At 38.4% G+C, this 57,671-nt stretch carries 50 protein-coding genes and 1 tRNA gene (2 of these 51 only partly in view); 16 read left to right on the forward strand and 35 right to left on the reverse strand.

Annotated features, from left to right (window positions below; genetic code table 11):
* Both KO529_RS04400 and KO529_RS04405 read right to left on the reverse strand, forming a co-directional pair.
* Positions 1–1,012: the 5' portion of a vanadium-dependent haloperoxidase gene (locus tag KO529_RS04400; protein WP_215946689.1), read on the reverse strand. It extends 365 nt beyond the left edge of the window; the window shows 1,012 of its 1,377 coding nt (coding positions 1–1,012); the start codon lies at positions 1,010–1,012; the stop codon falls past the left edge of the window.
* A 398-nt stretch (positions 1,013–1,410) separates the two neighbouring features.
* Positions 1,411–2,322: a YihY/virulence factor BrkB family protein gene (locus tag KO529_RS04405; RefSeq protein ID WP_215946690.1), complete on the reverse strand. Its 912-nt coding sequence runs from the start codon at positions 2,320–2,322 to the stop codon at positions 1,411–1,413.
* A gap of 347 nt (positions 2,323–2,669) precedes the next feature.
* Here KO529_RS04405 and KO529_RS04410 point away from each other — a divergent pair, with 347 nt between their 5' ends.
* Together KO529_RS04410 and KO529_RS04415 are read left to right on the forward strand one after the other, a co-directional pair.
* Entirely contained in the window at positions 2,670–2,837 is a 168-nt protein-coding gene (locus KO529_RS04410; RefSeq protein ID WP_215946691.1) for a lmo0937 family membrane protein, read from the forward strand.
* 283 nt (positions 2,838–3,120) lie between these two features.
* Positions 3,121–4,143, forward strand: coding sequence for an AI-2E family transporter (locus KO529_RS04415; protein ID WP_215946692.1), 1,023 nt, complete (start codon positions 3,121–3,123; stop codon positions 4,141–4,143).
* Between the two features lie 260 nt (positions 4,144–4,403).
* Here KO529_RS04415 and KO529_RS04420 read toward each other — a convergent pair whose 3' ends face one another.
* From KO529_RS04420 to KO529_RS04430, 3 genes are all read right to left on the reverse strand, one after another.
* Complete coding sequence (locus KO529_RS04420) at positions 4,404–4,589, reverse strand: CsbD family protein (protein ID WP_111622110.1); 186 nt, start codon at positions 4,587–4,589, stop codon at positions 4,404–4,406.
* Positions 4,590–4,772: 183 nt separating this feature from the next.
* The gene (locus KO529_RS04425; RefSeq protein ID WP_252734298.1) at positions 4,773–7,100 is read right to left on the reverse strand and encodes a BamA/TamA family outer membrane protein; all 2,328 of its coding nucleotides are present in this window, start codon (positions 7,098–7,100) and stop codon (positions 4,773–4,775) included.
* Entirely contained in the window at positions 7,097–12,082 is a 4,986-nt protein-coding gene (locus KO529_RS04430; protein WP_215946693.1) for a translocation/assembly module TamB domain-containing protein, read from the reverse strand. The genes KO529_RS04425 and KO529_RS04430 overlap by 4 nt, the downstream gene beginning before the upstream one ends.
* Before the next feature lie 315 nt (positions 12,083–12,397).
* Between KO529_RS04430 and KO529_RS04435 the strand changes: the two genes are divergently transcribed.
* Positions 12,398–13,294 (forward strand): DUF808 domain-containing protein, encoded by an 897-nt coding sequence (locus KO529_RS04435; RefSeq protein WP_215946694.1) that lies wholly within the window; start codon positions 12,398–12,400, stop codon positions 13,292–13,294.
* 57 nt (positions 13,295–13,351) lie between these two features.
* On the opposite strand, the gene KO529_RS04440 is transcribed toward KO529_RS04435, so the two are convergent.
* The 5 genes from KO529_RS04440 to KO529_RS04460 all read right to left on the reverse strand — a co-directional run bounded on the left by KO529_RS04440 (position 13,352) and on the right by KO529_RS04460 (position 16,481).
* Positions 13,352–13,567 carry a hypothetical protein gene (locus KO529_RS04440; protein ID WP_111622114.1) on the reverse strand — a complete coding sequence of 72 codons (216 nt, stop codon included), beginning with the start codon at positions 13,565–13,567 and terminating at the stop codon, positions 13,352–13,354.
* Between the two features lies 1 nt (position 13,568).
* Positions 13,569–14,237 carry a hypothetical protein gene (locus KO529_RS04445; RefSeq protein ID WP_215946695.1) on the reverse strand — a complete coding sequence of 223 codons (669 nt, stop codon included), beginning with the start codon at positions 14,235–14,237 and terminating at the stop codon, positions 13,569–13,571.
* Positions 14,238–14,324: 87 nt separating this feature from the next.
* Entirely contained in the window at positions 14,325–15,422 is a 1,098-nt protein-coding gene (locus KO529_RS04450) for a hypothetical protein (RefSeq protein ID WP_215946696.1), read from the reverse strand.
* Positions 15,397–15,942 carry a hypothetical protein gene (locus tag KO529_RS04455; RefSeq protein ID WP_215946697.1) on the reverse strand — a complete coding sequence of 182 codons (546 nt, stop codon included), beginning with the start codon at positions 15,940–15,942 and terminating at the stop codon, positions 15,397–15,399. Before KO529_RS04455 ends, KO529_RS04450 begins: the two co-directional genes overlap by 26 nt.
* Positions 15,942–16,481 (reverse strand): RNA polymerase sigma factor, encoded by a 540-nt coding sequence (locus KO529_RS04460; RefSeq protein ID WP_247097211.1) that lies wholly within the window; start codon positions 16,479–16,481, stop codon positions 15,942–15,944. The genes KO529_RS04455 and KO529_RS04460 overlap by 1 nt, the downstream gene beginning before the upstream one ends.
* Before the next feature lie 887 nt (positions 16,482–17,368).
* On the opposite strand from KO529_RS04460, the gene KO529_RS04465 reads away from it, so the two are divergent.
* From KO529_RS04465 to KO529_RS04475, 3 genes are read left to right on the forward strand one after another with little or no spacing between them, the layout of a single operon-like run.
* Positions 17,369–19,735: a TonB-dependent receptor gene (locus tag KO529_RS04465; RefSeq protein WP_215946698.1), complete on the forward strand. Its 2,367-nt coding sequence runs from the start codon at positions 17,369–17,371 to the stop codon at positions 19,733–19,735.
* Between the two features lie 6 nt (positions 19,736–19,741).
* On the forward strand, positions 19,742–20,587 hold the full coding sequence (locus KO529_RS04470; protein WP_215946699.1) for a DUF4249 family protein: 846 nt from the start codon (positions 19,742–19,744) through the stop codon (positions 20,585–20,587).
* 22 nt (positions 20,588–20,609) lie between these two features.
* Positions 20,610–21,341 (forward strand): HAD family hydrolase, encoded by a 732-nt coding sequence (locus KO529_RS04475; RefSeq protein WP_215946700.1) that lies wholly within the window; start codon positions 20,610–20,612, stop codon positions 21,339–21,341.
* A gap of 313 nt (positions 21,342–21,654) precedes the next feature.
* On the opposite strand, the gene KO529_RS04480 is transcribed toward KO529_RS04475, so the two are convergent.
* From KO529_RS04480 to KO529_RS04515, 8 genes are read right to left on the reverse strand one after another with little or no spacing between them, the layout of a single operon-like run.
* Entirely contained in the window at positions 21,655–22,365 is a 711-nt protein-coding gene (locus tag KO529_RS04480; protein ID WP_215946701.1) for a hypothetical protein, read from the reverse strand.
* A gap of 7 nt (positions 22,366–22,372) precedes the next feature.
* On the reverse strand, positions 22,373–22,960 hold the full coding sequence (locus KO529_RS04485; protein ID WP_215946702.1) for a hypothetical protein: 588 nt from the start codon (positions 22,958–22,960) through the stop codon (positions 22,373–22,375).
* Between the two features lies 1 nt (position 22,961).
* Positions 22,962–24,005, reverse strand: a complete 1,044-nt coding sequence (locus tag KO529_RS04490) for a D-alanine--D-alanine ligase (protein WP_215946703.1) — start codon at positions 24,003–24,005, stop codon at positions 22,962–22,964.
* Entirely contained in the window at positions 24,002–24,730 is a 729-nt protein-coding gene (locus KO529_RS04495; protein WP_215946704.1) for an NRDE family protein, read from the reverse strand. Before KO529_RS04495 ends, KO529_RS04490 begins: the two co-directional genes overlap by 4 nt.
* Positions 24,718–25,203 (reverse strand): DinB family protein, encoded by a 486-nt coding sequence (locus KO529_RS04500; RefSeq protein ID WP_215946705.1) that lies wholly within the window; start codon positions 25,201–25,203, stop codon positions 24,718–24,720. The genes KO529_RS04495 and KO529_RS04500 overlap by 13 nt, the downstream gene beginning before the upstream one ends.
* A 5-nt stretch (positions 25,204–25,208) precedes the next feature.
* The gene (locus KO529_RS04505; RefSeq protein ID WP_215946706.1) at positions 25,209–25,862 is read right to left on the reverse strand and encodes a LysE family transporter; all 654 of its coding nucleotides are present in this window, start codon (positions 25,860–25,862) and stop codon (positions 25,209–25,211) included.
* Positions 25,863–25,890: 28 nt separating this feature from the next.
* Positions 25,891–26,454, reverse strand: coding sequence for a YceI family protein (locus KO529_RS04510; protein WP_215946707.1), 564 nt, complete (start codon positions 26,452–26,454; stop codon positions 25,891–25,893).
* 28 nt (positions 26,455–26,482) lie between these two features.
* Positions 26,483–26,953: an OB-fold putative lipoprotein gene (locus KO529_RS04515; protein WP_215946708.1), complete on the reverse strand. Its 471-nt coding sequence runs from the start codon at positions 26,951–26,953 to the stop codon at positions 26,483–26,485.
* Positions 26,954–27,206: 253 nt separating this feature from the next.
* Here KO529_RS04515 and KO529_RS04520 point away from each other — a divergent pair, with 253 nt between their 5' ends.
* Positions 27,207–27,788 (forward strand): sigma-70 family RNA polymerase sigma factor, encoded by a 582-nt coding sequence (locus tag KO529_RS04520; RefSeq protein WP_215946709.1) that lies wholly within the window; start codon positions 27,207–27,209, stop codon positions 27,786–27,788.
* Between the two features lie 303 nt (positions 27,789–28,091).
* Here KO529_RS04520 and KO529_RS04525 read toward each other — a convergent pair whose 3' ends face one another.
* The gene (locus KO529_RS04525) at positions 28,092–28,898 is read right to left on the reverse strand and encodes a DUF547 domain-containing protein (protein ID WP_215946710.1); all 807 of its coding nucleotides are present in this window, start codon (positions 28,896–28,898) and stop codon (positions 28,092–28,094) included.
* A gap of 559 nt (positions 28,899–29,457) precedes the next feature.
* Here KO529_RS04525 and KO529_RS04530 point away from each other — a divergent pair.
* From KO529_RS04530 to KO529_RS04545, 4 genes are all read left to right on the forward strand, one after another.
* Positions 29,458–30,204 carry an NAD(P)H-hydrate epimerase gene (locus KO529_RS04530; RefSeq protein ID WP_215946711.1) on the forward strand — a complete coding sequence of 249 codons (747 nt, stop codon included), beginning with the start codon at positions 29,458–29,460 and terminating at the stop codon, positions 30,202–30,204.
* Positions 30,205–30,312: 108 nt separating this feature from the next.
* Positions 30,313–31,926 carry a glutamate synthase-related protein gene (locus KO529_RS04535; protein ID WP_215946712.1) on the forward strand — a complete coding sequence of 538 codons (1,614 nt, stop codon included), beginning with the start codon at positions 30,313–30,315 and terminating at the stop codon, positions 31,924–31,926.
* 11 nt (positions 31,927–31,937) lie between these two features.
* Positions 31,938–32,690: a hypothetical protein gene (locus tag KO529_RS04540; RefSeq protein ID WP_215946713.1), complete on the forward strand. Its 753-nt coding sequence runs from the start codon at positions 31,938–31,940 to the stop codon at positions 32,688–32,690.
* A 102-nt stretch (positions 32,691–32,792) separates the two neighbouring features.
* Positions 32,793–33,443 carry a Pycsar system effector family protein gene (locus KO529_RS04545; RefSeq protein WP_215946714.1) on the forward strand — a complete coding sequence of 217 codons (651 nt, stop codon included), beginning with the start codon at positions 32,793–32,795 and terminating at the stop codon, positions 33,441–33,443.
* Positions 33,444–33,787: 344 nt separating this feature from the next.
* On the opposite strand, the gene KO529_RS04550 is transcribed toward KO529_RS04545, so the two are convergent.
* Positions 33,788–34,834 carry a LacI family DNA-binding transcriptional regulator gene (locus KO529_RS04550; RefSeq protein WP_215946715.1) on the reverse strand — a complete coding sequence of 349 codons (1,047 nt, stop codon included), beginning with the start codon at positions 34,832–34,834 and terminating at the stop codon, positions 33,788–33,790.
* A 688-nt stretch (positions 34,835–35,522) separates the two neighbouring features.
* Between KO529_RS04550 and KO529_RS04555 the strand changes: the two genes are divergently transcribed.
* From KO529_RS04555 to KO529_RS04570, 4 genes are all read left to right on the forward strand, one after another.
* Positions 35,523–36,815 carry an MFS transporter gene (locus KO529_RS04555; RefSeq protein ID WP_215946716.1) on the forward strand — a complete coding sequence of 431 codons (1,293 nt, stop codon included), beginning with the start codon at positions 35,523–35,525 and terminating at the stop codon, positions 36,813–36,815.
* A 101-nt stretch (positions 36,816–36,916) separates the two neighbouring features.
* Positions 36,917–37,843, forward strand: a complete 927-nt coding sequence (locus KO529_RS04560) for a carbohydrate kinase family protein (protein WP_215946717.1) — start codon at positions 36,917–36,919, stop codon at positions 37,841–37,843.
* Between the two features lie 47 nt (positions 37,844–37,890).
* Positions 37,891–39,639, forward strand: a complete 1,749-nt coding sequence (locus KO529_RS04565; RefSeq protein WP_215946718.1) for a glycosidase — start codon at positions 37,891–37,893, stop codon at positions 39,637–39,639.
* 77 nt (positions 39,640–39,716) lie between these two features.
* A complete protein-coding gene (locus tag KO529_RS04570; protein WP_252734300.1) occupies positions 39,717–40,871 on the forward strand; it encodes a sensor histidine kinase in 1,155 nt (384 codons plus the stop codon).
* A 74-nt stretch (positions 40,872–40,945) separates the two neighbouring features.
* Here the strand turns inward: KO529_RS04570 and KO529_RS04575 are convergent, their stop codons facing one another.
* The 14 genes from KO529_RS04575 to KO529_RS04640 form a co-directional block, all read right to left on the reverse strand.
* Complete coding sequence (locus KO529_RS04575) at positions 40,946–41,518, reverse strand: hypothetical protein (protein WP_215946719.1); 573 nt, start codon at positions 41,516–41,518, stop codon at positions 40,946–40,948.
* Positions 41,519–41,537: 19 nt separating this feature from the next.
* A complete protein-coding gene (locus KO529_RS04580) occupies positions 41,538–42,476 on the reverse strand; it encodes a hypothetical protein (protein WP_215946720.1) in 939 nt (312 codons plus the stop codon).
* Positions 42,477–42,488: 12 nt separating this feature from the next.
* A complete protein-coding gene (locus KO529_RS04585; protein WP_215946721.1) occupies positions 42,489–43,211 on the reverse strand; it encodes a hypothetical protein in 723 nt (240 codons plus the stop codon).
* Between the two features lie 12 nt (positions 43,212–43,223).
* Positions 43,224–43,709, reverse strand: a complete 486-nt coding sequence (locus KO529_RS04590) for a DUF3592 domain-containing protein (RefSeq protein WP_215946722.1) — start codon at positions 43,707–43,709, stop codon at positions 43,224–43,226.
* A 20-nt stretch (positions 43,710–43,729) separates the two neighbouring features.
* A complete protein-coding gene (locus KO529_RS04595; protein ID WP_215946723.1) occupies positions 43,730–44,356 on the reverse strand; it encodes a hypothetical protein in 627 nt (208 codons plus the stop codon).
* Between the two features lie 130 nt (positions 44,357–44,486).
* The gene (locus KO529_RS04600) at positions 44,487–45,035 is read right to left on the reverse strand and encodes a hypothetical protein (protein WP_215946724.1); all 549 of its coding nucleotides are present in this window, start codon (positions 45,033–45,035) and stop codon (positions 44,487–44,489) included.
* A 24-nt stretch (positions 45,036–45,059) separates the two neighbouring features.
* Complete coding sequence (locus KO529_RS04605; protein WP_215946725.1) at positions 45,060–45,656, reverse strand: hypothetical protein; 597 nt, start codon at positions 45,654–45,656, stop codon at positions 45,060–45,062.
* 12 nt (positions 45,657–45,668) lie between these two features.
* A complete protein-coding gene (locus tag KO529_RS04610) occupies positions 45,669–46,061 on the reverse strand; it encodes a hypothetical protein (RefSeq protein WP_146613500.1) in 393 nt (130 codons plus the stop codon).
* A 130-nt stretch (positions 46,062–46,191) separates the two neighbouring features.
* Complete coding sequence (locus KO529_RS04615) at positions 46,192–48,255, reverse strand: hypothetical protein (RefSeq protein ID WP_215946726.1); 2,064 nt, start codon at positions 48,253–48,255, stop codon at positions 46,192–46,194.
* A 13-nt stretch (positions 48,256–48,268) separates the two neighbouring features.
* Complete coding sequence (locus KO529_RS04620) at positions 48,269–49,135, reverse strand: hypothetical protein (RefSeq protein WP_215946727.1); 867 nt, start codon at positions 49,133–49,135, stop codon at positions 48,269–48,271.
* A 9-nt stretch (positions 49,136–49,144) separates the two neighbouring features.
* Positions 49,145–49,489, reverse strand: coding sequence for a DUF4870 domain-containing protein (locus tag KO529_RS04625; protein ID WP_215946728.1), 345 nt, complete (start codon positions 49,487–49,489; stop codon positions 49,145–49,147).
* Between the two features lie 17 nt (positions 49,490–49,506).
* On the reverse strand, positions 49,507–49,854 hold the full coding sequence (locus KO529_RS04630) for a hypothetical protein (protein WP_215946729.1): 348 nt from the start codon (positions 49,852–49,854) through the stop codon (positions 49,507–49,509).
* Positions 49,855–49,875: 21 nt separating this feature from the next.
* Positions 49,876–51,225, reverse strand: coding sequence for an OmpA family protein (locus tag KO529_RS04635; protein WP_215946730.1), 1,350 nt, complete (start codon positions 51,223–51,225; stop codon positions 49,876–49,878).
* A 141-nt stretch (positions 51,226–51,366) separates the two neighbouring features.
* Positions 51,367–55,329 carry a hybrid sensor histidine kinase/response regulator transcription factor gene (locus KO529_RS04640; protein WP_215946731.1) on the reverse strand — a complete coding sequence of 1,321 codons (3,963 nt, stop codon included), beginning with the start codon at positions 55,327–55,329 and terminating at the stop codon, positions 51,367–51,369.
* 334 nt (positions 55,330–55,663) lie between these two features.
* Between KO529_RS04640 and KO529_RS04645 the strand changes: the two genes are divergently transcribed.
* Positions 55,664–55,737 (forward strand) — tRNA-Arg (locus KO529_RS04645).
* 1,831 nt (positions 55,738–57,568) lie between these two features.
* Here the strand turns inward: KO529_RS04645 and KO529_RS04650 are convergent.
* Positions 57,569–57,671: the end of a hypothetical protein gene (locus tag KO529_RS04650; protein ID WP_215946732.1), read on the reverse strand. The gene runs 1,343 nt beyond the window's last position; the window shows 103 of its 1,446 coding nt (coding positions 1,344–1,446); its start codon lies off the right edge, out of view; the stop codon is at positions 57,569–57,571.

Below are 57,671 nucleotides of genomic sequence, written 5' to 3' on the forward strand. Positions count from 1 at the left end.
CTCTAATCGCAGTTATGGGTCTCCAGCTATTGTAGTAATATTTGGCCTCAAAAATGCTTATATGTGCATCGGCTTGAACCATATGGGTAAGGGCTAGAAGTCTGGCAGTCTCGAATCCGTTAAGTTTATCCCCGACTGCCAATAATCTGGCTATACGGTTCATGGCACTTGGAGAATTTTCAATAAAGAAGGCTCCTAGGTCTAATTGCTCCTGGGTTCGATCAGGGCAATCGTTGCACCCTAATAGCTTAACTTCATCATAATCGGAAGCATATTCCGGCGAAGTGATTGGATATGTTGGACCAGGTCTAAACTGTTTCCCCGAAGTTATGCCAAATGGCTCAACATTTCCCCAATCTGGAGCATAAACGGCATTTGCTGGCCAAATGGGAAGATTGGCGATTGTCCATGGCATATAGGATCTATATTCACCCGGCAGTGTCCCTTGAGTGGAAGCCGTGAACATGGGCCTTAAATCTTTTTGCCTTTTTTCCAAAATAGCGGCTGCTGCCTCTTCACCAATCTTAATTCCTTTTTCTTTGAATTCCGAGTCTTCAATTTTCGAGAGGCATTCAACTAAGAGATCATCGGCATTTAACTTCCAACCTGGAGCCACAATGACTAGTACGTCATGTGCAGCTTGTGCCACTGCCGCATCCGCGATTTGTACTATTTTTTTCTTTGGGATATCTTTAGGATTCACCAGACTATTATCTAGAGCGTAGGGTTCATATTTAGGAACAATATTATTCAATGCGTCGTGTATGGCCAATGTTACCATTGCATATGCTCTTGATTCCGGAGGAGGTGGACTTAAATTATCAATGGCCAAACCAATGGCATTGTCCCATTTCAACACCATTTCATTGTTATATGATTTTATCATTCCATTATACATTAATTTCCAATCGGAAACAAGAATCGGATCTTCTTCAAAATTGTTCGTTTCGCAAGCAACGATTGCGAGAAACAACATTACAATGTGCCCAAAAAGCTTAACATTTTTTTTCATGACAGTATATTTTTAGGATTTCATGCTAAAAATATTGCATTCCACGTTTCAGAAATTTTTGTTATGATGTATAACCTATTTTATGGTAAGAAGGAAGTGTTTTGATCGACAAACGGAATCGATAATTCCATCTAAAAACATTCCGATTTTAATATTGGTCACCTAGCTCTAATTATTCCATGAAAAGGCAAAGTAAGAATCTCCCAGAATGGCGTTTAAGGTGTGATAGTTTATTTTGCCATAGTCAAGTATAACGTACATTTTATTTTTGGACCAACGAAATTGGCAATTGGAATATTAAGAATAAGAATTGAATTGGGTTTTGCTCCCAACAATATCTTTTCATGTTTGCAAGCCACTAATCAGAAGCGCCTTTTTCAAAATGGGCAAAAACAATATCAACAAGGGTCCTTGTCCCTAACGGCCCTACTATTTGGCTTAATACCGTACCCAAACCTTTCGGAATAGTTGTAGGTGAACTCGGCCCCGAAAAATAAGATGAGACAGGAGTAGGATACCCATAATAGTATTAATACAATAGTACCTGCCGCACCGTAGGTAGATCCTGGTTCTGCCTGTCCGAAATAATACCCCAAGGCCGATTTCCCCAAAACGAATAAGAGAGCCGTTAAAACGGCACCTATCTTCACCGTAGGCCATTTTACCTTGGCATCGGGCAGGTATTTGAACATTAGTCCAAAAAGAACCGATATTATGGCTATGGAAATCAGAAAATCAAAAGCATAGGCGGCGTAAAGTAACACATCGGGCAAAACCTCCCGAATAAAATCGTTAAGGATCGATATGGCTGCCGTAACTATGAAACTGATGAGCAATAGAAAACCTATAGCCAGAATAAAGGCAAAACTTAATACACGGTCTAAGATCACTTTTTTTATTTTCGCCTGCGGGTCCGATTTAATTCTCCAAATGGCGTTCAATGAAATTTTTAAGTGATACACTACTCCAGTAGCTGCAAAAAGAAGAATACCGATACCGATAATGGAGGATAAGGTACTTTTTTGTTCGCTCTGTGTTTCCTCTATCATAGCTTGGATAGATGTTGCAGCGTCACTACCCAGGGCCATGGAAAATTCTTCTGTAAGTTTTCCCTGTACTATTTCCGTTCCCCAAACTGCCCCAATAACATTTACTATAATGACCAAAAGGGCGGGGAGGGAGAGTATGGCGTAATAGGCTACCACTGCACTGGACCTAAAAGGGTCGTGGGACAACCATGACTTATACGTGTCAGCGATTAAGCTGGGTATGGCTTTGAAAGAAAATTTTTCGGAATTATCGTTGTCCATACTGTTTTGTTTTTAATTGTAGAAACCCGAAGGGTAACTTAATCCAAAATCTTTGAATTTCTTGACGTTAATCCATTCAATTTTAATCCAATTTATTGGAGGCCTTAATGTCAATAGCGGAAATCTTTGGTAGGCGTTACGTTTATAGGGTCTTAAAGAACAATGATTTACAAGTAGTGCTTGTACAGTTTAGATTTTGAATAGGTGTTGATTGCATTAATAAATTTAGCTATTGAATTACAGTTGGTTATTGGATTGGAATAACTTTAAATTATATAGAATAATATGGGCAGCCTCCGCTGAATCTATTTTCTGTTCATAAACTTTAATCACTAAAACTTGAAATTATGAGAAGTATACTTTGGTTAATCGCTGTAATTTGTATCGTTATCTGGATCTTGGGCTTCTTTGGCATAGTGGCCGGAATGGCGACCAGTAACTTGATCCATATTCTTTTGGTAATCGCTATTATCGCCGTTCTTTATAATATTATATCGGGACGTAAGCCTCTTTAATATTTTGCAATTTAAATAGCTTGGAGCTCATTGTGCGTATATTGTAAGTTCCCAATTTTATATCCAATAATGCAAAAGCTGAACTGGAGACCATTTTAGGGAACAGTCGGATTATGTATTTATCAGAATAGTAATCTTGGGATTTTTTTAGAATGTATTATACTATGGATTTCTAGGCCCATTGTAATTTAAGGTATTCACTGTAATGATCATATAGAAGATAATAAACACATAAAATAACTTTTAAATATATATTGACCTTATTTAATTGGGCAATCCTACTATGACGCATATCAATCCTAAAGTAATTCGACAAATATTTAGCTTACTCCTTATTATTATGTTGGGAGGCCTAATATTTCAGGCGATACTTCCTTATTTTTCCGGTGTTTTGGGAGCCATAACCATTTATGTGCTTTTGCGTGCACCCATGTCCAAGCTTGTAAAAAAAGGGTGGCCTCCAAATTTGGCTGCCGTTGTTTTACTTATAGGATCATTCGTTTGTATTTTGTTACCTGTTTCCGGAATTGTCCTTATGTTGGGAAATAAGGTGGAGAGTGCCATTCAAAATTCGGAAAAAGTAATTTCTGCTGTGGAATCCCAACTCGCAACTTTGGAGAGTAAATTCGGATATGATTTTACTTCCCAAATTGATCCCAGTGGGGTGTCTACATGGCTTTCCAACAACCTTCAAGGCCTGGCAGGTGGAACCTTTAATGTTTTTATTGCTGTTGGTATCATGTATTTTATGCTTTTTTATATGCTGACCAATCGTCGGGAATTACAAGAGTCCTTATTTAGGTATATTCCAATTAGCCAGGAAAATCTAAAAATTATCAGCGATGAAATTGGGACTATGGTACGTTCCAACGCTCTGGGAATCCCTTTGGTGGCCCTGGCACAAGGGATAATTGCGCTAATTGGGTTTTTAATATTTGGGGTTCAAGCTCCGTTCTTCTGGGCTGTTATAGTTACCATTGGTTCTATGGTGCCCTTCATTGGGGCGTTGTTAGGGATATTACCTGTATTTATTCTTTCTTTTGCTGAAGGCAACAATTTTCAGGCTTGGGGAGTTCTGCTTTATGGTCTCATCGTTGTTGGGTCTACCGATAATTTGTTCAGGCTCTATGTACTTAAAAAGTTGGATAACGTACACCCCTTAATTACATTGATCGGAGTAATTGTTGGTGTGCCCATTTTTGGATTTATAGGACTGATATTTGGTCCCCTGCTTATTAGTCTTTTCCTGATTATTGTGCGAATGTACAAAAAGGAATACGCTAAGGACAATACGGATAAGCTATAAGTGCTGTTTTAATTAGGTCTTTTTTTAACAGTTATCAACTTTCTTTTCTACTAGCCTTTTTTTTGCGTTAGGCCTGTCTGTGGTGGGCAGGGACCGCCTAAATAATTAAGCAAAACCTTACTGAAATACAGATTCTCCTAATTTTTAATATTGGCTCTTGCCAAGGTTTAGGCATGATTCATTACTACTCTTCGTAAAAAAACAACCCCTACAAGATTGTAAGGGTTGTTGCAATAAGATTTCAACTTATAAGTTCGACTCTATAGATTGTCGATCTCTTCTTTTAATTGCTCTTTTCTCTTTCCGGTTTTTTCTTGTAACCGGCCTAAGAATTCGTCGAACTTACCTTCTGAATAAGTTAGGTCGTTGTCGGTTAGATCACCGTATTTCTGTTTAAACTTACCTTTGACCTGTTTCCATTTTCCTTCTAATTGATCACTGTTCATAGTATTTTTATTTAAGGTCTGCAATAAAAAGCAGACAGGTTAATAATTTATCTTAATTAAAATTAGCCCTAAATATCGATGGTCAATAGTTCAAAAGATTGAATTTTTGATCCATTTGATTGATAATGAAAACTTTATGATTTCTTTAATATAACAATGTGGCTTCTTAAGCTTTAGGAACTGTTAAAAGGGATATCCGATGGCAAAATTGAAGATGAGATTGTTGCTGCCACCATCCAAGAATGGGGTCCTGATGCGCTCCCCCTCCGGTAGGTAGGGAATTTGTAAGGGAGAAGCAAGATCAAATCGTATTACAAAACTTTGGATATCTACCCTAAGGCCCAAACCCACGCCAATCCCCAATTCCTTGGCCCAATTGGAGCTAAATTTTCCTTTGGCATGCAATTCTTCGTTGAACTCGCGACTCTCTGCAGGTTCGTCCTCTGGAATCTCTATTTCATTGGTAAGCCAAACGTTTCCGGCATCGGCAAAAATAGCTCCTTTAAAATAGGACCATATTGGAAATCTGTATTCCAGATTGGCTTCCAATTTTAGATTACCAGATTGGTCGAAAAACGAAGAGGTGCCATCTTCCACTGAATTGAAGGTGCCAGGTCCTAGCGATCTAATATTAAATGCCCTTACACTGTAGGGTCCGCCAGAAAAAAATTGTTTTACAAAGGGTAGGGTAGAGGAGTTTCCAAAAGGAATACCCCATCCACTATAAAGTCGGGCCACCAAAGCCTGTTCTTTTTCCCATTTTATATAATACCTCAAATCAATATCGGCTTTGGCATATTGGGCGTATTCAAGTCCAAAGATGCTGGTCTTTGAACCGCTAAGGAGATTTAAAGTATTGCCGGCAATATCCAAACTTGTAGAGACGAAAAATGGATTTCTTTTACTGGGGTCTACCAATTCGTTGTAGGTAAAAGTATAATTTAATCCAGCAATAAACTGCTGTTCAAAGCTTTGTCTTAGAAACGGATTTTTTTCCAAAATGGCCGTAAATTCTTCAGAGGTATTGGAAAGATTTACATAATTTACATTAATTGGGTTGAGTTCGTGGTAAGCAAATTTATTGGCATTCCATGTATATCCAAAGGAGGTATTGAACGAGCTTAGGGTATATAATTTGCTCCTTTTTAGGAAATCGGTTCCCAAGCTAATTTTCGTCTTGGGTACGGCGTATTTAAATTTTTTAGGGGAAAAGGGAAGGAGTCTAGGGATGATCAGATCCGTTTTTAGTCCTCCGGCTATACTATTGAGGCCAGTGTTCTTTCCTCCTAAAAGCTGGGTCTCATAGGCAAAGTTTCCGGTAATGCCAAAGGTCTCGCCCCCCTTGAACAAATTTCGGTTATTGTAGGTGACGGCTACCCCTGGACCGGCAAAACCATTGGATTTGGTTACGGCCTGCAATTCTGCACGTACAGACCTCTTGGTCAGGGGCGAAAGGTATATGTCCGCGGACAAAGATCCTACACTATCGGTAGCCGTGGTGTCTTTTTCATTGAATCTAATGTTCACGAATTTATAGGTACCTAAAGAGGATAGGCGATTGCTTGTTAGGCGGGCCGTTCTTGAATTATATTTTTGACCTGGCCCGAAAAGGAGGTAAGGTTCCAGTTTTTTTGGTTTAAAAAATTCTTCTTTCTGAAAAAAGCTTATACCGTTGATCGTTGTGGCTCTGGAAGGAGTAAGGGTATCCGTATTGATTGAATAGTTCGGGAATACGGAAATGGAATCAATGGTATAGGGAATAAGGGACTTTTTGGGAACATTTTTTTTAAGCCTCAAAAAAAGATCGAACTTCTTGTTGTCATAGCGATTGGTATCGACTTCAAAAATCAAAAAATCTGGATTAAAATTGTAATAACCTTTTTGCTTTAGTTCCTGATCTATACGTTCCCTCTCGTATTTCATAAGTTCCAGGTCGAACCGTTGTCCAAGCTTTATTTCTGTTCTGGTCAGGGTCTTGGATATATCGTTATAAATTGCCAGGGAATCTTTATCCAGCTTAAATTGTTCAAGGGTATAGGGTTGTTGGAGCTCCGCATGGTACCTAAGGGCCGCATGTTTTTGGGTACTGTCTATTTCTGACGATACTTTGCTGTAAAAAAATCCACGATTGTCCAAACGGTTCAACATGAGTTGCTCTATACGTTGTGGATTTACATCGGATAAATATATTGGTTCTTCTCCAAATTTTTTATTGAGCCATCGGTTTAGAAAACCTGGGTTTTTCTTCTGGGATTTATAATGGAAGTACAGCCCTGGCCTTAGCCCCAGAATTTTGGAATTGGGTTCTGGTTCCAGAAGGGTATGCAGTTCTTGGGAGACCTTTTTGGTCTTCCCTATTTCTTTATTGGCTGCAATGCCCATCTCGGAACCTGTATATAAGGATTCCCCATTTGGTATAAATTTACTTACACCGCAGGAGTATAGGCTAGCTAGTATTAGCAGTATCAGCGCATAGTAATATGTTTTGGTTGCCATCAAAATCCTATTCATTTTTTTTGATCTCCCTTCTCCTTGTCATCTGTTGTACCTGTTTCTTTCAGGGGATTGAATAACTGACTGAATTTATTGAATTCCCTGTTGAAAATTAGGGCTATTCCCGTGACGATCAACTGACCGTCTATAATATTTTCGTACTCGTTCTTTCTAAAACCCCTAAGCCTATAGCGGCCATCTTTGGTAAGTAAATACTCTAGGCTTACGTTCCCAATAATCGGGGTTTCATCTTGACCGGGCTGCGCACTTCCTTCCACATCCACAGCACTGCCGGCAGTAACCACCAACCTATCATCGAACAATTTTTTCTTGGCATTGATGTTCAATTGGGTGCGATCCTGTGGACTATCTCCTTGATAATCCGTAAAACTGTCCAGGTCAAAATCGACCTCAAATCCTGATTTTCCAAAAACCTTATCAGAAAAGGCATTGATCTGTCCAGATAGCACCTTGTTTACATTGTCCCTTGCAATGGCTGCCGTACCGCCCATACTTCCATCACTGCCAGAATCGGGATAAAATCTATTAAGTGCCAACAAGGAAAACACTTGTTTGTTCAACTCTGCCTCTTGTTGGTTCAACTGTTGAACCCTACCGTAAACAGCCCCTCCAAGGGAACCCTGTTCGTCTTCGGGCATATCCAGCCTAAAGGACAATTTTGGCTGCAACAATTCGCCATCAACATTAAGGTATACCAAAAAGGGTAGTACTTGGCGGTATTTGTTGATAACACTTATATCTTCACCGGAAATAACGGACGACATCAGTGGTGTTGCGGAAGTTTCCACCTCATACACTGCCGTCACGTTCAGTTTTGCATCCGTTGGGTCGCCCTGCCAGACAATGGTACTTCCCGGGTTGATTTCAAATCTTCGCTTTACCAGATTGTATAAAGAGGTCTCATAATGCCCAGAATTTAGTTCGTATCGGCCGGTGAGATTTGTTGAGCCATTAGGTTTTATATTGAGATTTAGCGTTGCGTTACCAGATACTTTAAGGTTATCACCGGTACGTTCATCAATGATGATGTTAAAATCCGAATCGTCCGCGATTTCCAGAATAACATTGACATCCATGCCGGAAAAAAAAGCGGGGGTTTCTTCCTGGTCATTTCTGGTAAGAATGGCATCGGGGTTTTCACGGTTAACAAAAAGGACCACTCCTTCACGCTCCTGCACATCCAACTGCTCTTTGGGGACTACATAGGTAATATCGGTTATTTTGCGGACTCTGATTCTCCCTTCTATTATTGGGAGCTTTAAATAGCCTTTGACACTCAAGTCCAGATCAAAACTTGACTTGCCATAAAACAATTCGTTGTCGTCCTTTGTGGAGTTTAGGGCTTGAAACTGTTCGGCATTTAGGCTGATATTGAATTTTGGATTTGTTAATTCTTCAGTGCCAATGGAACCGTTCATTTTAAAGTTGCTGCCATTGGCGTCCGTAATCTGAAAATTGTCCAAATAAATTCCTTTGTTATCAATTTTAAGGGTTTCATCGGAAATCCTGAATACGGAATTCAAAGTTGCCACATTAAAATCGACGTCGTGAAAATTAACAGAACCAGAATATATGGGGGAAGTAGTTGTCCCGGAAACATCAATATTTCCGGATAGCGTTCCATGAGAATCTTTCAAATTTCCTTGGGAGAATTTTTCTATAAACTGGAGGTCTATCCTATTTAGATCCATATCCAAATTTAGTTGTGCACCAGTTTCGGATGCGGCATAATCCCCGTTAAGGTCAATATCTGCGCCACCGCCTTTTAAAGCTAGATTAAAATCGTAGGTTCCATTTGTTTTGGAATTGGCATTCAAACTTAGATTGCCAAGGGCATGTTCCAAAATTTCTAAATCGGTTACATTAAAATCTGCCACAATCCCAGTGGCTCCAAATAGATTTTCAAGGGTAAAATCCCCGTTCACTATTCCTGAAGCCAAAGGCCTATCTGGGTTTAGCATGCCTATAAAGGTCTGTAGTTTAAATTGCTCGAAGGTTAGCCTAAGAGGTTTTTCCTCCGTTTCGGAAGATACACTTACAAGACTCAATTTTTGTATATTTCTTTCCAAGGTTACCTTATTGAATTCCAAAAAGTTTTCTGCTATGGATATTTGATTGTCTTCTGGAATAGTCCATTCTTTTTTATTAAATATTAATTCCAAGGGATCGATATGGAGTAAGGTGGTATCCTTGGCCAAGGTCATTTCGGAAGCAATGTGCGTTATTTTTTCATTTCCATCATAAGAACTGAAATCCAGTAATAATTGCCTATTGTCCAACCTGCCCTCCAAAGAGGTTCTTCCAAGGTCTACCGGATCGGCCAGGAGGTTGGCCAGTCCTGCCTTAAAATTGAGATTCGTGGCATCTCCGTTTATAGAAAAGCTTAAACTATCAAGTGTCATTCCATTATATCTGGCATAGGGTATTTGTAAGTCCGACACCAAGGTTCTATTGGCCGCATCAAAACTGGCGTGTGCACTTATAGAGTCCAATTGTTCAAGATCTTTTATAAATACCTCAGTGAGAATGGAATTCGGAATCAATTTTAAATCCATTTTTAGTTTTAAGGTATCGGCAGCGGAGGTAGGTACTATAGAATCTTGAAAATAATTTTTAAAGTATTGTTTTAAGGAAGTGTTTATGCCTTGGGGAGAACCGTTGGAATATAAGTTCCCAGTCAGAAAATCACTTATTATTGCAATCTCCGTATTCAGGGTATCTATTTTGGATTTAATCTCCATTTCACCTATTTGGTATTGTTGCCCATCATATACGGCAACCCCATTTTTCACTAAAGCATTCAATGAAAAGTCTTTTGGATTACCGGTAAAATCGGCTTCCATATCCAGCCCTGCCTTTATATTTTCTGTGGTAACCCCAAGGGCTTGAAGGTCTGCACCAATGACATTTAGATTTAGGCCATATTTTGAATTGGAGGAATCCAGATCCACAACTGTTTGGGAAGTGAAATTTAGATTCTCATCCTTGAAATTGAGGTTTATGTTGCCTTTTCCGTTACGGATTTTCCCATTGAGATCCAGATTGGCAAAATCGTAATTTTTGTAGGTAAGTTGGTCGAATTTGGAATCCATTTCAGCATTCAAGGTATTGAGGCTGCTACCGCTTCCGGATGCATTTATGGTGAATGCCATGGTGCCCAGTTGATCATTTTTTAGCAACTTGCCCAATTGTAGATCGCTTACTTGCAGGCTTCCGCTGAAGTTTATCGTATCCAAGTTGGAATAGTTTCCCGTGATTTGGGCAGTGCCTTCTGGAATTTTTACAAGCGCCTCTCCTGAGACGTTTTTTAAACCGCCCTGTGCCCGGGCCTCGACCAAAATAGTCTGGGGCAGGGACATGTTCAGGTCCTTTTCGGTTACAAATAACTGTAGGTCGGCAATGGTGGAGGTAGCTTTTAAAGTTGAAATATCAAAAGAAAGTGAATCGGACTCAGTAAGCTGGAATAGATGGCCTTCACCTGTCAAGGTAGTGTTGCTCCAATTTAAATTTAATTTAGGCAGGTTCAAATCATTTATTGTCCCCTGTATATTTAAATTTCCAATAATAGGATGTTGTTGGCCAATGGTAAAATATTCATTTTCTGCTAGCGCAGGCTGAAAATAGAGGGCGTCCTGAAGTGCCAGTTTTATCTCTTTCAATTGCAGGTCTACCTTGGTATTCCCCGGGGAATCTATCAGTTTTTGAATTGAGGGATAATCCAATGTGAACTCTCCATTTAAAACACTTGAAGCAGTCTGCATTTTTAATTCGGAAATGGATGCCGAGGTATCATTTAAACTGGCGTGCATGGCCAATTGGTTTAGAACGAAGCCACTTTTTTCCATGAATAAAAACCGGTCTATATTTAGACTGGCATTTTTAGGTTGATAGTTGAGGTCTGTTGCGTTCAAAGTAAGATTGGATAGCGCTACATTGTTGGGGTTGAAGTGCCCTGCCTCTGATGTAGCGTTATTTAACCGGTATTGGACGGAATTGTTTTCGAGCGAAATTTTATTTGCCACTAATGCGAAATCGGGCCACGAAAAGTCTGACTTTTTTATGGCGATCGCCGAAGAATCTGTAACCTCCAGATTATCTTTTTGGAGTTGTAGGGAGAAGTCCGAGTTTTTTAGGGAGAGCAATTCAATTTCCACCTCGTTTTTTGTGAGATCGGCTTTGGGGAGGTCCAATCTAAATTCTCCCAATCTTACCGCTGCTATTACATTGTCTGGAATGGAATTGTAATCTAATAAAATATTGTTGAAATTAAGTTCGTTGACCACCAAGAAGGGGAGTTTAGTTTCGGGATTGTCCTGGGGTGCAAAAGGTTTGCTTTGTTTGTATTGGATTTTGGTATCCGATAGTGCCACTTCGTCCAACTCATAATGCATGGTTTCAAGATCGGTCTTATTGGCATTTAAATATAGGGTACCCATGTCCAGTTTGGCCTCTAAACCCGAAACCCTATCATTATAGGATATTTTAAAGTCGGAAAAATCAAGAGTCCCTATTTTTACCTTCATAGGTGCGGTATTGGACTGTTGGGAAATGGTATCTTCCGTGGCCAAGGCATCTATGAGAAATTGGTAATTAAATTTCTCCGAATCCGATTTTCGTTCAATCTGAGCGCGTAAACCTTCCCATTTAAGGGACTTTAAATTCAGTTCATTTTGGAATAGCAAGGTTCTAAGAGGTATATTGGCCTCTAATGATTTGGTATACAATAAGGTATCTCCCTTTTTATCCTCCAGATATAATCCTTCCAAAAAAGCGTTTCCTGAAAAAGTTATAAATAGTTGGTCTATTTCAACCTTGGTATTGGTCCTGCTGGATATGTAATTTGTTGCTTTGTTTACTATGAAATTCTGGGCCCATGGGCTTCTAATAATAAGTACCAATACGATAAAAAGCAAAGAAAGTACCAAAACAACTTTGGCGGCCCTCCTAAAAAATCGATATTTTGACTTGGTTGTTTTCATAATTTGTACACCAAAGATCATCATTAGTGGAATAGGAAATGCGCTTTTACGATACTTATGCTAACTTATTAAATAAAATATACGGGCAAAGGGAATTTGTACAAATATATTGGTCAATAATTGTGAGGTTTGGTTAGAAGCTAAAGGTGTATTGGGGCAAAATTGGAATTTTTTGAGCCTTGGTTTTTGAGGAAAAGGACCTATTCTTGTAATTAAAATGTAGGTGTAGAAATTATAAAATATATTTGCGGGCATGGAGCGGTAGCATGTGGGTGAAAAAAGAACAAAATAATTTAATAAAGGAAGTGTAATTATATGGCATCAGGATTTTTTGCTTTACTGGACGATATTGCCAGTTTAATGGATGACGTAGGGGCTATGACCAAAATTGCAGGTAAGAAAACGGCCGGTATTTTGGGTGATGATCTGGCGGTAAATGCCGAAAAGGCTTCTGGTTTTGTTTCCTCACGTGAAATTCCAGTGCTTTGGGCCATTACAAAAGGGTCCATACTGAACAAATTGATCATTCTTCCCATAGCTTTTCTGCTCAGTGCTTTTTTTCCATTGGCAATCACTGTGATTTTGGTATTGGGCGGACTTTATCTGGCGTATGAAGGGGCAGAGAAGATTTATGAATTTTTTGTACCTCACGAACATCCAAAAGAAGAGAAAGTAAAAACCTATTTAACCAAAAAAGAAATCCTGCTTTTGGAAAAGGAAAAAATTAAGTCGGCCATTATAACCGATTTTATTCTCTCCGTAGAAATAGTAATCATAGCCTTAGGAACGGTAGTTCAGGAGCCTATTTGGACCCAGGTAATGGTAGTTTCCATTATAGCCTTGGTGGCAACGGCCGGGGTTTACGGTATAGTTGCGCTTATCGTTAGGATGGACGACTTTGGATTAAAGCTTATTGAGCTTAATGGCAAGAAGAACAGTATATCCGATTCTATTGGCAGGTTTTTAGTAGGAGCACTGCCTGTAGTTATAAAAAGTTTATCGGTAATAGGAACCATCGCCCTGGTTCTGGTGGCCGGAGGGATTTTTGTACATAACCTAGAATTTCTTCATCATTGGCTAGAGGCATTGCCGGCAATAGTGGGGGAATTTTTAGCCGGTCTGGTTATAGGTTTCCTTTGTTTATTGGTGGTAATGGTATTTAAGAAGGTTTTAACCGTGTTACGGCCAAACCGCAAAACCGACCACAAATGAATACTTGTTCGTACACGTTTTATAACTAGGAAGAAGCCTTTTGCCAATTACTAATATTTAATCCAAATTGGATTGCAGCGCTAAATTATTTCTTAGCTCCATGTCCGATACCCATTGGAAATTTATCGGATACCATTGGTCTTTGAGGGTTTTTCCATTTGAGGATTCGATCATATTTCTTTTTAGGAAAACTTGATTGTCCTCTGAAAATACATGTTGGGTCTCAATAACATCATGGCAGATGCAGCAAATGCTTTTAGTTGTATTTTTCATATTATATATTCTTTTTATACCTATTCCTTCCCATATTAAAAATGCCCACTTTGACTCCTATTCCTGCGGAAAAGCCGTTTATGTCCTTAATGGGGGCAAAGCTCTTGGCATCGTTGAATTTATTCGAAAATCGATACTTTACTCCAGCCTCCAATTGTAAGTACCTGGAAATATTGAACAAGGCGTTGATACCGGGTTCAACTATAAAAAAGGCCTGTGCGTTATCTTCAAATTCTTGCTCGTCAAAATCATGGTCGCTATAATTGTCATCTATATAGCCCATGCCCCCAGCTCCTATCAATACCGGAAATGAGAGGTTAACGAGGTTTTTGCTAAAAAAAATAGGTTCTAAATGCAGTCCTCCATAAGCGCCAATAAGATCTTCATCGTACATGGACAGACCCCTATAAATATTTTGGTCCGAATAGAAGAAGGTGCCCACAAAACCTATTTCAAATTGTTGGTTGGCCACATATGCGACTTGCAAACTTGTGAAGAAGGTGTCCTTATCCTCAATTTCTCCATAGTGGGTCGTTAGACCTAGGTAGACCCCATGCACTACATTATTTCGGTCATTAAACTCCACATAATCGCCAGAAGTGTCCTGGGCAAAGGTTGGAATAATGAACCCCAATAAAAGGGGAAGTAAAATTGCTGTGTTTAATTTCATGCTCTTTGATTTTTGATTGATGATGTTATAGTAGACAACAAACTCTGTAAAAAGTTGCATTTTTTTTCACTTTTTTTTTAATTTAAATTAAAGTTCCTTTAAAAGTATTACCCCTTTTTCACCTGTAATGGAAATGGAACCCAGTTTGGAATTGCCGTAAGTAGCCTTTATATCGCGTATTCTTTTTCCCTTATCTATCATTTGGGTTTCTACATTTTCGAAGGTTTTAGGAAGACGCAACAATCCTTCCTCCAAGGTTGCATTAAACCTAAAGGAGAAATCCTGAACATTAAGAACTATTTCCGAGGATTGTTGCTGAATTTTGATCTTGGCATCCGCACTATGAATGTTCGATACTTTAAATTCCGCGATTTTCATGACCAGATCAATTTCATCGTCCACATTCTCCAATGCTACGTTGGAGAATTCCAATGCCCCGTGTATGTCTTCCACGGCGTCAATGGTAATTTCATCTTTACTGGAATAGATTTCCAAGGAGGTAATCTCCTCTATATCTATAGCTGAACCGCTACTGGTGAGTCTTAAATCCTTGGATTTGCCAAGGGATAAACTGCCATTTTTTAAATTGATACTTCCAAAGTTTATATTCTTGGCCTTCAGCTTACCATATTTTAGGACAATGTCTGCGTTTTTAAGGTTTTTGTTGATCCAAATATCGCCATGCTGTACGTCTATTTTTAATTTGCCGGTCCAATCCTCTAAAATGACATCCCCAAACTTATTATTGATGTCCACCACCGCATTGGCGGGTAAATAAATGGAGTAATTTATCTGTATATTGCTTCGGTCAAAGTCGAACGGATTTGCCTTGTTGAAATACTCGGCCAAAAAACCTTTGTTTTTTTCTGCAATTTCCGAACTAATAGTCACAAAATCGGTCATGGATTTAATTCTAGGCTCAATACGATCCAATAGGTTTTGTGCGTTCTCCCTTTTTTTATGCGTGGTAGTAATATCTACAGCAATCGAAATATTGTTCTTGGACCACCCGTGGATAGTTATGTTGCCATATTTGTTGTCCACTTGGAGTTCTCCGGCATTGGACATTTCAAAAGTCTCCGATATGGTTTTCGATACTTTTTCCTGGGCTAGCATTAAATTGGCCATTAGGACCATGGCTAGACATAATAGCGAGTTTTTATAAGGTGTATCCATAATCGTCATTTATCATTTTTGAATCATTTATTTGCCTCAATAAGTTTTCTATGAGTTCTATCCTTTTTTTGTAATTGCCAATAATAGCCTCCAAGACCCTTTCGTTGCCGAGGTTTTTTTCCATTTCCAATTTTAAAACTCCGTATTCTTCATCCAATTCGTCCATGAACGATAGAAATTCGTCTTTGTCTTCCTGTGCTAGGTCGGGATGATTTTTTACTAATTGTACTTGATGCTGTACCAAGTTGCTATAATGCATATCAATATCCAGGAGTTCTTGGGAGACCACACTGTTCTGCGAGCCGGAGAGCTGTCCGCCATACACTGTAATACCGATTAGGATAGACAAAAGCAAGACCAACACAATACTGGCTGCCACACGAAATAACGGGGATTTCCACAACGGAACTACCTTTGGCTTCGTATTGGACAGTTCGGATTCTATTTTGGCCCACATTTTAGATCTGTCTGCCTTGTGTTCATCGAACAATGCCTTGTTGTCCCTTATATGTTTTTCAAAATAATCCATTACATTTCTTTTATAATTTCAAGTAACTTTTTCTTAGCCCTGTGGTACTGGGATTTAGAGGTGGATTTTGATATTTCCAATACTTCCCCAATTTCTTCATGATCGTATCCTTCTATCAAGTATAGGTGTATAATCTGCTGGTAACCCGGTGGAAGCTGTTTAATGCCTCTTTTTACCTTTTCTATATCTATGTCCTTTACGTTTTCAATTGGTTCTTCAGTGAGATGATATTCATGGTCAATTATTGGCACTAAGGGAATCCGTTTTAATTTTAAATGGTTGATACTTTTATTGATTACAATTCTTTTTAGCCAAGAACCAAATGTGCTCTCATATCTAAAATTCCCCAAATTCTTGAAAGCTTCAACAAAACTGTCCTGAACGGTATCTTCAGCATCTTCCTTACTGCACAACATCCTCATACTAACATTGTACATAGCATCTACATACTGTTCATACAATTGAAACTGTGAGTTTCGGTCGCCCAACTTGCTCTTTTCAACAAGTTCCTGGTGTGTAAAACGGATATTGGTTTTCAACTAAAAAAATGGTTTTAACGGTCCAATCAGGGGGGATTTCAAATTAATAGACAAACAATAGTGGAAAAAGTTGCATCTAAACAGAAAAATATTTTTGGACAATTTAATTTCACCCATACTCCTTTACCCCAAAAGCCACTAAATAGGGCATGTTTTAGCGGAATAAACTTGGCAGCTGAAAATTGAAATAATTTTTTTTAGGGAAGATATGCAACCTTTATTTTTTTCGGATGTCAATAGGCCATATCATAAACATGAATATCAAAAATTGAAATCAAGAAATCAAAATAGAGAATTAGCATCCTTTGTTGAGGGGGGCAGTTTATTATTTTTTAGGTGGTTGGTAATAGAAAGTGTTATTGCCAAAATTACAAGTAGGCCTAGGAAAGGTATAGTGCATCTATATTCTGGAAACGGATATTCCCATAGAGGCTCTTGGTCCACATTACTAAATTCCAACATAGCCTCTAGCCGAATTGCAAATCCCAATGAAACACTATTCTCAAAATAAGGTTCGGATTTTCATTACGGAACGTTTGAAAGGAAATGAATTCACAATTTTGCCGAGGAATTATGGAAAGAATCTTGACAGTACCTAATGGAACCATCGGTTTATTGGGTTGGACCAACCAGGGAAAAGATAATGTAGGCACATGCCTATTTGGTAATATGGATTAAGAAGGAACAAAAAAATAAATTTTAACCACTGTAAGTATAAAGCAAATTAGATGTAGCAAAAATTAACAAGTAATCAGCAGAGGTACCCAATACACTTAGGAGGTTTATTCATCAATCAAAACTACAAGGTAACGGCATAGGGCTGTCATAGGTACTTATTAAAAAAGAACAAACGAACAATCATTAAAGAAATATTCAATAATCAAAGAATGAAAAATATTTTTCTAACATTTTTATTATTCACAACAGTATTATCCGCTCAGGAAAGGTATACCGTAAGTGGTGCCATTGCGGATGGGAGTAATGGGGAGGCCCTTTTTGGGGCTTCTGTTTTTTTGGAGGGGACCACGATAGGTGTTACCACCAACGAATATGGTTTTTACTCCCTTACCGCTCCAAAAGGGAATTACAAAATTATTATTTCCTATATCGGTTTTACTGAATTAAAAAAGGAAATAGTCCTAGATCGGGATCAAAAAATAGATTTTGAAATCATGGAGTTTTCTACCCAACTGGACGAAATTGTGGTGACTGCCGAGGAACCGGAACGTGCTATCCTTAGAAAGCCGGAGATGAGCGTTTCCAAACTAAACATTAAAACAGTAAAACAAATGCCAGTGGTATTAGGGGAGTTGGATATTATAAAATCCCTACAAATGCTTCCAGGAGTTACCAATAATGGCGAGGGCTCCAGTGGGTTTCATGTTAGAGGTGGTGCGGCAGACCAAAATTTGGTACTCTTGGACGAGGCCATTATTTACAACACATCCCATTTACTAGGATTCTTTTCGGTCTTTAATGCAGATGCCATCAAGGATATTAAATTGTACAAGGGAGGTATTCCTGCGCGATTTGGAGGAAGAACCTCTTCAGTTTTGGATGTACGCCAAAAGGATGGGAATAGCAAAAATTTTGCCATGACCGGGGGAATCGGAATTATTTCTAGCAGATTGGCCTTGGAAGGCCCTATGTTCAATGAAAAAGGTTCTTTCTTAATTGCTGGAAGAGGATCATATGCCCATTTGCTGTTGAAGGCTGCAGGAAAAGACAACAGTGCAAATTTTTATGATTTGAATCTTAAGACCAATTACAACCTTAATGGGAATAACCAGCTCTTTCTTTCCGGATATTTTGGTAGGGATGCCTTTGAATTAGGGGAAAGTTTTAATAGCAGTTACGGAAACTTGTCGGGAAATTTGCGATGGAACCATATTTTTAATGATAGATTGTTTTCCAACCTATCATTGATATATAGCAAGTACGACTATGACCTGGGTATTGTAATTGAAGAGTTCGATTGGATTTCCTCTATAAACAACTACAATATAAAATATGATTTAAAGTATTATACCAGTGAAAAATTTAAACTGGATTTTGGGGCAAGTGGTATTTATTACGATTTTGATCCGGGGCAAATTCGGCCTACTTCAGAATCATCGGAAATTAATCCATTGTCCCTGGACCGTAAAAAAGCGTTTGAAAGTGCACTGTACATTAATGCGGAACATAAGCTAACCGATAAGTTAACGGTACAGTACGGCCTTCGTTATAGCACATTTAGTCGCATGGGAGGGCAGGCAATGACAGAATATGCGGATGATAAACCAGTGGTGTATAACCAACTATTGGGTATTTACGAAAGAGGTACTGCAGTAGGGGAGACCTATTATGGGAAAAGTGAAACTATTAAAACTTTTGGCAATTTGGAACCAAGGCTTTCCCTTGCATTTCAGTTGAACGATTTGTCTTCAGTAAAGGCCGGCTATTCACGTGCAGCACAGTATATTCATTTATTGTCCAATACCACTTCGGTTACGCCTCTGGATGTTTGGACACCCAGCGGCAAATTTGTAAAACCACAATTGTCGGATCAATATGCCTTGGGCTATTTTAGAAATTTCAACGATAAAATGTATTCCATGGAGGTGGAAGCCTATTACAAGACCACGGATAACAGAATAGATTATATAGACGGATCTGATTTAATAGGGGCCAACAATATTGAGACAGAAATTTTGAATGGGGAATCAAGGGCTTATGGGCTTGAATTTTTGGCCAGGAAAAATGAAGGTAGGTTTACCGGATGGTTTGCCTATACCTTGGCAAAATCTGAACAACGAACTCCAGGAGGCAATGCAGGAGGTTTGGGAATCAGTGATGGAAAGTGGTACAACACCGCTTATGACAGGACCCATGATTTTTCTTTGACAGGGGCCTATGAATTAAATGAGAAATGGTCGTTTGGGACCAATCTGGTCTTTCAAACAGGTAGACCGGTTACTTATCCCAACGGTCAGTATACCTATGAAGACCTGTCCATTGCCAGTTACTCGGATAGAAATTCCGATCGCTTGCCAGCGTATCATAGATTGGATGTTTCCGCTACTTATAGACCCAATAGAAAACCCAATAATAGATGGAAAGGGGAGTGGGTCCTAGGTTTATATAATGTTTATAATCACAAAAATGCAGCTTCCATCTCTTTTGGACAGAATGTGGATACGGGAGCCAATGAAGCCACCAGAACGGCAATTTTCGGCATTGTGCCATCAGTAACCTATAACTTTAAATTTTAATAGAAAATGAAGACATATATAACACTTGCAATTATTTCCATCCTGATTACCTTTAGTGCCTGTACAGATGTAATAGATGTTGACGTGCAAACGGCACCGGCAAGATTAACTATCGAAGCCTCTTTGGATTGGGAAAAAGGAACTTCAGGGAATGAACAAACTATTAAGCTAAGCACTTCCATGCCCTATTTTGGCAACAATAACAATTCCAGTGTAACCGGGGCCTCCGTTATCGTCACTAACAACGCTAATGGGGCAACATATGCATTTGAAGACCAAAACAATGGGGAATATACCACGACATCTTTTGTACCGGTATTAAACGGGACATATACCTTGGAAGTTATTTATAATAATGAAACCTATACGGCCACGGAGAAATTAATGCCGGTAGTAGATATTTCAGACCTTACCCAATCCCGAAAAAAAGGTTTTAACGATGAGGATCTTGAAGTTAACGTTATATTTACTGATCCCGAAGAGGAAGAAAATTATTACCTTTTTAAGTTCAAAGAACGGGGCGATCTTTTGCCTTATCTGGAGGATGCGGATGATGAATTTATAAACGGGAACGAAATTAGTTGGTATTTTGAAAAGGAGGAAGATGAAAGCACGGATAAAATAGAGGCATTTGTTCCTGGTGATATCATTGATATCGAGTTTTACGGTATCTCCGAACAGTATTCCAATTTCATAGGGATACTTATAGAACAGTCGGGAGGTACTGGTCTTTTTAGTTCTACTCCCGTCCCCCTTAAAGGAAATTGTGTCAATGTTAGCAATCCGGAAAATTATGCATACGGATACTTTAGACTATCGGAGATGGTGAAAAAAAGTTACACTTTTCAATAATTATGGCCAATTTAAGGACAAGATGATAAAAGCAATAATTTTTGATCTTGATGGAACCCTGGTACATACCGAAATATTAAAGGCGGAATCCTATGCCCAGGCCATTCAGATTTTGACAAAGGGGTCGGTGTTACAAAAAATGGTGATGGACAGTTTCGGGAAGTATGTGGGGCTTCCCAGGGCCGGAGTTGTGGATGGACTTTTTGAGGAATACAAAAAGCCCTTATCGGAACATTTGGACGGCCTTGATTCAGAAACTGTCAAAGAGAGGATTATTACAAGCAGGCTTGCCATATACCATCAAATGCTCAACGATAAAAACCTCCTATCCGGTCATTTTTGTAAGTATAACCTTGATTTGCTACGTAGAGTTCACGGGGATAATTTTCGAACAGTGCTGGCCACCATGTCGCATTGCCGTGAGGCTGAAAAGGTGATCGAGGCCATGGGAATCCGGGGAAAATTAGATTTTATCCTTACCAGCGATGATATTGTACAGGGAAAGCCGCATCCGGAGATATACCTTAAAGTTAAAGATATGCTCAAAATGGAACCTGAAGAATGTTTGGTAATTGAAGATTCGCTAAATGGGATTAAGGCCGGAATTGCGGCAGGGATGAACGTCTTTGCCGTAACCAACAACCTTACCAGACGTGAGGTGCATGCTGCGAACATACTTGCCCCTTCTTTTATAATAGACGATCCCAAGGAACTTCTCAACAGGATCTACCATTTTATAGGGGAAAATAGTTAGCGGAGCGGCCAGAGGTTTGGAAAGAAGTCAAAGCCGAATGGCCTGGTTCTAGTGGTCGGGGGCATTTTTGTGCATAAAATTGAATGGCTACATCATTGGCTTATTGGCATACCGGCTATTTTGGGCGAATTTATTACCGGTCTCGTTATTGGTTTTTTGTGTTTATTGGTAGTTATAGCCATCAAAAAGATTTGGAAGGCTTTTGGGCCAGGGGTTAAGCGGGCTGACACTACGGAATGATTTATGTGAATTATTTAAGAGTAAGGAATTTTGGATGGCATTAAGGACTTAGAATAGTATAAGTTGGCATCTTTCATCTAATATTTTTATAGAGATCATAGGAATCCATATAACATTCAATTGTAAAAGGATTCATATACCGTTGGGGTTGGGAAATTTTTCGCTTTTTGTAATTCCTATCCGGTTCCCCGCGCCATTCCGGAATTTGTAATTTCTGTCTTACATATTTGCTCCAAGCATACAATTGGTAGCCTAGGCCATGTGCTATACAACTGCGATCGGTACGGTATTCAAATTTATCTACATTTTTGGAGCGTATCAGTTTTAGGAACAGGCCCAACAATTGCCAGTTATTTTTAGTACCATAATCTGAAATATGTGCCAATTCATGACCTAAAACCCCAATTTGTGTATTGTAGGGCAAATTTGAATACAGAATTGGGGTTAGTTTTTTGCTGGACAAGGAACTAATGGTAATAATGTATGTGCGATTTTCTTTTTTCTTTAATATACTCCAAATACTTGGTCGCGAGCTAAGAGGGGTTTTCCTATCACGATTCCTAAAGATAATTTTCGTCGTACTCAGTTGGGGATAAAAGGAAAGTGCCACTAATACTTGAGAGGTTAAATCAATGGGTATTATTTTATTGGCGGTAAATTCTGAGTATTGTTCAAGGTCAAAATCACTTTCATTGAATTGCTTTTTTGGAATCTGACCATAGCCGACTGTATATAGTAAAAGGAATAAAAAAAATGTTCTAGGCAGAGAAATAAATGGAGGCATATTCAACCTACTTATTTAGGGAAAGTACATATTGTACCGTAACACTGGCTATCCAATCCTGTGCTACCTGTTTCCCGTCCACAATGGTGTTGATTTCCCTGCCAAAACCAGTAGTTATTCCAATTTTTGAGTTGGAGTTTTTAAGATGGAAAAAATAACCGGTCTCCAACCAAGGTTGTAAGACCAAGGTATAGGTGGTGCCCGATGTCATATTTTGAAAGGGTAATTTGTCTCTCCAGTCAATCCATAGGTTCCAGACATCCATATTTATGCCTGCAATAATTTCTCCATTCTGCAATGGATAGTGAATTCGATACCCTATGGAAGCTCCAAATCCCCCTCCCTTTTCCTCATCATTTTCGGTACTAAAATCTTGGCGGTCCACTATATTGGCGCCTAGTCGGTAGACCAGTGAGGAACGTTTTGTTAAATATTGTTCCAGGTTAACCGTTGGGATAATACCTGCAGGATAAACTTGAACGGATAATCCTAAATTTGTCACTTTTAGATTCAATTCTTTATTGTCTGATTGTGCCTGGGCTATGGTATTCAGAAAAATCGAAATCATAAATGTGTAAAGGAAATGTGTGTTCATTTTAAATCAATTTCAACTGTGCCTCCAGTTTGCTATTTGCCCGCAACATTTTCCGTCCGTCTTTGAAGCTAAGGTATTTGTGACCTTTACTATGGTTTATCCGGCTAATCTGATACAGCAGTTTCCAATGTCTTGAGATTTCCTTCCATGCAAAGAACAGGGAATGTTTGGGGTCATAGATATGGGTAGGTTCGCTACCAGCTCCGTTTATTTCAATTATGCTAAAATTCTTTCCGGCGGATAGTTCTTCAAAAGAATCGTAACGAATATCCAATCTCCCGAAGTAAAATCCTGGAATCTGTACACAAATATTGTTGATGGTTTCTAGTAATTCATTGTTTATTTGATGGGATACGTCCAGAAATTTTGCTCCACGAGTATGACTCCCATAAGGCACTAAAATAAAATTTTCACCGGCTTTCAATATTTGACCCAAGGCCTGTCCATACTTTTGTTTTAAGGATGCCAACTGAAAATAACTTCTTGGATTCTGTTGGATCAATTGTAGTATTGAGTCCTGCCCATTACCTTTAACGGCTAAAAATTCCTTGGAAACAATGCCAGTTATAGTACCCTTATTTTCATCAGGAAACCGAACATAGAACAATCCTATTTCGTTAGGATATTCAATGAGTTCCTGAATCAGGAAATCTTTTGAAGATTTAATCATATAAGACAGAAGATCGTTACTATTTTCCAATTTTTCAACACCTAATGCTTTCAAACCTATATCGGGTTTGGCAATCATTGGAAAATTGATTCCGGCCGCCAATGCTTCTTGCAGTATATTTTTTAAGAGCGAATTTTTTTTGACCAATAATGTTTTTGGAATGTATTGGGAAGGGATAATATCGTAGATTTCTTTTTTTGATTCCATGGCCATTCCTCCATTTTTAATGTTTGGATTTACGGCATTAAAGAAAAAAAAGGATCTCGCCTTGATCGCGAAAAAGGCCCATATTGGGAAAATAGGGTAGTATATTGCCCACATGGGCCAATATTCCCAATGTTTTAAACGAAATATTTTTAATTGTAGATAATTCATATCAACTGTTTTGTCATTAAACCGAGGCGCATTAAAATTGAATGTTTCCCTTTGTTCAGTAGGTCCAAATGATTTAAGGAAATTTCATTCTCTTCAAAAACCGCCTGGGTAACGCTAAATGTTCTTAGGGCATTATTTCTATTGATGACGAAGCCATTTTCGTAATCGTCATTATTCTCCATATGAAAATCGATAATCTTGTCTTCATCCAGTTTTTCCGTACCGTTTATAAATTTTGTAAAAAGGGCTTCACGGCCACGAATTACAGGAGGGTCGTACAGTGTGGATGAGGACCAAATGTGATTTTCTTCCATATCCATTTCCTTAAAGTGCTTATTGGTACCATCCCAACGAAATTCAATCAATATTTCAGCGTCGAATAGAATAAGGGTAAAGGGTTCTATGTTTTCCAAGGCTATTTCAGATATGCATAAGAAAGGATTTGCATTGCTGATGATGTCCAATAACAATAAACCCCTGCTCCTTGAATAATTGTCTTTAGGGATGTGCTTTTGAAAAGCGCCATTGAGCAAAACAGCGATCATGCCATTTTCTTTAATGGCAAACCAGGTTCCCCCTGCCTTGGGGTCCTTGGGGTATATTATCTTACTGCCATTAATTATTTCTTCCTTGGGCTCAATAGCCGTGGGACGTGAGGTATGTTCATCCCGATTGGAGGTGATAATAAATTTATTGTTTGTCGAAATAAAACTTACTGTGCACATTGTTTTCTGTATTTTAATGTAGAAGGCGCTACCCCAAAAGAATCAGGGAGCTTAATGTCCGTTAAGAGATTGATGCCCACCTTTATTAGGGCCTCATGATGTATGGTATGTTCCAGATTATACATTACTTCCCGAAAATAGTTGGATTCCAATTCTTGTTCGTGTCCATTCAAATCAAAGGATATATTCAATTTTTTATTTGGTTTCTCAAGGCTGATCTGAATTTGCACTAGTTGAAAAGTGGCAAAATGCACATCGGTCTCTATCCTTTTGTCCCTTTGGCGCCTATCATAGGAAACCGATCCGGTCCCATATCCCTGTACAAGGCACTGATATAGTTCAATAATATGTCTTGTGTGCTGTCCAATGGTGGCATTGGATAAGATTGGACACGGTTTGGTGTAAATAGCCTCCGGAAGTTGCGTAAGCACTTCCTTGAACGACTCTAGAGTTTGAAAAGAGGAATTGAACATAATTATTAAGTTATAATTGGTTTTAGGTGTTTTTTATAGTACAAAAACAGTAGATATGTTGAAAAGACTAGGTATAGAGCACCAGTGCCATACGATATTATATATTGGAAATGCTGGTAGTTTTGAAAAACATATTTACCGGTAAGAATAAAAATGAGCAATCCCAATGTAGAGCCTAAACCTATTCCGAGAATGTAAAAGGAATACATGCCCCTGTTGTTGTTTAATTTATTTTTGGATACCAATATGCTATTCCAACCCATCCAAAACGGAATGTGCATAGGATTAAGGGCACTCAACAACAATCCCAAAATAAAAGAGGATTTTACCATAGGGATTACATTGGTATTGGCTTTTAAATCCAAGGGATGCCCAATAGTACTAAAACTTGAATAGGACATATACATTAAAAGAAGTACGGCCAGTGGCATCAGATATAAAAAAATTCTATTTCCCAGATCCAGGGTTTTTGCTCCCATTAGGGTAAGCCTAACCACAACCAATTCTACAAGAACAACACCAAGGGAGAAGGTAATGGCATTCCAAACATTTTGAAAAGCGGCAATTTGAAAAGCAGTAATATTTAAGGTTCCCAAAGGGAGCGAACCTAAAAAACTGATCAACAGTCCAATCAATGCTATTCTTAAATATTGTTCCATGGTGTTGTTATTGAAAATTATTTTAAGGCTACTGTTTGGCGTATATGGACTTGACGGTAACCTCTACCTCTTTTGCTATGTTGGTAGATGGTTTACCTCCGGAAAAAGTTATACCGTAATCCGCCAAAACTATAGTCATTTTGGAGTCGAGGGTTACCTTTTCGCCTTCTACGGAAATGGTTGCTTTTTCATTTAAGACCTTTGTTTCGCCTTTGATGTCAAGGTTACCGGTTACAGTTGCTGTGTAGGTGCCATCTTTTGAAAAATCAATATCCCCCAGATTCCCTATTTTTCCCGTAAACTTAGCTTTTGGATGTTTTTTCGTATCCAGGAATTTATTGCTGTTAAAATGTTTTTGCATAAGCGCTTTTTCAAATTCGAAGCTCTGCATTGGCACCGAAAAGACGACGTCTCCAGTTGTTTTGTCAAGAGTACTTACTACCTTGTAGTTATTGGCCGTTATGTCCTCTAAAGCGGTATGTGAAAAGAAACTGATATGGCCATCCTTACTCACTAATTTGTCTGCCAACGGCTTAAAGGCATACAATGATACAATTGCAAATACTACTGCTATTACTGATACTTTTTTCATTTTTTACTGTTTTTAAATTGTTATTAATCTATTTTGATACTAAATCACATTTTTCCAAAATAACATCTTCATATAGGTCCAGGTCTTCATCAAACCCGGCTCCTGACCTTATTACGCCTTTAACCTTTACAGTTTGGCCAATTTGTAGGTGTTCTGTGTTCTGGTTCGTTTCTGCTGTGAAGGTGCAACTCACTCCTGCCTTGTCCCCACTGTTTTTTAGCAGAATTACTTTTTGATTGTTCAGGTCTTCACTAATGGATACGACGGTTCCGGTAATGGCCAATATTTTGGAGTCCCCTTCTTCCTGCAAGTATTTCGCATTGGCCAAAGCGGCATCGGCCAGGTATTCATTTACAATATCGGTAGACGAAACACTGAAATCTGTTTTAGCTGATTGTACATCGCGTTTGGGCATGTTGAACATATAATATGCAACCGCAATGGCTATAACTAGTCCAACCCCTAATGTTAAGGATATAATTTTTATTGTTTTCTTCATGTTGTATTTAATTATTGTGAATGAACAGACGGTCATTAAATTAATCCTGACAAGCATTCCAAATAATTTTAATTTAATCACTGATTCAATACCTAAGATATTGTCCTCAAGTACCTTGGTTAATAAGGAATTTTACAGACTCTGTAAGGGAAAGTATTATTTGGAGTCCAATTGTTTGAGGTATTGGCCGAATAGTTAACCAATATTTTACTTTATACTGCTATGGATAGTTTCATCAATTAATATTTTTAAGATGCCAGATGTTAGCGAAACAAATAAAACAATGGAGAACTGGTTCAATCTCTATTCCGATGCCTTGTTCGGCTGGGCTTATCATAAAACATCTTCAAAAGAAGTAGCAGAAGACTTGGTGCAGGAAACGTTTTTGTCGGCGGTTAAAGGTTTCAAAAATTTCAAGCACAATAGTCAGCCCAAGACCTGGCTTTTTGCCATACTAAATAATAAATTAATAGACCATTATCGAAAAAAGGCCAAATCCGCTACCAAAGCAAATAAGGGTGCAGAATTGAAGTTCATAAACCAAACCAACTCTTTTTTTGATTCCCATGACAATTGGTTACCTTCAGCTAAGGAGGTGGCATGGGAAGAAGAAGTTCATCTTCTGGACGACGAGGAATTTAAAGGAATAATGGAAAATTGTGTAGGCAATTTACCCGATAAGTGGCAGTTGGCCATAGTTTCCAAGTATCTTTCGGATAAAAGTGCGGATCAAATATGTCAGGAAATGAAGGTAACACAGTCCAATTATTGGCAGATCGTGCACCGCGCGAAATTAATGCTTAAAAAATGTATAGACTCCAATTGGATTCGTTAAAACTTTTGGATTAAATAGAATTGCAATGTATATAATCAGAAGAATTTTGGGTAGCGTAACTTTTTCCTGTAAGAGGATTACTGAAATGGTGGAATTAGAAGAAACTGCCAAATTATCTTTTACGGAAAGGTTAAAGTATAGAACGCACTTAGCCTTTTGTAAAACATGTCGATCATATGAAAAACAATCCGCTTTGATAGGTCGGGCTCTTTCGCGATTGATGTCTTCGACCCCAAAAGATTCTGTATCCATGGACGATACGGCCAAGAAAAAAATCTTGGACAAAATAAAACGAAACGAAAACTAGTCCTTTTCGTTTAGGCTCCAATCGTATTCCTTATATTTAATTCTTGCATCCGGTGCGATTATCACTGTGGTATATGGCTTTATGTATTGAAGAAGGTCCCCATCTAAAAAATCATTTTTGTACCATTTGAAGATACGGGATAAGTGCAACTCTTTTTTACCAATGTTGTTATTGTCCGAATTGATAAAACCATGGGCGGCTTCTTCCAATTGGTCGTCCAGTTTTTCTGGCAAATAAGCCTTGTTAAGCAATTTTGGACAGGAGCCCGAGGCACAGTTAATGGCAAAATGAATCCTTGGTTCGTTCATTTTTCGGAGGATACTGTGCTCCAATGCGCCTAGGGAGAGTTCTTTGTTGCCTATTTTTATAAACTCAGTTGTCCAGGCCCCATCAATTTCTTTTATACTCTTTACTGGATAATTCTGGATAATTAGATTTACTGTATGTGCATTATATAGATTAATGTAGTACGCTAATTGTTCTTGTACGGACCAGTCATTGTTAGGGAGCTGTTTTGAAAGATATTCCAAGTAATTATTCAATTCGTCTTTTTCATTTATGAAGCCGTCGTAGTCCACTTTACCATCCTCCTCCACATATTTATTGAGTAAAGAATGCCATTTGGAATGATCAATTTTGATAAAGGAAATTCCGGAAGCATTTGCCAGGTTGCCCTTTACGACTTTAGCGGGCAGTCCCTTTCCATTGAGTCCTGCCATGGATAGCAGCCCGAAGCGATTGTTTAAGTAGATTATTGCTACAAAAAAAAGTATGGCACTGCTAACTAACAATATTTTTTTCATGTTTTATTTTTTCAGAATAAGGTCGCACATGCGTTTGTATTCCCACTACTAGACGAAGAAATAAGTAATCCTGACAATTGCCATAATATTTAAAGGTTTGTTTTTTATTTATGAATTTGTCAGGAAGTTGTTGGGCCACGTCTGTTTAGTAAACAAAGCCAAGAAGAGTATTACGAATGTCTTAAACTGTATTCCAATCGTTTTTTTTTGTTGGTTTGAAAGACCTAGAAGTTTGGGATATCGATATAAACTTCACAAATTATTTCGATATTCCTCTTTTAGGCTCAACAAGGTGATTGGTAGTTTTAGTGAATTTTATTCTCTCCAGAAATATGGTCAATAACCGCCTGGGCCAAAATATTTAAAATATTATCCAAGAATATTGTCAGGAAGATTCTTAGGCCCGTCTATTTCTAAAAACACGCTTTTCCAATCGTTGTAATTCTTAAGGCTTCAATATTTGCAGTTTAGGTGAGGTTGTGATTTTTAAGGAACCTGAGATGTATTTCAATTTAAGTATCTTTAAGAAAAGCATAAATATGGATCAAAACCAAGTTATATGAATACTTATATAAAGGGCAGCTACACCAATTTCTTAAAGATCAACACACCTCAAATGATTGAGGTAGACCGATTGATGACAGAAGAATATCATATTGAATTGATCCAGATGATGGAAAATGCTGGCCGTTGTCTTGCCATTCTTGTCAAGGAACGATTTTTGGACGGGGACGTATCGGGAAAGAGTATAGTGGTTCTGGCCGGAACCGGTGGAAATGGGGGAGGAGCCTTGGTAGCGGCAAGACGCTTACACAATTGGGGAGCAAAGGTCAGGGTATTTACCACTGCCCCCTACGAACGATTTACTCCAATTCCCGCCCATCAATACACTATTTTAAAACGGATGGGTGTATCCATAGAATCGGAAACTGGGATGGACAAGCTTATCAAGCCCGATGCCATTCTTGACGGGATAATTGGATATAGTTTAAAGGGAAATCCTCGTAGTTCGGCTGCTACTATGATACATTGGGCCAATAACCAAAATACTCCTATTGTGGCCTTGGATACACCATCAGGACTGGATCTAAACCGTGGCACACTTTACGAACCTGCCATTCGGGCCTTGGCAACTTTGACTCTGGCTATGCCGAAAATGGGATTGTTTGCAAGTGATGCAAAAAGTGTGGTAGGTGAGTTATATGTTGGAGATATTAGTGTCCCACCTGAACTTTACCAAGAAGAAAGTCTTGGTTTGGAACCAACAAATATCTTTAGATATTCGGACATTATACGGATTAATTGATTTAGCTAATTTTTGTAACAAGCAACAGTTTTAGGAGTCGGTATTACCATTTAAACTTAATTGAAAATTTCAACTACTATAAGGGAATAGGTAAACAAATAATCACATATGAAAAAACCAATAGAAATTGCTCTCCTAGACGATTTAGAAAATAAAAAACCGGTCCACGCATTGGTCAACGATCTTGATCTTGTCATTGTCAAATTTGATGATACTCTTTCAGTACTGTATGGCAGATGCCTCCACCGAGGAGCATTGATGGCCGACGGCCATATAGACGGTGATAACCTCATTTGTGGTGTTCATGGATGGGATTATCGTTATGATACCGGGGTTTCCGAGTACAATAACGAAGAGGTTTTACATAAATTCACCACCAAAACCGATGGTGGAAAGCTGTATGTAGATGAAGCGGAAATTAATGCTTATTTGAGCAAAAATGCGCAGCCCTTCAAGCGGGACGAATATTTGGGGGCTTATGCCGATACGCATCCCGAAGATACAGAACCTTACACAGGTTATATAAAGGAGCTTGCCAAAAACGGCCTAAAAAATTTGGGTCACCATGGGCCTTCCGCATCAATGGGAGTAGATAGAAATACCCTTCCTAAATGGAACGATATCCAATTCTTGCCGGCCCAATTGGCAAGCAGACCCCTGTTGGACGAAGAGAAGGTCGTCACCCGAACGGTCATCGGGCCCAACGCCAAGAAACCCTTGAGTCTCGCTATTCCACTATTCGTTAGCGATATGAGCTTTGGGGCACTTTCCCGTGAAGCAAAAATAGCCCTATCGAAGGGGGCTGAACTGGCAGGCACCGGTATTTGTTCTGGGGAAGGCGGTATGCTGCCCGAGGAACAAGCCAATAACAACAACTATTTTTATGAGTTGGCATCGGCACAGTTTGGATTTTCTTGGGATAAATTGGATAATGTACAAGCTTTCCACTTTAAAGGCGGTCAAGGTGCCAAAACGGGCACAGGAGGCCATTTGCCAGGCACTAAAGTAAGTGCGGAAATCGCTGAAGTTAGAGGGTTGAAAGCAGGGGAAACGGCAATTTCTCCAGCTGCCTTTCCCAATTTCCATGGCGTGGAAGATTTTAAAGCTTTTGCTAAAAAGGTGCGGGAGCGAACGGGAGGCATTCCCATAGGATTCAAAATAGCGGCCAGCCATATCGAAAAGGATATCCAGTTCGCCCTTGATGTTGGCGTTGATTATATTATTCTTGATGGTCGTGGTGGCGGAACAGGTTCTGCCCCGACAATTTTACGTGACAATATCAACGTGCCTACAATTCCGGCATTAGCGCGAGCCAGAAAATATTTGGATAAGGTCGGTGCCGACCATGTGACTTTGATTATTACCGGTGGACTCAGGGTCGCCGAGGATTTTGCCAAGGCCCTAATGTTAGGTGCCGACGCTATAGCCGTCTCTAACGCTGCTCTTCAGGCCATTGGATGTCTGGGCATGCGTGCTTGTGGCAGCAACAATTGTCCGGTCGGCATCGCTACTCAAAAAGAGTCGCTTCGCAGTAGGTTGATAATCGATTCTTCTGCGAAGCAATTGCAAAATTTCTTTGATGCGACAAATGATCTCATTAAGGTAATCGCTCGGGCATGCGGTCATGACGATATTACAAAGTTCAATTTTGATGACCTATCGACATTCGATTATGATATGCATCGCTTAACTGGAATTAACTATGCGGGTATAACCCCTTAAAAGAAATTATAATGGAAAACATGATGCACTTGGCTGCACAGTACTTGGCCACGGCCGGAATTAGTTTTTTGGAAAAAAAGAAAGATGATAGCCATACCAACTTAGGGTTCGATGCCAATACCGGGTATTTGGAAACCTGGCCCTTAAATGATAACGGATTCAAAATTGCACTGGATTATGTACAATTTTCATTGCATTGGATAAGCAACGATACCACACGGATGACCATATACCTCGATGGAAAATCGCATCGTGAAATTGTAAAATGGATAAAGGAGGTTACAAAGACATTGGGTGCGTCTAAAACCTATAGTTACAAACTTCATTATGAACTGCCCTACGGTAAGATGACCGATGATTTTGTATTTTCAAAACCTCTGCAAGATGACTTGGACAAGATGCTGGGTTATCGAAAAATTGCCCAACGCGCCCTAGAAAGCGTAGTCAATAAAATGATGCTGAGTACAACTATTCGCGTATGGCCCCATCATTTTGATACAGGGGGCTACGAAATTATTGGCACTAGTAATCCGATTGGAGTAGGTTTTGGAATGGCCATTCCTGATTCTATCATAGATGACTTTTATCTGTACACCTCCGGTTATAAAGGGCATGAAAGTATTGATACCAGTGAATTTGATGCGATTACTTACGGCGACTGGATGAATGAAGATTTTAAGGGGGCAGTGCTACCCATGAAAAATGTCGACGAAGCAATGGCTATTACTTTTTTTAATGAAAGTATCAGTAAAATAGTTCAGTAAGAGGAAAAAGGCAATAAATTTTTTATGGTAAATGGGTGTATTTACATAGCATTGCCATAACAGGACCAATTTAAAATTGATTGGAACAAAAAGTATAACGTTATGGACGAATCACAAAAAGAGACCAAGAAAATAAACAAAGTAATAGACCATCAACTAATGGAAGAACTTGGCATTGATAAAAATAGGCTCAAGGAACTTAAAAAGAAACTGGCAAAAGTAGAACCAAGATCTGAGCGTGGGGCCGAAACACTCTTCCGGTTGGTGTCCAAAAATCATTATACGTTGAATACCATGATCGACCGAAAATCTCATATTCTAATAACCATAAATGCCTTGATTCTTTCCATAATTATAGGTACCGTAATGCAGCAATTGGACAAGGATCCACATTTAATTTTCCCTGCGGTTATGATGCTTCTTACTAATTTAATATCTATAACTTTTGCCGTTTTGGCCACACGACCAGAACTCACGCATGGCAATACAAAAGTTGCCAATTTATTGTATTTCGGTAATTTTCACGGTATGGAGGAAAAGGAATATTCCGACCAACTGACCAATTTAATTTATAAAGGGGACGACCTCTATAAATCAATAGCTTTGGATACTTTTTATCTTGGGAAATCAATTGATAGAAAACACAGGCTTTTGCGAAAATCTTTTGATGTTTTTTTAATAGGTATAATCCTTTCGGTTATCGGGTTTATTATTTGCCACTTGTTTTTTGGCAGTATGTTTCAACCATCGTGAATTATAACGAGGATGACTAATTTTTAAAATGCCTTTTAACTTGTCAGTAAGTGGTTTGGGTGATATGGAACTATTGTTGGTAATGCACCGTCAATTTTAAACTGAATTACCTCTAGTACGTTATAATGAAGAACTTACCTACGTCCTATAAACATTTTAATCATTCGTAGTTATTCGGTATGAATTAGTAAGTCCCAATGACACCCGACAATAGTACAATTAAAGCGGAAGGGGAAGAACAAAGGCAATGAATAGAATTCATGGTAGGGCGTCAGTTGTACGTGTAGGTTGGCTTATTTACAGAAATATAAACCTAAATACATATCTTAATTTCAGCACCAATATCAAACTTCACCCAGCAGAACCTCTTTGGTGGATTGCCGTTTAATTAGGCCTGTTTCCAAAACAATGTCCTTATAAACAATGGCTTCTTTATTTTTCACCTGTTGCATTTCCTTGTAAAGTTGTTTAAAAGCTGCCTTTCCCATCTCATACCCTGGTTGGTCTATCGTGGTTAAACTTGGGGAAATTACGGAGGACATAAACCAATTGCTAAATCCTACGACCGCAATATCTTCTGGAATTTTTACACCTTGTTCATTGAATTCAGTAATGGCGCCAATAGCAACTAAATCCGTATTTATAAAAATACCATCCACATCCTTGTGGTCTTTTAGCAATTGGCGCGCATTCATTTTTCCCTCTTCAAAACTATTATCTCCACATTCGCATATATAGACCAGAGAAGGATCGTACGGCATATTATTATCCAATAGGGCCTTTTTGTAACCAAGAAACCGGTCAATGGAATTTTGAGGCAAAAGGGCGCCTCTGAAATGGGCAATTCGCTTACAGCCTGTATCAATTAAATGTTGTGTTGCCACATAGGCTGCTTTTCTGTCATCGATGATAACCTTGGAGCATTTTACCAATTTGGCAATCTTATCGAACATTACCAAGGGTTTATCCTGGGCCAGAACATCGGTAAGGTGATTATAATCTGCAGTGCCATTGGCCAAGGATATTAAAATACCATCAACGCGTTGCCTCAATAACAGTTGAATCTGTTTTTTTTCCAATTCATAGGATTCATTGGACTGAAGAATTATGACCAGATATCCTTTTTTTTCTGCCTGGGCAACAATGCCCTTGATAACGCTGGAAAAAAAATGGTGTACAATTTCTGGAATTATCAGGCCAATGGTCTTGGATTCCTTGGTCCTTAGGTTTACGGCAAAAGCATTGGGCTTATAGTTCAGGGTCTGGGCCAACTCTTTCACCAAGGCCTTGGTTTTTTTACTAATGTCCGGATAGTCCTTTAGGGCTTTTGAAACAGTAGTCACAGAAATATTAAGTTGATCTGCTATTTCTTTTAAGGTAACAGGTTTCATCTTGGGTGTGGATTTATATTAAATATACTAAAAAATAGAAAATCTAAAACGTTTTCGTTCATTTCGAAATCGTTTTCGTTAATCAATTTAATATTTAAAGCCAATTTTAGATATAACTTACACCAAGATTGTTCCAAAACTTACTAAATATTGATGCTCCAAAATCGTTCAAAATCCCTTTGTTAAATAGTCAATTGAGAAACGATTTTTGGTTGGTGGGACAGATGGTGAAAAGATGTAAATAACTAGGTTGGAATACCATCATCTTGATGGACAGGAAGGCCTGGGACGAAATATAGATTTTTTAGGTTGGTTGATTGTTTTTTCGATTGAAATGTAAATAGAGTTGATGTTTAGGTGACTAAGGTCAGCTCTTTTACTTTTTATTCCTTATTTCGTTATGACCTCCATGAAACTAGAGGACTGCTACCCATCTTTATAGGGACGACTTTTAAAAAAAAACAAACAAGATTATCAAATGAAATGCATAGCTTTAGTAGGTTCTTTTGATACGATATTTTGGAGATAGGGCATGTATCTTTTGGCCTTTACCTGCTTATTGAAATGGAAGGATAACCTTGAAGAAGGTTCCAATAAACTTTTGACATATTAAGAAAATAATATTCTAACCTCCATCAATATACCTATGTTAAACAAACCTAAGTTAAGTTTCTGGCAAATTTGGAATATGAATTTCGGATTTCTGGGTATTCAGTTCGGATTCGGTCTGCAACAGGCCAACATGAGTCCTATTTACAGATATTTAGGGGCAGATGAGGCGCAAATTCCGTGGTTGTGGCTGGCAGGACCGCTTACAGGATTGTTAGTTCAGCCCATCATAGGGGCCATGAGCGATAAAACTTGGACAAAATTGGGACGTCGACGCCCGTATTTCTTAGTGGGTGCTGTTATAGCGAGTATTGCCCTGATTTTTATGCCCTATTCCTCCACGCTTTGGATGGCGGCAGGACTGTTATGGATTCTGGATGCCTCTATGAACATTGCCATGGAACCCTTTAGAGCTTTTATTGCGGACAAATTACCACAGGAACAGCGAACCTTAGGGTTTTCGGTACAGAGTTTTTTTGTTGGCCTAGGACAATTTTCAGCAAATATTATGCCTTGGATACTAGGTTTATTGGGAATCATAACCCTTGGGGCATATGGCGAAATCGTTGAGCTCGAGAATGCCAATGGGATTCCGAATTTTATAAAATATTCCTTCGTCTTAGGGGCAATGGTCATGCTGGGTACTGTGTTATGGACCATTTTTACCACGGACGAATATCCTCCAGAGGATATTGAAAAACTAAAGAGGGAAAAAGGAAGTATTGCCAAAGTTTTTACTGAAATCAAGGAGGCATTTCAGGATATGCCCAAAATAATGAAACAGCTGTGGTGGGTCATGTTCTTTGTTTGGTACGGCCTGCCGTTAATGTGGCAATATCTTTCCCTGGCCATTTCACGCCACGTATTTGGTGCTGCATCACCGGAACATCCGGATTTTGAAAAGGGAGCCTTTTATGGGGGTATAAGTCTGGCCATATTTAGTGTGGCCTGCTTTACAATTTCCTTTGCCATTCCATGGATAGGAAAAAAATTGGGACATAGATTAACGCATGCCGTTTTCTTAATGATAGGGGCCATTGGTTTTATTGCTATGCAAATTGCGACCACGACCACCATGTTTTATATATGTATGTTTATGGTGGGGGTTGCTTGGGCATCCATTATGGCGGTGCCTTATGTTATTCTATCGTATTCGGTTCCCAAGGAGCGTATGGGGGTATACATGGGCATTTTTAACATGTTTATAGTGGTTCCCCAATTTATAAGTATGGCTACCGTACCATTTTTTTATGATTCATTGTTTTTGGGCGATCCAAGAAATGCATTGGCTTTTGTAGGGGTCTGTTTTATCCTGGGTGCCATTTCGTGTTTCTTTATTTCCAAGGATTATGCCAAGGTACAAGTTGATTAAATAGGAGGACGGACAGACGTATTGAATAGTATTGATTGATTTTACCAAGCATTGGGGTTTAAGGCCTAATGTATTACAAGAATAATAAATTGAAAGATAATATGGGAAGCATAGACATTCTATGTATTGGAGAAGTACTTGTAGATTTTATTGGGCACCAAACAGGGGTGAATATCAACGAAACAAGGGATTATCATAGATATTTGGGCGGATCTCCTACCAATGTGGCCATGAATTCCGCTAGATTGGGACTGAAATCGGTTTTGGTAGCCACGGTGGGGAACGATGCTTTTGGGGATTATGTTTTTAAGCGACTAAAAGAGGTAGGGGTCGATACAAAATATATCAAGACTGTAGAGGGCAAGCCTACCAGTGTTATTTTTGTTTCAAGGACCGAGAGTACTCCAGATTTTATTCCTTTTCGGGAAGCCGATTATCGTATTACCGAAAACCAGATCAGCAAGGGTGTCCTTGAAAGCACCACCATATTTCATACTACCTGTTTTGCCCTAAGTAAAGATCCGGCCCAAACCACCATTTTAAAAAAGGCAGAGGAAGCATACAATTTAGGCTGTAAATTGAGCATAGATGTAAATTATGCCAAAAAATTGTGGGACAGTCAGGCAAGGGCGCTAGAAGTGATAAAGGCGTATTGTAAGTTCGATCCTTTGGTAAAGATAAGCGAGGACGATATGTTAAGGCTTTTTGAGAAGAAATTGTCGCATGATGAAATATTTAATTTCTTTCATGAGGCAGGTGTGGGAACCGTATGTCTTACCCTGGGCAGCCTTGGGGTTAAATTATCGCAAAAAGGAAAAGAAATTATTCAATTGCCTGCTATAAAGGTAGATAATGTGATGGATGCCACTGGTGCCGGAGACGCATTCTGGTCAGGGTTTTTGTTCGCCTATATCAAAGAAAAGCCTATTGAAAAATGCTTGGAGGTGGCCTTGCAACTCGCAGCCCTAAAACTGCAGAACGTGGGTAGGTTGCCGGACAACATCAATATATTATCCGAACTACTATAAATTTTAATCCATTAACTGAACGGTTAGTATTGAATTCGCAAAAGTAAATGTCCGCAGAAATCAAATCAAACAGCAAAACCATTGATAAAGGTGTCATGATCAATGCCTATCCAGATAGCATTGGAACTAATCTGAACGACCTGATTACGATGTTAAAAATGCCAGAGTTCAAAGATGTGTTCTCTTTGTTCTATGTATTGCCTACTTTTTTTAACAGTGATTTGGATAGAGGGTTTTCCATTATAGATTATGATTTAAATAAGGAATTGGTTTCCGAAGATGATCTAAAGGCATTGGATAAGCTAAATATAAAGCTGAAGTTTGATATTGTTCTAAACCATTTATCGGTAGCCTCTCCTCAGTTCAAAGATTTATTGAAACATGGGGATGACTCAAAATTCAAGGACTTTTTCATCAACTGGAACGAGTTCTGGGAAGGCAATGGGAAAATGGGGGAGGATGGAGTGATAATTCCCAAGGAGGAGTTCCTGTCCAAACTTTTTATGAGGAAATCCGGATTGCCCATTTTAAAAGTGCTTTTCCCCGATGGAACGGAAAGGCCCTATTGGAATACCTTTTATCAGCATGTTGATTATGGGGTAATTACTCCAGACCATTTGGTAAGTTTAAAAGGGTTATCAAGAGGTCAGGGTTCATCAATCTGTGACAAGGTAAATAGGGCTATCGAAATAGGTGAAGATTTTAGCAACCTGGATTTTGGCGACTGCAACCAATTCAAAAGTGAAATCCTGCAAATCGTAAATCGAAATCGCTCCTATTTGGGGCAAATGGATGTCAACGCCAAATCTCCCTTGGTTTGGGATTTTTATGAGGAAACCTTGGAAAAAGTAAAGGGTTTTGGCTGTAAAATTCTAAGGTTGGATGCTTTCGCCTATCTGCATAAGGAGGTGGGGCAATCCAACTTTTTCAATAAGCCGGGTACTTGGGAGTATCTGGATCGCATAAAGCAAATAGCGCAAAAGAACGATTTAATGTTGCTGCCGGAGATTCATGCAGAATACGGACTTCATCTACATGATGAGGTGGCCGCAGAAGGCTATTATATCTACGATTTTTTCCTGCCGGGACTCACCATTCACACCCTGGAGAATGGTACCAACAAGGCACTGTTGGTTTGGGCCAAAGAAATAATAGGGAAAGGCTACAAAACCGTAAACATGTTGGGATGCCATGACGGGATACCTGTTTTGGATCTAAGGGGCAAGGAGGTAAATGGTGTTTATAGCAAAGGTTTGTTGTTGGATAAGGAGATTGAGGATATCATGAACAAGATTATGGAAAGGGGAGGAAGGGTCAAAAATTTGTATGATCCATCAGGGAAAAAGATTTCCTATTATCAGGTAAACGCTACCTTTTTTAGTGCCTTGGGGGAAAATGAACAGAAGCTGTTATTGGCAAGAGCTATACAACTGTTTATGCCAGGGATTCCACAGGTGTGGTATTTGGATATTTTTGCCGGAAAAAACGATTATGAGGCTGCTGATAAAGGAGGTAGTGGGGGGCATAAGGAAATTAACAGAACAACTTTGTCTTTGCAGGACGTTGAAAATGGACTAAAAAAAGATGTTGTGATCGGTCAATTGGCAATGATGAAGTTGAGAAATACCTTAGAGGCATTTAAGGGTAAGGTAACAATTAATGATTCCCCGGACAGTGAATTGGACATACTGTGGACCAATGGGAAGGAGTACGCGCAGTTAATGGCCAATCTTAAAACCCTTACCTTTACTGTAAAATATACGCTAGATGGTATTACCAAAAAAATGGTATTCTAAACCTGGCAAGTCTTAAAAATTATAAAGCCCTGAAAGCACCTAAAATCCCTGAAAACGAAGAGGAAAGAATAAAGGATTTGAAATCCTATTCTATCCTGGACACCCTTCCGGAGTCCGATTATGACAATATAACCAAGATTGCTGCAGAAATATGCGGAACTCCAATTTCGCTTATTAGTCTTATTGATGATAAGCGGCAGTGGTTTAAATCCCATTACGGTTTGGATGCCTCCGAAACCCCTAAGGAGTATGCCTTTTGTGGCCATGCCATTAATACTCCAAACGATGTGTTTATAGTACAGGACGCCAGAAAGGATGAGCGTTTTCATGATAATCCATTGGTTACAGGTGACCCACATGTTATTTTCTATGCGGGCGTGCCATTGGTAAGTGCGGCCGGACTTCCGTTGGGAACCCTGTGCGTCATAGACAATAAGCCCAATTTATTAAGTCAAAGTCAAATAGGTTCTTTGTCCGCCCTTTCCAACCAGGTGATAAATTTACTGGAACTCCGAAAAAACAAGCAGCAATTGGAAAGGACCATTATGGAACTGGAGGAAAAAAATGAGGACCTGGAACGCTTTGCCCAAGTTGCCGCCCATGACCTTAAAACGCCCTTGATAAATATCTCCAGTTTGGCACAACTTTTCCGGGAACAATATAAGGGCATTCTGGATGCTGATGGTTTGGAAATGTTGGAAATGATCATTGGCTCCTCCGGTAATCTTATAGGGTTAATTGATGGTCTGCTACAATACAGTAAGTCCGAAAGTCTATTACGCGAGGGAAAATCCAATATAGACCTACAAAGGTTGAAAACCGATTTAGAGGGACTTTTTAATTATGATCACCAATTAAAACTAGTTTTAAAATCGGACTTGACACATATAAAAGTGCATAAAACGGCCTTACATCAAATACTTATTAATTTGATTACCAATGCCATTAAATACCATGATAAGGAAATAGTTGAAATTGAATTGGGGATATCGGAATCTGATACCCATTTCCTCTTTTACGTAAAGGACAACGGACCTGGTATTGCAAAAATTCATCAGGATAAAATATTTAATATTTTCGAAAAATTGGCCGCAAAGGATAAATTTGGGGTTCGTGGAAATGGAATAGGCCTGGCAACGGTCAAAAAAATTGTGGAAAAATTAGATGGAGCTATAAGTGTGGAATCAGCGTTGGGAGAGGGGGCGAAATTTATTTTTTCCCTTGAAAAATAAGTAAAACGATTACCCGTAAAGATTATAGATTTCATAAGTCTTTACGGGTCGGTTTTCTATTTTGATATTTTAGATTACTTCAGTTTGGTTGCTATTAAATTTGAAACTTCAATGGCTTTTTTCATGTTTTCCTGATCTTCGTTAGATACTTTAACGTGAACATGGAACATATACCCTTGGGAAAGGAAGGACAATTGTGACATTCTTGAGTCCCAAACGGCCATATCGCCTAAATTGGGAATTTCTTGAGGTTGTTTATACACCTTGGTAGACCTTTTGTACATGTCTTCTGTACACCCTTTTACCATGACAATTAAGACTTCACTTGGCATTGTCAATTTAAGTTCTTGATCGGCAATTTTCCTAACACTAAACACCTGCCCATCTTCCCACTTATAAATACAGGTAGGATACGTCAGAACCTTATCCTCCGTTTCAATGGGGAAGTCTGCTGTAACGAACATGGTTTTTATATCCTCCAAGGAAATAAGTTCGCATGGGGAATCAATGGAGGAGGGTGTTTCTGCTTTTTTATCTTTATCGGCTACGGCGACTTGATTGGTATTGGATTTGTTTTCTTTATTGTTACAGGCCAAAACAAACAATAATGTAATGGCCATTGGGATATTAATTTTGGTATTTTTCATGCTATAGTGATTAGAAAATTTAATATTGTACGGCAGATCTAAAGAAATAAGTGGCATCATTTGGTACGGAAGCAATAGTGGTGTGCTTATGCTTTTTATATCTGGATCTGTCCTCTTCCGGTGCATTTGGAAATTCGTAGGTACCTATGACTTCAGTTTTTACCATATTCCAACCAGGATTAAAATCCAGGTTATAAACAACATTGGTTTCCACCATTATTGGAGTTCCGGTATTGCTTAAATCCCCGCTCCAATTTTCATTGGCCTTTATGGCGCAGGCTTCATCTACATATACCCAAGACAGGATATATCCCTCATCCCCAAAATAGAGATCGCCTGGGGTTAATAGGTTTAGGGTTACTTTTGCAGAATTACCAATCGTTAAGATCCCGATCTGTTGCCCGTCTTGGTACACCAATAAATAAGGGTTGAGCTTAAAGCCAGCTTTTTCATTACTGTATTGATAGGAATCCGGATTATGGATATCAAAAAAATTATTGCTGTTTTTAAAGTTGTTCAAGGGTTGTAACACAGGAATTTTGTCTGTAGGATTCAATTCAATACTCCCATCTACCTTAATAGCCCCAACTTTCACATAATTTATTTTATCATTTCTGGAGTCATATGCATAGTTGAAGACAAGATCTGCAGCTCCCTTGTTCCAATTTTTCAATTTCTTATCCTTATCACTGGCCAAGGTATTTTTCCAATATTTATCTTCACTTTTTGCGGCAGTAGGGATGGGGCTTGTTTTGGTATTGGCTTTCTTGTCCAGTTCCACTTGTTTCTGCTGCTGATCTGCCTGCTTTTGTACGTCTTCAAGGTTAAGGATCTCCATGATGCTATCGCGCATTTTCAATGCCTTATCTATCATTTTCTGTTGCTCAGGTGTTTGGGCGAAAGACTGGAACCCTATAAGCAAAAGTAGTATGGGCAAAATATGATTTCGTGTTTTCATAGGGTTTCTTTCTTAAAAGTATTTTCCGATCCACTTTGTTGTTGGCGGAACTGTTTGTGTTGAAGTAACTTTTATTTTACTAGGCTTCATTATGTTGTCAAAAGCACCTTCTTCGTACATACTGGGAACAGCATGCTCAAGTATACTTTCAATTTTATATTCAATAAAATTAAATCCGGCCTTTAACTGCAGATCGTAGGTGTAAGAGGTTTCAATAGTGTCCTTTTCTGTATTGGATACTGTGGAAGTGCATTCTCCTTGATAATTAAAATCCGATTCTATATAAACCAGTTCAAAATAGGATCCGGTTACGGCGTTATTGGAATAGGTATCTTCCAGCCAAGGGATCAACGCTTCATCTGTAACCAAAAAGATCAGACCCGCATAAGGATTATCCTTTGAGCTTATTGAAATGTACCCAGCATTGACGGCTTTACCATTTTTATCTTCTGATAGAATGTCATAACTATTATCACATTTGGAAAATAGGGTAAAGGCCGTGTCCGACATAAAATTCGCTTTTGTTTCATCAGAAATAGAATTTAGATCTTTTGGAAATTTAAAATTCAATTCACCAGAATCGGAAATAGTTCCTATGGTAAGCGGGTTGTCCATGCCGAAGGAAAACAACACTAGATCCATAGCTTTCAACGGATAATCCTCCATTGTGGGATTGGTTTGGGCCATGCCAACTTGAAAGGCACAGGCTACTAAAAACAAAACTGATTTTTTCATAATAAATGTGTTTTACCGGTTAGAAAAATAATCTATGATCTCTATTATTATAGAAGGGTTGTAGAAGGACACAGCTCCCAATAAAAAAAGTAGGAACAGTAGTAACAAGGCACCCATTACGCCATCTTTTCTCCCTGGTTCCAAGGTGGATATCCTGGGGTTTGACGGATTGTAGAAAACATTTACTTGTTTTCCAAGAGTATATTTGGCAATTAATCCTGAAGCTTTCTTTTGTGAAAATTTCTTGAAGGAATTGGCAAAAAATGGCTCTTTTCCTGAATAGGTGGCGCCATTGAGTTCATAGGTATATAGAAAATCGATTATTTTGGATAGGGGGAAATCGAGTCCCTTCGTAACCACTCCATTAACTTTCGGCCATTGGAGGGATTGTTTTGCCCACCACCAACGGCGAAGGGCCAAAAATAAAAATGGCAGAAGTACCAATTGCAGAACAAGGCCTGCTATTTGAAACTGATTAAGGGATTCAAAGTATTCCATAACTTTAGGTATTATTCATTTTAATTTTTAAAACCACCCAAATTATCAATGCCCATGGCTTTCCAAAGTGCATCGGTGTCCATCCCCTTGCCTTCCAGGGTTACATAAAATCTATTGGCGTAAAGAAACCTAAGGTCGGATTGAAAATCTGCTTTTGTATCTGCATCCCGATCGGTACCAAAGGTTAAAATTCCGTTGCGCTCTACTTTGGAATATCTTATGGTATTGTTGCTTTCTGAAGTTATCTTGTTGAGGTGCAACATTTTTAAGGGTATTATGGCACCAACGGCCTTCTGCCCGGCGGCATCCAAAATTTCCATTCTAATAGTATCATCTCCAAAGCTGCCGGAAACAAGTTGGGTATCGGTAATTTCAGGTTCTATTTTGTTCTGTTCTGATGGATCTAAACTTAGATTGCTCAATTTTTTTGGGAATGCCTCTATTAGTTGGGCATTGGTAAGAGGTGTTTTGGTGCCTAAATCTTCGCGTAGATTATCATATTTTTTATTGATATCGTCATTATTTCCAATAACTTCATTTATAGCCCCATCCAAAATCTTGGATGCTGATGGGTCTGAGGTTTTTGGGGTTTCTTTACATGAAGCCAAAAGCAAGATGATTGGTATTAGTTTTAGTATATTTTTCATTTTTATATGATTTTAAGATTTATTTTATTCGTTCTGCAATAATTAGTCGTGCCAAGGCAATGGTTTTTTGTAATTCAGAATAGCATCAAATTACATCCAATACAATATTTTTAACAACAATACATAACAACTACTCTTCTAGATTATAGAATTCTGCTAATTGGTTGTAGTTGTTTACATCTATACCGTTTTTTTCTAGGGAAGCAAGGATTTCGTTATTACTATTTTTAGAAGTAGCTGTATTATTTCCAGCAATGATTACCAATTTAATATCTAAATCATGTTGCTCAATGTAATTAGCGTTTATTATAATCTCATTCTGCGTTATGCTATAAACACTTATTCGATTATCATCCCGAAAGAAGGGCAATGAGTACCAAAAATTTGGATCAGTGAATAGATCTGGCTTATTGGATATACGAAAATACACTAGTACGGCTCCGTAGTCCAAAATTTCTTGGGTAATAGCATTAACATTAAATATATTATCACCAATAATAAGGGAAGTATTTTCTAGTAACACCGTAGTAACATTGGCATTACCGTCAATACCATTTTCGCCATTTTGCCCATCAGCTCCTGATGGTCCTACAGCCCCATCTTCTCCACTACATGAAATTAATAATATGATTACTAGTATTGGAAAGGCATAAATTAATGTATTCTTGAAGTTTTTCATGATTTTTATTTTGGTTCGATTTAATTAATCTAATTTTTTAAGGTTTTCAAAGTCGATATAGGACCAAAGGTCAATAGCTTTATCGGGACCCTCCAAGCTTATCCTGAACCTGTTGTTGTAGATAAAAGAAATTTGGTTCCTACTGATTTTAGGCTGTAAAAAGGCAATGGTCTCGTAACCGTCACGTTCCAAATAAATGTATTCGGTTTCTACAGGTCCTTGTAGTCTAAGTTTATAGCTATTGAAAAAGTTTTTTACTATGGCCTTGGACCCGGCACCATCTTCAATGGAAAAGTTGTACTGATTGTCTGCGGGGCCATAGCCCCCGGTAGCCATTTGCCCGCCCCCTGGGTAGGCATATTGATTTGCCATTTTGTGGCCATTTATCATTTTTGGCAAATAGGGTAGAAGTTGCTCGCTACTTAATGGTGTGGTGCTCTTTAAGGCTTTCCAAACATCTTTGTTGCTAGGTTCTTGTTCTTTTATATTCTCTTTAGCCTTGGCCATTTCTACTACAGAAGTAGCGGGTTGACCTAAATCGTCCTTGTTTTCTGCTTTTGGGCCATCTTGGCAGGCGCCTAAAAATAGCGCGATCAATAAATAAATTACATTGGTTTTCATGGGCATAGTTGATTATTGTATTAATTTGAAATGTTCTTCCAATACTTTATTGGGTCTTTTGTCCCTGTATATGTATGTTGCCTTAATATATGCCGAGGGGTCGGCATTGTTTTGGCCATAAGGAATGGTATATGATATTTCGAAAGTTCTATTGGCTATACCGTCGTTGTTGTAAACGGTCATTTTAAATGTAGAACGGCCATTACCACTCTCAATGCTTTTAGGTACTTCGTTCCAATGTAACCAAGGCTTGGTGTTTTCTCCTATTTTGGCGAATAGGGTAGTGTTGTCCGTATTGATCTCGATTTTAGGAAAACTCCCGTTAGCGTCAAGGTTGGAAAAATTCATTTGCCCGTTCATGTTCCTTGAAAAAAGTAAGACCGCCAATAGTAGTATAAATTGCATTTGCATGATTTTGTATTTATTGGTTCTTAATATTTCTTTTTGCTCTTTCATTTAGTCAGCAGACCTTTCGGCTCTGGGGTGAATACGGGTGTCAGTACTGCCTGTTGTATATTATTTTTTTAGGTATCAATTATTGAAATGAAGGCATTGAGAATATTTGTGCATTGGGGATTGTTATCTCTTGTTCTTCATAATAATAGCGTATGCTCGAAGGTAGCTCCACCAACGATTCCAATCTTTTTTTGTCGTCAAATGTTATGGTAACCCGCCCGTCGGCAATGAACACTGTTTTTTCAGAACCAATACCGCCACTTATTTTTTTAGCCCTTGGTTCATTTTCCAATTTGGCAATGGTAATGTCACCAGCGAATGCCGCTATTTTATGCATTACGGATCCTTTGGTAGGTTCCAAGGCCAGAAAATCCATATTCATTGGTACAACATTGGCAATCATAGCGGCCATTTGGCCCATCTTGGTTTTTATCCAGCCCTGTCCTGGGACATTCATGTAAATAAATCCTTCCTCGTCCGAATAAAGGGTAGCGTTTTCTGCAGGGTGGGTCATTTTAAGGGCGTAGTTCTCTGCATCAAAAAACATATTGATGGTCCCGTCCGGCCCCTTCATGACAATTCGCATATCCGAACTGCCCGTTGATACATTGATCATTTGATAGCCGTAATTTTCCTCGCTAAAATGAAAAAGGGCTTCCAGTTTTACAGAGCTATTTTTTTTAAGGTCTTTCTTTAGATTTACACCTTTAAAGGTGACCAAGGTGGTTTTTTCATTTTTGCCCCCCTTTACTTCTATATCATCGTTAGGGTCGGTATCGGGAACAAAGGAAATATGGTCCAATACCGTATTGCCATCTACATTTAACGAGAACGTCATGCCTTTGTCTTCCATTTCTTGTACGGTGTATCCCAAAAATTCTAAAGTAAAACTGGCCTCTTCGGGTTCGTCGTCTTCCAAAATACCCTCAAAAGGATACACAGTGCCTTCTTGTAGTTCTTTTTTTGTTTTTTCATCTATAAAACTGATAGGTTCTATAATGTGCATGGCATTGCCATGAGTGGTCATTTTTAAGAAATTATACATTTGTTCGGTATCGCCACCCGCTTTCAAATATTTAAAAAATGGAATATTATTTTTTAGGGAATCTGGCATGTTTTTAAATGCTGTTGGTGCAGATTCACCATATTGAAGCATTCTATCGTACAAATTGTGAAAGGCCTTATAGGCGTCTAGAGGATGAGTAATATTTTGCCAATAGAAGAGTTGTCCATTTTGCAAAATATTATTAAAAGTGGTTTGCAGGTCGCCCTGTTGGCCTAATTCACATGCGCTAAATACAAATACCTTATTCTTAACTTTAGAATATGCGTCTGAAAAAAACTTGGGTATAAAATATAATTCGCCGTACTCCAATGAAATACCCCTAACGTTTTTGCTCTTGATTAAATTAATTAATTCTTGTCGATCTTTTTTTTCATATTTAATCCCTGATGCAATGTATGTACGACAATTACTGGAAGGCTTAGTATCTTCTTCTTCCAATTTACAAGTTTTACGGGCATGTGAGCTAAAATGCACCACGTCATAATCGTTAAAGGATAAGTAATCTTCAAACGAAATATGCTGATCATTTTCTGTTTTATTGGCCTTATAGCTAACCCTACCTTTATAATTACGATATTCGGGCAACTTATTAATTGGAATTAAAGGATCATCAGCTACCCCAAATTGCCATGCATAAGGTGCCAATACAATAGCTTTTTTATTTTGCCTATTTTCCCCCCGTTGTGCGCCTACTACATTGGCGGAGTTTTCGTCGGCATTGGTATTGTTCAGAGCCATGATTGGTGGTGTTGCCATACTTGCAGTACCTCCTTTTGTTAGGGGTGAAAATTCCTTGAGCTTATGCAACATTATGGGGCCATTTTTAAGCCTAAAACTTAACAATTCGTCGCCTACACCTATTTCTTGTAGTTCTGGGATTTGCCTAAGTTCCTTTACCAGTTCCTCTATTGGTTTTAGTTGAATGGTATCTAGAATGGCAAAGCCTTTTAGGATTACAGAATCCGGCATTTTGGAGAAATCTTCCAAAACTTCATTAATTGCGCTGGCCTTATCTTTTTTGCTTTCATTGCATGAAAACAAAACCAGCAATAAAGGAAATAGGTATAGGAGGCGCATAGCTTCTGGATTTTCAGTTATAATTAACCATATTTGGTAATAATGAGGATACTCTATGACCTTTTATGGACACTACTTTTTTGGTTAAGGGAATATTCATTTTTTTCTGTTCAGGTGTAAAATCGTAGATTAAAACGCCTGAGAAATCATAACCAGGTGTTGCGTTGACTAGATAGGAATACGAAATTTTAATTTGCCCTGATTTACCCTCACTATCTTTAAAATGACCTTCAAATTCTTTACGATTACTATCTGTTACTTTACCTGTGATGTCTCCATTCGTAAATTTGTTGTTTACCTGAAAGCGGTATTTTCCTAGTACATTGGCAATATTTTTTTGATTAATCTTTAGTTTGCCCAATACATCTGTTTCCCATGTTCCGGTCCAAGGTTTAATTGGGGCAGGTTTATCTTTGTTTGCAAAATCTTTTAAGACCTGTTCTCTTTTGTCTAATATATCTTTTGCCGCTTGTTCTTCAATTATATTTCCATACAAAGAACTAGGTCTTGTCCCGTTCCAATTATCAGGTTGCCAGTCATCTTTACCTTCAGGCTTATATTCGCCTTCAAATGATTTTTTCCCGGCATGCATAATGAATGTAAATAGCCCCATTTTTCCCATCCCCGTTCTGTCAAAACTATTTAAAGTCCTTGTATAGGTGCCGGTTAAATTGCCATTCTCATATTTGCCGTCCAGTTTTCCATTCGGAAAAGTCCCCGTATAAATATCTCCCGACTTCGTAATATTCAACTCTCCTAAAGGGTTTCCTAAAAGTGTTGTGTTCCATTTTCCGGTCCAATCATTGCTTTGGGCTTGTGTAGAAAATGATAATAGGAATAGAATTCCCACTACTGTAAAGGGCATTATTGATTTTTTCATGATATGCATTTATATATTCTTGAACCATTCTATAAATTTCACCCCTAAGAAGGGTACAGGACTTTCTTTGCCATTAAAGGCGTTGATTAATCCCATGATCCACATATAGAGGAGAACAAAAATGCCAAGGATATTTATGATCCATCCCAATATGGGAATCATTCCTATGGCTCCTAAGGCAAGACCCGTACAGGCCAAGCCCAGGGATTGTTTAATATGGTAAGAAGCAAAGGCATCCTTTTTGTCATTGTTCATTACAAAGGCTATAATAAGGCCAATGATGGTGATATAGGATATAATGGCAATGTTCTTGCCTTCGCTTGCCACTACTGTTTTGTTATCTGTTGTTTCCATCTTCTTAGTTTTTAGAATTATTCGTCACAAGCAGTGTTGTTGATCTCTGCTTTCAAGTCACTTATGTCCGCTTTGTAACCTGACAGGTTAGCGGTGGGGACACAGTTTAATATTCCCTCAAGGGCTTTTACGTAGCTCAAACCTTCCGTTTTCAGTTTATTACAATTGGAAACGCTTGGGTCATTGCTATAGGCTATAGAGGCGTTGGAATACGCTTCGGCCTGGGAAAGGTATTTTTCCGACCAATTGGTACAGCCCGCAGGTCCAATACCATCATCTTTACTGCAACCAACAAAACCTATTAGTACTACTAAGCTGCTGGCGATGAACATTATTCTAACTTGACTTTTCATTGTTTTTTTCATGATTTTTTGGATTGGATTATTTTAATTGATTTTTATAAACTCTACTCTTCTATTATTGGCCCTGCCTTTTTCTGTGGTATTGTCATCTACAGCTTCTGTTTCACCCTTGCCTATAAATTGCAATCGGGCTTCACCTATTTCAAACTCTTCAATTAGAATTTGCTTTACAGCTGCAGCTCTACTTTCGGATAGTGTCTGGTTGTAATTTTCTTCCCCTTGATTATCAGTATGTCCTATTATTTGTAGGTTGATATCCTTGTTATCGCGAAGCATATTGGCGATGTCCAAGAGTATTCCGTAAGACTCCTTCTTTACTGTGGATGCGGCAGTATCAAAATAGATTCCTGTAGTGCTGAATTTTCCATTTTTGAGTAATAGGGATCGCAAGTCTTCTGTAGACTCAGCAATTTTGAAGTTGGTAATGCCTACAAAATGGCCTTTTTCTGGTAATACGTCCATTGCCTGGACTATAAAATATTTACCAATATTGGCCTGTATTAAATTGGGGGAATCCACCATTTTTTCCTCGTTCACCCACATGCGTAGCCTTTTTTTGTTCACGGCAATGGAAATATGGACCGTATTGTTTAGATATTCAGGTATTTCCCTGTCAATTTCGTTTCCAATTTTTACGTCCACTTCACCCCCAAAATTAGATACACTTCTTACATTAAAACCATTTGGGGAGAGAAGGATTTCTATCTCTGCCAAAGTGCCCCCGGCACCCATGGAATAGGCCTTTTTGGTTAAGAACGCAAAGTGTATTTTACTAATAGGCTTTCCGGAACCGTATCCATTATTGGATAAATCAAATTCTATGGTATAGTTTTCAGGCAGTTTGTCCTCCATGCTGGGCATGTATCCCGACCTTCTAATAAGGGAGAGCCATTTGCTTTCGGAAACATTGGTATTAACAACTTCTCCAGAGCCTCCCGTTTCCCAATTTGCAGGAAAATCTCCCAAGGCGTCAGGGGCAAAATCATCATAGAACAAAAGCTTATTGCCTGGTATAAAGGTGAAATTACTATACACCCCAAATTCATTTTGTTTTGTTACATTGGTATTGGATTCTGATTTTTTTTGTGTTTGTCCATCATCGCCTTCAACAGAGGCATCGGTATCATTTTGTGTCTTCTGGGACTTGGACTTCTTTTTCTGCTTTGTACCTTTATTACCATCTAAAATGGTGTCCATAGCTTTTTCAGTTTCACGCGTAACTTTTTGTTCAGATTTTCTAAGAACAGCTTCTTCTGCTGCATTTTCTGCCCGTTGCCCTAATTTTTTAAGGAATTGGCCATGGCAATTGTGGGTGCCAATGCAAAAAAGGAATAGAAAAATGGATAAGCTGGCACCTAAGTTTATTATTTTCATATCATACTATATATTAGAAGATTAAAATTTGATCTATTATTCGTTGAATCAAATTTCTAGTATGAATATGTAGAAATGCATATCAAATGTAACATAAGATGATACAGATGTAACTCTTTTTGAGGTTACAATCCTTCGGATTTAGGATGTAGGAGTTTTTCCGAAGGTTTTTCTATAGCATTTTATAAAATATGACGGACTATTGAATCCGGTGGCATAAGCAACTTCAGCTACGGTTAATCCTGGTTTTTCAAGAAGTTTTTGTGCTTGCTTTAATCTTTCCAGACGTATAAATGCGGTAGTGTGGTGTCCGGTTAGGGCAATTAATTTTCTATGCAACTGCATTCGGCTCATTCCGAGAAGTTGGCTGAATTTTTCGACGGAAAAATCAGTATCCTGTATATAATTATTAAGGATATCTTCAACCTTTAATAGGAATTTCTCATCGGTTGAGGTAAAGGCAATATCCTTGGGCTTAAAAACATTCTCTTTGTTGTAATGTGCCCTAAGTTTTTTTCTAGTTGTTAAAATGTTTTCTATTCTTATTTGAAAGGTCTTTGGGTTAAATGGCTTTATCATATATTCTTCTACACCACTTTGCAAGCCTGCAATTTCGTTATCCGGATCGGTTTTTCCGGTTAGCATTATGATCGGGATATGGGAAGTCTTCTCATCGTTCTTTAATTGGTTGCAAAGTTCTATCCCATTTAATTTGGGCATCATAAGATCTGTGATTATAAGATCCGGAATCTTTTTAAGGGCTATTTGTACCCCTTCCCTACCATCTTTGGAGGTAATGATCTTGTATTTGTCCTCCAACAGGGAAGACATAAAATTTAATAGGGATACATTGTCTTCCACCAATAATATTAGAGGCTGGACTTCACTGGATTTTTTGGTGATGGTTCCTGGATCATTTGTTCGGGTAACTACTTCTTCAGGAATTTCATCATCATCATCATCATCATTGATTAAATGGACGGGAATTTCTAAATTGAAGAATATTTTTTTATGATCATTGGAGTATGAAGCGTTGACGGTTCCTTTAAGGTGTTCCACCAATTCCTTGACCAAGGAAAGTCCAATTCCTGTCCCTTCATTGGTATGAGTGGCCTGAAAGAATCTTTCAAATAGTTTATTGGTATCTTTTTCAATAATATTATCTATATCGTTGGATATGTTTATTATTAAATGATCGGTTTGCGCTACCTCGGCCTTAAAGTCTATATTGCCCCCCTCTGCAGTATACTTAATGGCATTGCTCAAAAGATTACCAACAATCTTTTCCATAATATCAGGGTCAAATAGGGTCATGGACATAGGACCCACCTTATGCGAGAAAACTAGATTGTGGTTTTTAGCTAGATATTCAAAGGGTTCCAGTAGGGACAGGAGAAAGCCTCCCAAATGGATTTTTTCTGGATTCAGCTTTAGGGAACCGGTATCCAATTTATTCAATTCCATCATTTGATTCACTAAATCCAGAAGCCTTTTGGTATTTTTATCTACCAACATCAGGTCCTTTTTTAAATCGGGCTTTAGATCGTTTTCCAGCTGTTTTTTAATGGGCCCTTTAATTAAGGTCAAAGGTGTTCTGAACTCATGGGAAATATTGGAGTATAATTTTGCTTTGAATTCATTTAATTCATTTAATCTAATGGTTTCTTGACGTTCAAATTTTAATTGCATTTGCATATTCCACCTCCATTTAAAATATCGGTATATTAAATAGATAGTAATAAAAAATAGCAATAGGTAAACTAGAATTGCACTATTGGTCAAGTACCAGGGTTTATTAATTATAAAGCTATAGGAATCCTCCTTACTGTTCCAGACCCCATCGTAATTACTGGATATAACCTTAAAAGTGTAGTTGCCCGGGGGTAAATTGGTATATCTTGCGTTATTCTCGTTACCGGACAAGGTCCAATCGGCATCGTAACCCTCAAGTTTAAATTGATATTGATTTTTAATGGGAAGGGAGTATTGTAAACTGGCAAATGAAAAAGCAACGGTGTTTTCCTTAGATTTGAGCTTTGCATTGGGAATTAGGGGTTTTGGAGTGTTAAAAACTTCAAACTTGGTGATTACCGTTTTTGGAAGTACGGTACTTATTTCAATGTCCGAAGGGTTAAACCAATAATAACCTTCCAACCCTCCAAAATACAAGTTGCCATTTCTCGCCTTAAAATAGGCCCCGGTATTAAATTCTGTGGCAAGTCCGTCATAATTGGTGTAATTGACAATTTTTGGGGTTGAATCCAGTTTTTCCGGTACGTAAAATTTGGTGATGCCCCTATTGGAACTTAACCATAAATTATTTTGTTCATCTGGCAAAGCGGCATAAACCACATCATTGGCCAGCCCTTCTTTTACGGTGTAGTTATAGAATTGCTCATTTACAATATCAAAGGCACACAGGCCATTGCCGTTGGTGCCGATCCATAAGATTCCCTTATTGTCGTAGTACAGGGATTTTATCTGGTTACTGGCCAAGGAATTTGCATTTCCGGGCTCATGTCTATACACTTTAATTTCATTGGTTTTAAGGTTTATCTTGCAAATACCATCGTCCTGCGTACCTACCCATATAAACTGACCGGCTTCCTGGGCAATTGCCCTGATATTGTTGGAAGGAAGTCCGTTGGCGGAATCGTTTTTGTTAAACGTACTTAGGATACCCTTGTTTTTATTTACCTTAAAAAGTCCACTCTCCCTGGTGCCTACCCAGGTATTGTCGTCGGTGTCTTTCTGTAGGCACCAAACGGTAACATTTTCTAGATTTTTGAGCTTTGGATATTCAATGATATTCTCGTTGATATCCATAATGTGTAGTCCACCCTCTTGGGTGCCAATCCATAGATCTCCATCATTATCGCTGAGCAAGCTCATAATTCTATTGGATCTAAGCCCTTTTTTATTATCGGTCTGGTAGTTGTGCCATATATTTTTTTTGGGCGTGAACCTGGACAGGCCTTTGCCACTTGTTCCAATCCAAACATTATTTTGCGCATCCAAGGTTATGGATCGTACTACATCAATATTTATATTCTCCGGTGTTTGAAAGTTGATTACGGAGTTGAATTTTTCCAAGAGGGGGTCATAATAATTTAGCCCTGCACCATCGGTTCCAAACCAAATAGTACCTGTATAGTCCTCGTAAATACTTAGGATATCTTTGTACTGAATGGTTTTGGGATTGTGTTTTTCAGGTAAATATTGGTTTAATTGACTTTGTGCAATATCAATTTTAAAAAGTCCATCGCCATAGGTGCCAATCCACAACTGATTTTTAGTGTCCAGTAACATGCTGAGCACATAAATGGAATTAAGGCTATTTTTTAAATCTTCAATAAAAATATCCGGGCGCTTAAACAAGCTGGCCTTAGATTCCCTGTACCAAACACCTTCCCCAAATGTCCCTACCCATTGATTGTTTTCATGGTCAAAAAGAATAAAGCTATAATTGGAAATAGAATTTTTATTACCATCGGGATAATGATAAAATATATTTTCAGGCTGTTGAGGGTCTATTTCTATTATATATTTTTCGCAACTAAGCCAAAGATTACCAGAACGGTCTTGGGTGATGGCGTTTATGCCACTTACTTTATCCGGGCCAATTATATGTTCTATTTTTTTGGTTTGGAACGATAGTTTGTAAAGTCCGGTGGAATAACTCCCGAACCAAATGTTTTTTTGTTGGTCTTCAAAGACGGTACTGGCATCTTCAATTCCGTTAAGGGGTTCAAAAGAGTTGTTGTCCTTATTTAATTTGTGTGGTATTTGCGATATGGGAATAATCCATAATTCATCGTTGCTATCTACAAATACCCTTCCCAATTTACTATATGTTGGGTTGGTAATGTCCTTAAAGTACTGTTTGTACTTTTCAAAACTTCTGCCATCATATTTGTTGAGACCGTCCTGTGTAGCGATCCATAAAAACCCTGTTCGGTCTTGGGTTATTGAAATTGCCGAATTTTGAGACAATCCGTCTTTTACGGATAATGGACGAAAGGTGACCTGTTTTTGGGATTGAACAGAAAAACAAGAAATAAGTAAGACGTAGTTTACAAAAACTCGTATGTAATTTGGAATCATATGATGATTACGTTATTTCTAGGGATATTTTTATGTCCAATCGTAATGAAGGTATTAACTTATGAATAATATTTATTAAAATCTACATATGGCATTAAAATATGTAATTGCATTAATAACTATTTTAGGAAAATGATAATGTCCAAGTAACCTATGGGTTGGTATTAATAAGTGATAGAATTAAATCAGGGACATGTATTTATTAGGGATATCTATCCGTCGGATTTGGTGTTGAAACGGACTGTTATTTTTTTTATGAATTAAGTTGCGCAGTAATTAATGATAATTGTATATTTGCAGCCGCTAAAGACAGAACTTGTCATAATTAGTGAATGGTGGCATAGCTCAGCTGGATAGAGCACCTGCCTTCTAAGCAGGCGGTCGAAGGTTCGAATCCTTCTGCCATCACGACACTCTCAAAACCACGCCTAATGGCGTGGTTTTTTGTTTTATGGAAAGGCCGAACAGCGTTCGTAGCCTTGCAGTAAAACAAAGAACTAGCAGCGCTAGCTGCCTGGTTTTGAATTTGCAGCATTGATAATGGAGGATCACCGGAGGTAATCCTTCTGAGGTGAAAAAGCCAAACCATTTTGTAGGCTTGTTCTAGATCAAAGAACTAGCAGCGTCAGAAGTCTGGTTTTGAATTTGCAACATTGATGGAAGAGGATCACCACAGGTAATCCTATGGTCTTTGGAAAGGCCGAACAGCGTTCGTAGCCTTGCAATAAAACAAAAAACTAGCAGCGCTAGCTGCCTGGTTTTGAATTTGCAGCATTGATGGAATAGGATCACCGTAGGTAATCCTATGGGCTATGGAAAGGCCGAACAGCGTTCGTAGCCTTGTAATAAAACAAAGAACTAGCAGCGCTAGCTGTGTGGTTTTGAATTTGCAACATTGATCAGGAAGGATCACTGCAGGTAATCCTAGTGCCATCACCAATAAATACAGGGCCTCCAAGAGATTGGAGGCTTTTTTTGTTTTACAAAAGGCTCACTTTTTTTAAATCGATAGAATAGTACGGCGTGGATACATAGTTTAGTATTTTTGTAAATACCTAATAATTAGTTATTTGTGTTTATTCGTTTTTAAGTATATAATTGGTTGACAATTTAAAAAGCAGGGGGTCATAAATTCTAGACATACAATGTTTGTGCTTGCCTATACTACATAAATCACGGTAATAAAATACTTTAATTTTCAGGTGCTTAGAGCGACACAAGATGATTGGCCAGCGGTGTTGTTGGAGGTGGGATTTTTTTTTAATAGCGAGGCGGCGGAGCATAGTAGGAGGAGGGAGAGTGTTTCAGGGTTTGCGATGGTTATACTGCAGGCATTATTTCAGTTAATAGATACAGAACATTATTAGATCTCTGGTTGGTTGCTAATACTAATTATCAGAGAGAGGGAAGACTATTTGGGCATCACGTTTTTTAACCGAAATACCATATTTTTTGAGCTATAAACAATTTTCAAATTCATAATTTTTCATCCTTTCTTTGAACTTTTAATCTTGACTAGGTTCGTTGAGATGGTATCCTAACCTTCTCATGGACAATTACTTAATAATATAAAGTTAATGAATTCTATTTTTAAACATCTTGGTTTGATGGGAGTAGGTCATTCATCGAGCCAAACTAATAATGTCCTGACCGGTATGAAGGCAAATAGATATAAAAAGTTGAGACACGGCCTCCATTTGCCCAAATTTTGGATAATATCTGGTTATCGCTAGCAGATCTCGGTCGGTATAGCTGATAATAAATGGAAAAAATAAAGGTGTAATATATTAGTATTTGTATTACACCTTCATTTTTTATTGAATAGAGAGAACACTTTTGTTAAGAGTAGAAACTATAATTGACCAATCTAAAAAATTGTCACCAGCACCTCTGGACAAATCAATTGAGGGTTTAATAAAAATATTGGATTGGCAATTAAAGTTCAATGTTAGAAAAATTAATGGGAAAAATGGAACAGATTTTTGGGTTCATTTTTTGTTTTCATATCTTGTTATTCTCCAACATTCTTTGTTCCGGTTACTATAGATTCAATTATATTGTCTGAAATAGCAATTTTGTTAATTGCTGTTAGGTTATCGTAGGTGCGTGGATTAAACATGAAACTCATTTGTAATTCTTCTTTTAGTGTTATTATTAGTAAATATATACTTCCTCAATTACCTGACTATTTGTTATAGTGATAGGAGATTGCACCAAATTAAAATAAGACTGAATACAATCAAATACAGTGAAACTCAAATCCCATTATGTCGGCAAGGATTGAAAGTTCTTTACGGTAATCCCCTTCAACCATTGCAAAATGCTGGGTAGTTCCAATTTTT

It is taken from the genome of Arenibacter algicola (assembly GCF_018860365.1).
Classification (GTDB): Bacteria; Bacteroidota; Bacteroidia; order Flavobacteriales; family Flavobacteriaceae; genus Arenibacter; species Arenibacter algicola_B.

Bases quoted from the DNA above. Each gene is read 5' to 3' on its own strand.
- KO529_RS04405 (WP_215946690.1), bottom strand. From the start codon at position 2,322: ATGGACAACGATAATTCCGAAAAATTTTCTTTCAAAGCCATACCCAGC.
- KO529_RS04410 (WP_215946691.1), top strand. From the start codon at position 2,670: ATGAGAAGTATACTTTGGTTAATCGCTGTAATTTGTATCGTTATCTGG.
- KO529_RS04415 (WP_215946692.1), top strand. From the start codon at position 3,121: ATGACGCATATCAATCCTAAAGTAATTCGACAAATATTTAGCTTACTC.
- KO529_RS04420 (WP_111622110.1), bottom strand. From the start codon at position 4,589: ATGAACAGTGATCAATTAGAAGGAAAATGGAAACAGGTCAAAGGTAAG.
- KO529_RS04425 (WP_252734298.1), bottom strand. From the start codon at position 7,100: ATGAATAGGATTTTGATGGCAACCAAAACATATTACTATGCGCTGATA.
- KO529_RS04430 (WP_215946693.1), bottom strand. From the start codon at position 12,082: ATGAAAACAACCAAGTCAAAATATCGATTTTTTAGGAGGGCCGCCAAA.
- KO529_RS04435 (WP_215946694.1), top strand. From the start codon at position 12,398: ATGGCATCAGGATTTTTTGCTTTACTGGACGATATTGCCAGTTTAATG.
- KO529_RS04440 (WP_111622114.1), bottom strand. From the start codon at position 13,567: ATGAAAAATACAACTAAAAGCATTTGCTGCATCTGCCATGATGTTATT.
- KO529_RS04445 (WP_215946695.1), bottom strand. From the start codon at position 14,237: ATGAAATTAAACACAGCAATTTTACTTCCCCTTTTATTGGGGTTCATT.
- KO529_RS04450 (WP_215946696.1), bottom strand. From the start codon at position 15,422: ATGACGATTATGGATACACCTTATAAAAACTCGCTATTATGTCTAGCC.
- KO529_RS04455 (WP_215946697.1), bottom strand. From the start codon at position 15,942: ATGGATTATTTTGAAAAACATATAAGGGACAACAAGGCATTGTTCGAT.
- KO529_RS04465 (WP_215946698.1), top strand. From the start codon at position 17,369: ATGAAAAATATTTTTCTAACATTTTTATTATTCACAACAGTATTATCC.
- KO529_RS04470 (WP_215946699.1), top strand. From the start codon at position 19,742: ATGAAGACATATATAACACTTGCAATTATTTCCATCCTGATTACCTTT.
- KO529_RS04475 (WP_215946700.1), top strand. From the start codon at position 20,610: ATGATAAAAGCAATAATTTTTGATCTTGATGGAACCCTGGTACATACC.
- KO529_RS04480 (WP_215946701.1), bottom strand. From the start codon at position 22,365: ATGCCTCCATTTATTTCTCTGCCTAGAACATTTTTTTTATTCCTTTTA.
- KO529_RS04485 (WP_215946702.1), bottom strand. From the start codon at position 22,960: ATGAACACACATTTCCTTTACACATTTATGATTTCGATTTTTCTGAAT.
- KO529_RS04490 (WP_215946703.1), bottom strand. From the start codon at position 24,005: ATGAATTATCTACAATTAAAAATATTTCGTTTAAAACATTGGGAATAT.
- KO529_RS04495 (WP_215946704.1), bottom strand. From the start codon at position 24,730: ATGTGCACAGTAAGTTTTATTTCGACAAACAATAAATTTATTATCACC.
- KO529_RS04500 (WP_215946705.1), bottom strand. From the start codon at position 25,203: ATGTTCAATTCCTCTTTTCAAACTCTAGAGTCGTTCAAGGAAGTGCTT.
- KO529_RS04505 (WP_215946706.1), bottom strand. From the start codon at position 25,862: ATGGAACAATATTTAAGAATAGCATTGATTGGACTGTTGATCAGTTTT.
- KO529_RS04510 (WP_215946707.1), bottom strand. From the start codon at position 26,454: ATGAAAAAAGTATCAGTAATAGCAGTAGTATTTGCAATTGTATCATTG.
- KO529_RS04515 (WP_215946708.1), bottom strand. From the start codon at position 26,953: ATGAAGAAAACAATAAAAATTATATCCTTAACATTAGGGGTTGGACTA.
- KO529_RS04520 (WP_215946709.1), top strand. From the start codon at position 27,207: ATGCCAGATGTTAGCGAAACAAATAAAACAATGGAGAACTGGTTCAAT.
- KO529_RS04525 (WP_215946710.1), bottom strand. From the start codon at position 28,898: ATGAAAAAAATATTGTTAGTTAGCAGTGCCATACTTTTTTTTGTAGCA.
- KO529_RS04530 (WP_215946711.1), top strand. From the start codon at position 29,458: ATGAATACTTATATAAAGGGCAGCTACACCAATTTCTTAAAGATCAAC.
- KO529_RS04535 (WP_215946712.1), top strand. From the start codon at position 30,313: ATGAAAAAACCAATAGAAATTGCTCTCCTAGACGATTTAGAAAATAAA.
- KO529_RS04540 (WP_215946713.1), top strand. From the start codon at position 31,938: ATGGAAAACATGATGCACTTGGCTGCACAGTACTTGGCCACGGCCGGA.
- KO529_RS04545 (WP_215946714.1), top strand. From the start codon at position 32,793: ATGGACGAATCACAAAAAGAGACCAAGAAAATAAACAAAGTAATAGAC.
- KO529_RS04550 (WP_215946715.1), bottom strand. From the start codon at position 34,834: ATGAAACCTGTTACCTTAAAAGAAATAGCAGATCAACTTAATATTTCT.
- KO529_RS04555 (WP_215946716.1), top strand. From the start codon at position 35,523: ATGAATTTCGGATTTCTGGGTATTCAGTTCGGATTCGGTCTGCAACAG.
- KO529_RS04560 (WP_215946717.1), top strand. From the start codon at position 36,917: ATGGGAAGCATAGACATTCTATGTATTGGAGAAGTACTTGTAGATTTT.
- KO529_RS04565 (WP_215946718.1), top strand. From the start codon at position 37,891: ATGTCCGCAGAAATCAAATCAAACAGCAAAACCATTGATAAAGGTGTC.
- KO529_RS04575 (WP_215946719.1), bottom strand. From the start codon at position 41,518: ATGAAAAATACCAAAATTAATATCCCAATGGCCATTACATTATTGTTT.
- KO529_RS04580 (WP_215946720.1), bottom strand. From the start codon at position 42,476: ATGAAAACACGAAATCATATTTTGCCCATACTACTTTTGCTTATAGGG.
- KO529_RS04585 (WP_215946721.1), bottom strand. From the start codon at position 43,211: ATGAAAAAATCAGTTTTGTTTTTAGTAGCCTGTGCCTTTCAAGTTGGC.
- KO529_RS04590 (WP_215946722.1), bottom strand. From the start codon at position 43,709: ATGGAATACTTTGAATCCCTTAATCAGTTTCAAATAGCAGGCCTTGTT.
- KO529_RS04595 (WP_215946723.1), bottom strand. From the start codon at position 44,356: ATGAAAAATATACTAAAACTAATACCAATCATCTTGCTTTTGGCTTCA.
- KO529_RS04600 (WP_215946724.1), bottom strand. From the start codon at position 45,035: ATGAAAAACTTCAAGAATACATTAATTTATGCCTTTCCAATACTAGTA.
- KO529_RS04605 (WP_215946725.1), bottom strand. From the start codon at position 45,656: ATGAAAACCAATGTAATTTATTTATTGATCGCGCTATTTTTAGGCGCC.
- KO529_RS04610 (WP_146613500.1), bottom strand. From the start codon at position 46,061: ATGCAATTTATACTACTATTGGCGGTCTTACTTTTTTCAAGGAACATG.
- KO529_RS04615 (WP_215946726.1), bottom strand. From the start codon at position 48,255: ATGCGCCTCCTATACCTATTTCCTTTATTGCTGGTTTTGTTTTCATGC.
- KO529_RS04620 (WP_215946727.1), bottom strand. From the start codon at position 49,135: ATGAAAAAATCAATAATGCCCTTTACAGTAGTGGGAATTCTATTCCTA.
- KO529_RS04625 (WP_215946728.1), bottom strand. From the start codon at position 49,489: ATGGAAACAACAGATAACAAAACAGTAGTGGCAAGCGAAGGCAAGAAC.
- KO529_RS04630 (WP_215946729.1), bottom strand. From the start codon at position 49,854: ATGAAAAAAACAATGAAAAGTCAAGTTAGAATAATGTTCATCGCCAGC.
- KO529_RS04635 (WP_215946730.1), bottom strand. From the start codon at position 51,225: ATGAAAATAATAAACTTAGGTGCCAGCTTATCCATTTTTCTATTCCTT.
- KO529_RS04640 (WP_215946731.1), bottom strand. From the start codon at position 55,329: ATGATTCCAAATTACATACGAGTTTTTGTAAACTACGTCTTACTTATT.